This window comes from Wenzhouxiangella sp. YN1, assembly GCF_056324145.1.
The window spans coordinates 1-55,926 of the sequence record NZ_JBJNIO010000146.1 but is presented as its reverse complement, the minus strand read 5'-3'; the positions used below and the strand labels follow the sequence as shown (position 1 = coordinate 55,926).

At 65.1% G+C, this 55,926-nt stretch carries 54 protein-coding genes (1 of these 54 only partly in view); 39 read left to right on the top strand and 15 right to left on the bottom strand.

Annotation, left to right across the window (positions count from 1 at the left end; translation table 11 throughout):
* A protein-coding gene (locus ACEWQZ_RS07070; protein ID WP_476482376.1) for a hypothetical protein crosses the window boundary here: on the top strand, positions 1-345 show its 3' portion. 60 nt of this gene lie to the left of the window's left edge; 345 of the gene's 405 nt are visible here — the last part of the coding sequence; its start codon lies off the left edge, out of view; it ends in the stop codon at positions 343-345.
* 7 nt (positions 346-352) lie between these two features.
* Here the strand turns inward: ACEWQZ_RS07070 and ACEWQZ_RS07065 are convergent, their stop codons facing one another.
* Positions 353-2,809: an ABC transporter permease gene (locus ACEWQZ_RS07065; protein ID WP_476482375.1), complete on the bottom strand. Its 2,457-nt coding sequence runs from the start codon at positions 2,807-2,809 to the stop codon at positions 353-355.
* Between the two features lie 186 nt (positions 2,810-2,995).
* Positions 2,996-3,700: an ABC transporter ATP-binding protein gene (locus ACEWQZ_RS07060; RefSeq protein ID WP_476482374.1), complete on the bottom strand. Its 705-nt coding sequence runs from the start codon at positions 3,698-3,700 to the stop codon at positions 2,996-2,998.
* On the opposite strand from ACEWQZ_RS07060, the gene ACEWQZ_RS07055 reads away from it, so the two are divergent.
* Positions 3,699-4,313: an arylesterase gene (locus ACEWQZ_RS07055; protein ID WP_476482373.1), complete on the top strand. Its 615-nt coding sequence runs from the start codon at positions 3,699-3,701 to the stop codon at positions 4,311-4,313. The two genes, ACEWQZ_RS07060 and ACEWQZ_RS07055, sit on opposite strands and share 2 nt — an antisense overlap.
* A gap of 28 nt (positions 4,314-4,341) precedes the next feature.
* On the opposite strand, the gene hepT is transcribed toward ACEWQZ_RS07055, so the two are convergent.
* The gene (hepT, locus tag ACEWQZ_RS07050) at positions 4,342-4,752 is read right to left on the bottom strand and encodes a type VII toxin-antitoxin system HepT family RNase toxin (protein ID WP_476482372.1); all 411 of its coding nucleotides are present in this window, start codon (positions 4,750-4,752) and stop codon (positions 4,342-4,344) included.
* Positions 4,734-5,141 (bottom strand): type VII toxin-antitoxin system MntA family adenylyltransferase antitoxin, encoded by a 408-nt coding sequence (mntA, locus tag ACEWQZ_RS07045; RefSeq protein WP_476482371.1) that lies wholly within the window; start codon positions 5,139-5,141, stop codon positions 4,734-4,736. Before mntA ends, hepT begins: the two co-directional genes overlap by 19 nt.
* Positions 5,142-5,524: 383 nt before the next feature.
* Here mntA and ACEWQZ_RS07040 point away from each other — a divergent pair, with 383 nt between their 5' ends.
* The 16 genes from ACEWQZ_RS07040 (at position 5,525) to ACEWQZ_RS06965 (ending at position 25,825) form a co-directional block, all read left to right on the top strand.
* Positions 5,525-7,123, top strand: coding sequence for an electron transfer flavoprotein-ubiquinone oxidoreductase (locus ACEWQZ_RS07040; RefSeq protein ID WP_476482370.1), 1,599 nt, complete (start codon positions 5,525-5,527; stop codon positions 7,121-7,123).
* Positions 7,124-7,139: 16 nt separating this feature from the next.
* Positions 7,140-8,189 carry a lipoate--protein ligase family protein gene (locus ACEWQZ_RS07035; RefSeq protein ID WP_476482369.1) on the top strand — a complete coding sequence of 350 codons (1,050 nt, stop codon included), beginning with the start codon at positions 7,140-7,142 and terminating at the stop codon, positions 8,187-8,189.
* Positions 8,190-8,372: 183 nt separating this feature from the next.
* Positions 8,373-9,947, top strand: coding sequence for an FMN-binding glutamate synthase family protein (locus tag ACEWQZ_RS07030; protein ID WP_476482368.1), 1,575 nt, complete (start codon positions 8,373-8,375; stop codon positions 9,945-9,947).
* Between the two features lie 134 nt (positions 9,948-10,081).
* Positions 10,082-11,182, top strand: a complete 1,101-nt coding sequence (aroC, locus tag ACEWQZ_RS07025) for a chorismate synthase (protein ID WP_476482367.1) — start codon at positions 10,082-10,084, stop codon at positions 11,180-11,182.
* A gap of 142 nt (positions 11,183-11,324) precedes the next feature.
* Entirely contained in the window at positions 11,325-12,347 is a 1,023-nt protein-coding gene (locus tag ACEWQZ_RS07020; protein ID WP_476482366.1) for an aspartate-semialdehyde dehydrogenase, read from the top strand.
* Positions 12,348-12,599: 252 nt separating this feature from the next.
* Entirely contained in the window at positions 12,600-15,359 is a 2,760-nt protein-coding gene (locus ACEWQZ_RS07015; protein WP_476482365.1) for a FimV/HubP family polar landmark protein, read from the top strand.
* A gap of 14 nt (positions 15,360-15,373) precedes the next feature.
* Complete coding sequence (gene truA, locus ACEWQZ_RS07010) at positions 15,374-16,180, top strand: tRNA pseudouridine(38-40) synthase TruA (protein WP_476482364.1); 807 nt, start codon at positions 15,374-15,376, stop codon at positions 16,178-16,180.
* Positions 16,181-16,329: 149 nt separating this feature from the next.
* A complete protein-coding gene (locus tag ACEWQZ_RS07005) occupies positions 16,330-16,935 on the top strand; it encodes a phosphoribosylanthranilate isomerase (RefSeq protein WP_476482363.1) in 606 nt (201 codons plus the stop codon).
* Complete coding sequence (trpB, locus tag ACEWQZ_RS07000) at positions 16,928-18,151, top strand: tryptophan synthase subunit beta (protein ID WP_476482362.1); 1,224 nt, start codon at positions 16,928-16,930, stop codon at positions 18,149-18,151. The genes ACEWQZ_RS07005 and trpB overlap by 8 nt, the downstream gene beginning before the upstream one ends.
* A complete protein-coding gene (gene trpA, locus ACEWQZ_RS06995; RefSeq protein ID WP_476482361.1) occupies positions 18,148-18,981 on the top strand; it encodes a tryptophan synthase subunit alpha in 834 nt (277 codons plus the stop codon). The genes trpB and trpA overlap by 4 nt, the downstream gene beginning before the upstream one ends.
* A 1-nt stretch (position 18,982) precedes the next feature.
* The gene (gene accD / locus ACEWQZ_RS06990; RefSeq protein ID WP_476482360.1) at positions 18,983-19,882 is read left to right on the top strand and encodes an acetyl-CoA carboxylase, carboxyltransferase subunit beta; all 900 of its coding nucleotides are present in this window, start codon (positions 18,983-18,985) and stop codon (positions 19,880-19,882) included.
* A gap of 25 nt (positions 19,883-19,907) precedes the next feature.
* Entirely contained in the window at positions 19,908-21,218 is a 1,311-nt protein-coding gene (locus tag ACEWQZ_RS06985; RefSeq protein ID WP_476482359.1) for a bifunctional folylpolyglutamate synthase/dihydrofolate synthase, read from the top strand.
* A gap of 69 nt (positions 21,219-21,287) precedes the next feature.
* Positions 21,288-22,346 (top strand): SPOR domain-containing protein, encoded by a 1,059-nt coding sequence (locus tag ACEWQZ_RS06980; RefSeq protein WP_476482358.1) that lies wholly within the window; start codon positions 21,288-21,290, stop codon positions 22,344-22,346.
* On the top strand, positions 22,343-22,870 hold the full coding sequence (locus ACEWQZ_RS06975) for a CvpA family protein (protein WP_476482357.1): 528 nt from the start codon (positions 22,343-22,345) through the stop codon (positions 22,868-22,870). Before ACEWQZ_RS06980 ends, ACEWQZ_RS06975 begins: the two co-directional genes overlap by 4 nt.
* A gap of 1 nt (position 22,871) precedes the next feature.
* Positions 22,872-24,350 (top strand): amidophosphoribosyltransferase, encoded by a 1,479-nt coding sequence (gene purF, locus ACEWQZ_RS06970; RefSeq protein WP_476482356.1) that lies wholly within the window; start codon positions 22,872-22,874, stop codon positions 24,348-24,350.
* 62 nt (positions 24,351-24,412) lie between these two features.
* A complete protein-coding gene (locus ACEWQZ_RS06965; protein WP_476482355.1) occupies positions 24,413-25,825 on the top strand; it encodes a cryptochrome/photolyase family protein in 1,413 nt (470 codons plus the stop codon).
* A 49-nt stretch (positions 25,826-25,874) separates the two neighbouring features.
* On the opposite strand, the gene ACEWQZ_RS06960 is transcribed toward ACEWQZ_RS06965, so the two are convergent.
* On the bottom strand, positions 25,875-26,837 hold the full coding sequence (locus ACEWQZ_RS06960; RefSeq protein ID WP_476482354.1) for a D-alanyl-D-alanine carboxypeptidase family protein: 963 nt from the start codon (positions 26,835-26,837) through the stop codon (positions 25,875-25,877).
* A 147-nt stretch (positions 26,838-26,984) separates the two neighbouring features.
* On the opposite strand from ACEWQZ_RS06960, the gene ACEWQZ_RS06955 reads away from it, so the two are divergent.
* The gene (locus ACEWQZ_RS06955) at positions 26,985-27,578 is read left to right on the top strand and encodes a hypothetical protein (protein WP_476482353.1); all 594 of its coding nucleotides are present in this window, start codon (positions 26,985-26,987) and stop codon (positions 27,576-27,578) included.
* On the opposite strand, the gene epmA is transcribed toward ACEWQZ_RS06955, so the two are convergent.
* Entirely contained in the window at positions 27,511-28,452 is a 942-nt protein-coding gene (gene epmA, locus ACEWQZ_RS06950; RefSeq protein WP_476482352.1) for an EF-P lysine aminoacylase EpmA, read from the bottom strand. The genes ACEWQZ_RS06955 and epmA overlap by 68 nt on opposite strands.
* 195 nt (positions 28,453-28,647) lie before the next feature.
* On the bottom strand, positions 28,648-30,129 hold the full coding sequence (locus ACEWQZ_RS06945) for a M48 family metalloprotease (RefSeq protein WP_476482351.1): 1,482 nt from the start codon (positions 30,127-30,129) through the stop codon (positions 28,648-28,650).
* A gap of 90 nt (positions 30,130-30,219) precedes the next feature.
* Here ACEWQZ_RS06945 and ACEWQZ_RS06940 point away from each other — a divergent pair, with 90 nt between their 5' ends.
* From ACEWQZ_RS06940 to murD, 9 genes are all read left to right on the top strand, one after another.
* On the top strand, positions 30,220-30,888 hold the full coding sequence (locus ACEWQZ_RS06940) for a hypothetical protein (protein ID WP_476482350.1): 669 nt from the start codon (positions 30,220-30,222) through the stop codon (positions 30,886-30,888).
* Positions 30,885-31,229 carry a TusE/DsrC/DsvC family sulfur relay protein gene (locus ACEWQZ_RS06935; RefSeq protein ID WP_476482349.1) on the top strand — a complete coding sequence of 115 codons (345 nt, stop codon included), beginning with the start codon at positions 30,885-30,887 and terminating at the stop codon, positions 31,227-31,229. Before ACEWQZ_RS06940 ends, ACEWQZ_RS06935 begins: the two co-directional genes overlap by 4 nt.
* A 94-nt stretch (positions 31,230-31,323) precedes the next feature.
* Complete coding sequence (locus ACEWQZ_RS06930; RefSeq protein WP_476482348.1) at positions 31,324-32,073, top strand: hypothetical protein; 750 nt, start codon at positions 31,324-31,326, stop codon at positions 32,071-32,073.
* Between the two features lie 37 nt (positions 32,074-32,110).
* Positions 32,111-32,368, top strand: a complete 258-nt coding sequence (gene grxC, locus ACEWQZ_RS06925; RefSeq protein WP_476482347.1) for a glutaredoxin 3 — start codon at positions 32,111-32,113, stop codon at positions 32,366-32,368.
* 109 nt (positions 32,369-32,477) lie between these two features.
* On the top strand, positions 32,478-33,488 hold the full coding sequence (locus ACEWQZ_RS06920) for an isocitrate dehydrogenase (protein WP_476482346.1): 1,011 nt from the start codon (positions 32,478-32,480) through the stop codon (positions 33,486-33,488).
* Positions 33,489-33,706: 218 nt separating this feature from the next.
* The gene (locus ACEWQZ_RS06915; protein ID WP_476482345.1) at positions 33,707-34,900 is read left to right on the top strand and encodes a hypothetical protein; all 1,194 of its coding nucleotides are present in this window, start codon (positions 33,707-33,709) and stop codon (positions 34,898-34,900) included.
* 117 nt (positions 34,901-35,017) lie between these two features.
* Positions 35,018-36,232 (top strand): AI-2E family transporter, encoded by a 1,215-nt coding sequence (locus tag ACEWQZ_RS06910; protein WP_476482344.1) that lies wholly within the window; start codon positions 35,018-35,020, stop codon positions 36,230-36,232.
* Positions 36,219-37,568, top strand: coding sequence for a MurL-like N-terminal domain-containing (locus ACEWQZ_RS06905; protein ID WP_476482343.1), 1,350 nt, complete (start codon positions 36,219-36,221; stop codon positions 37,566-37,568). Before ACEWQZ_RS06910 ends, ACEWQZ_RS06905 begins: the two co-directional genes overlap by 14 nt.
* Positions 37,561-38,895: a UDP-N-acetylmuramoyl-L-alanine--D-glutamate ligase gene (murD, locus tag ACEWQZ_RS06900; protein ID WP_476482342.1), complete on the top strand. Its 1,335-nt coding sequence runs from the start codon at positions 37,561-37,563 to the stop codon at positions 38,893-38,895. The genes ACEWQZ_RS06905 and murD overlap by 8 nt, the downstream gene beginning before the upstream one ends.
* Before the next feature lie 17 nt (positions 38,896-38,912).
* On the opposite strand, the gene ACEWQZ_RS06895 is transcribed toward murD, so the two are convergent.
* Complete coding sequence (locus tag ACEWQZ_RS06895; RefSeq protein WP_476482341.1) at positions 38,913-39,911, bottom strand: polyprenyl synthetase family protein; 999 nt, start codon at positions 39,909-39,911, stop codon at positions 38,913-38,915.
* Between the two features lie 121 nt (positions 39,912-40,032).
* On the opposite strand from ACEWQZ_RS06895, the gene ssb reads away from it, so the two are divergent.
* From ssb to ACEWQZ_RS06865, 6 genes are all read left to right on the top strand, one after another.
* Positions 40,033-40,473, top strand: coding sequence for a single-stranded DNA-binding protein (gene ssb / locus ACEWQZ_RS06890; RefSeq protein WP_476482340.1), 441 nt, complete (start codon positions 40,033-40,035; stop codon positions 40,471-40,473).
* Positions 40,474-40,676: 203 nt separating this feature from the next.
* The gene (gene rfbB / locus ACEWQZ_RS06885; protein ID WP_476482339.1) at positions 40,677-41,732 is read left to right on the top strand and encodes a dTDP-glucose 4,6-dehydratase; all 1,056 of its coding nucleotides are present in this window, start codon (positions 40,677-40,679) and stop codon (positions 41,730-41,732) included.
* 47 nt (positions 41,733-41,779) lie between these two features.
* Positions 41,780-42,661 (top strand): glucose-1-phosphate thymidylyltransferase RfbA, encoded by an 882-nt coding sequence (gene rfbA, locus ACEWQZ_RS06880; protein WP_476482338.1) that lies wholly within the window; start codon positions 41,780-41,782, stop codon positions 42,659-42,661.
* Complete coding sequence (gene rfbC, locus ACEWQZ_RS06875; RefSeq protein ID WP_476482337.1) at positions 42,661-43,209, top strand: dTDP-4-dehydrorhamnose 3,5-epimerase; 549 nt, start codon at positions 42,661-42,663, stop codon at positions 43,207-43,209. The genes rfbA and rfbC overlap by 1 nt, the downstream gene beginning before the upstream one ends.
* Complete coding sequence (gene rfbD, locus ACEWQZ_RS06870) at positions 43,206-44,099, top strand: dTDP-4-dehydrorhamnose reductase (RefSeq protein ID WP_476482336.1); 894 nt, start codon at positions 43,206-43,208, stop codon at positions 44,097-44,099. Before rfbC ends, rfbD begins: the two co-directional genes overlap by 4 nt.
* The gene (locus ACEWQZ_RS06865; protein ID WP_476482335.1) at positions 44,084-45,499 is read left to right on the top strand and encodes a mannose-1-phosphate guanylyltransferase/mannose-6-phosphate isomerase; all 1,416 of its coding nucleotides are present in this window, start codon (positions 44,084-44,086) and stop codon (positions 45,497-45,499) included. Before rfbD ends, ACEWQZ_RS06865 begins: the two co-directional genes overlap by 16 nt.
* Positions 45,500-45,710: 211 nt before the next feature.
* Here ACEWQZ_RS06865 and ACEWQZ_RS06860 read toward each other — a convergent pair whose 3' ends face one another.
* From ACEWQZ_RS06860 to pspA, 4 genes are all read right to left on the bottom strand, one after another.
* Complete coding sequence (locus ACEWQZ_RS06860; protein ID WP_476482334.1) at positions 45,711-46,493, bottom strand: enoyl-CoA hydratase/isomerase family protein; 783 nt, start codon at positions 46,491-46,493, stop codon at positions 45,711-45,713.
* Positions 46,494-46,924: 431 nt separating this feature from the next.
* Entirely contained in the window at positions 46,925-47,320 is a 396-nt protein-coding gene (gene pspC / locus ACEWQZ_RS06855; protein WP_476482333.1) for an envelope stress response membrane protein PspC, read from the bottom strand.
* Positions 47,317-47,550, bottom strand: coding sequence for an envelope stress response membrane protein PspB (gene pspB / locus ACEWQZ_RS06850; RefSeq protein WP_476482332.1), 234 nt, complete (start codon positions 47,548-47,550; stop codon positions 47,317-47,319). The genes pspC and pspB overlap by 4 nt, the downstream gene beginning before the upstream one ends.
* A gap of 6 nt (positions 47,551-47,556) precedes the next feature.
* The gene (pspA, locus tag ACEWQZ_RS06845) at positions 47,557-48,222 is read right to left on the bottom strand and encodes a phage shock protein PspA (protein WP_476482331.1); all 666 of its coding nucleotides are present in this window, start codon (positions 48,220-48,222) and stop codon (positions 47,557-47,559) included.
* 320 nt (positions 48,223-48,542) lie between these two features.
* Between pspA and ACEWQZ_RS06840 the strand changes: the two genes are divergently transcribed.
* The 3 genes from ACEWQZ_RS06840 to ACEWQZ_RS06830 are packed head-to-tail and all read left to right on the top strand — an operon-like array spanning position 48,543 to position 50,086.
* Positions 48,543-49,265 (top strand): FKBP-type peptidyl-prolyl cis-trans isomerase, encoded by a 723-nt coding sequence (locus tag ACEWQZ_RS06840; RefSeq protein ID WP_476482330.1) that lies wholly within the window; start codon positions 48,543-48,545, stop codon positions 49,263-49,265.
* A gap of 10 nt (positions 49,266-49,275) precedes the next feature.
* The gene (locus ACEWQZ_RS06835) at positions 49,276-49,476 is read left to right on the top strand and encodes a DUF1289 domain-containing protein (protein ID WP_476482329.1); all 201 of its coding nucleotides are present in this window, start codon (positions 49,276-49,278) and stop codon (positions 49,474-49,476) included.
* Complete coding sequence (locus ACEWQZ_RS06830) at positions 49,466-50,086, top strand: CoA pyrophosphatase (protein ID WP_476482328.1); 621 nt, start codon at positions 49,466-49,468, stop codon at positions 50,084-50,086. The genes ACEWQZ_RS06835 and ACEWQZ_RS06830 overlap by 11 nt, the downstream gene beginning before the upstream one ends.
* Before the next feature lie 7 nt (positions 50,087-50,093).
* On the opposite strand, the gene ACEWQZ_RS06825 is transcribed toward ACEWQZ_RS06830, so the two are convergent.
* On the bottom strand, positions 50,094-51,569 hold the full coding sequence (locus ACEWQZ_RS06825; protein ID WP_476482327.1) for a potassium/proton antiporter: 1,476 nt from the start codon (positions 51,567-51,569) through the stop codon (positions 50,094-50,096).
* Between the two features lie 181 nt (positions 51,570-51,750).
* On the opposite strand from ACEWQZ_RS06825, the gene ACEWQZ_RS06820 reads away from it, so the two are divergent.
* Positions 51,751-52,503 (top strand): enoyl-CoA hydratase/isomerase family protein, encoded by a 753-nt coding sequence (locus tag ACEWQZ_RS06820; RefSeq protein ID WP_476482326.1) that lies wholly within the window; start codon positions 51,751-51,753, stop codon positions 52,501-52,503.
* 49 nt (positions 52,504-52,552) lie between these two features.
* Here the strand turns inward: ACEWQZ_RS06820 and ACEWQZ_RS06815 are convergent, their stop codons facing one another.
* Positions 52,553-52,954, bottom strand: a complete 402-nt coding sequence (locus ACEWQZ_RS06815) for an acyl-CoA thioesterase (RefSeq protein ID WP_476482325.1) — start codon at positions 52,952-52,954, stop codon at positions 52,553-52,555.
* Between the two features lie 49 nt (positions 52,955-53,003).
* Between ACEWQZ_RS06815 and ACEWQZ_RS06810 the strand changes: the two genes are divergently transcribed.
* Positions 53,004-53,726, top strand: coding sequence for a hypothetical protein (locus ACEWQZ_RS06810; RefSeq protein ID WP_476482324.1), 723 nt, complete (start codon positions 53,004-53,006; stop codon positions 53,724-53,726).
* Here ACEWQZ_RS06810 and uvrA read toward each other — a convergent pair.
* On the bottom strand, positions 53,727-55,926 hold a 2,200-nt coding region (gene uvrA, locus ACEWQZ_RS06805), incomplete at its 5' end, for an excinuclease ABC subunit UvrA (RefSeq protein WP_476482323.1).

Sequence of the window (55,926 nt, the reverse complement as noted above, 5' to 3'; positions counted from 1 at the left end):
GCCGAGGAAATGTGCTCATCCCTGTCGGGCACCATCGGCCTCGAGCGCCGCGGCCAGACGACGTACTGCAAGGGTGCCATTTCCGATTTGGGTGCGGCTGGGCGCCGCTTCAGCAAGGTAACGGTCGCCGATTCCGGCAAGACCATCGATCAGCTGGTATTGATTTCCGAACAGCCCCTGCCTGCGTCCAGAAGGGCTCTGCTTGTGTTTCGGGCCGGGCCGGGGGCCGATATGAAATATCTCGGCCGCCATGCAGCCACCCGGCCGGGAACGCGCCAGGACGACGCTGGCCAGAATCGGCATATCACGAGCTATACCATTCTGCGCGACGTGCGCAAGCGCTGAGCCCGCCTTACCCGCCCGCGCGCAGAATGCGAATCGGGGAGCTGCGCAGCACCGAGCGGTTGCCCAGCCAGCCGCTGCCAACCACCAGCACGAACGACGCCAGAAAGCCCGTGGCCAGCAACAGCGCTGACGGGCGATAGGCGAATTCGAACAGCTCGCGGGCCAGCAGCCAGCCGGTCAGCGCCGCGCCGCCGGTGGCCAGCACCGCGGCAATCAGGGCCATGGCGCCGTATTCGATCAGCAGGCCGCGGCGGACCATGGCGTCGCCGGCACCCAGGGCGCGAATCAGGGCCGCTTCCCGGCGGCGCTCGTCGCGGGTGGCCTCGAGGGCGGCCAGCAGCACCACCAGGCCGGCCAGCAGGGTGAAGAAGAACACCACCTGGGCGGCCCGCGAGACCCGATCGATGATCTCACCGATGCGATCGAGCACGGCGCCGATATCAATGATCGACACGTTCGGCCAGCCCTCCTGCACGGCGCGCAGCGGCCCGGCGTTTTCGGGCAGACCGAAGCTGGCGATGAACTGGTGCGGCAGGATCTGGCCGGCGGCGGGCGGCAGCAGGATGAAGAAGTTGACGTTGAACGTCTCCCACTCGACCTCGCGCACGCTGGTCACCGTCGCCTCGACCCGGCGGCTGCCGGATTCGAAGGCCAGACGATCGCCCAGGCCGACGCCGGTGCGCTCGGACCAGCGCTTTGCCAACGAAATCTCGCCGGTTGAGCTCGGCGCGAAAAACTCGCCCTCGACCACGCGGTTGGCCGGCGGCAGGCGCTCGATCCAGGAGAGATTGACCTGGCCGGCCCAGCGATGGTCCGGCGGTGCTTCGCCGTTGACCTCGACCAGGCTGACCGTCGCCATCGGCCGTATCTGAAGGCCGCGCGCCCCGGCCTCGACCAGCGCTTCGCGCACCGCGTCCTTCTGATCGGGCTGGATGTTGACCACGAAGTGATCGGCGGTGTCGTCCGGCAGGCTGCCGCGCCACTGCTCGAGCAGCTCGCTGCGCACGATCATCAAAAGCAGAAGCGCCATCAGGCCCAGGCCTAAGGCGGTGATCTGGATGATGCCCTGGCCGCGGCGACGGTGCAGGCCGGCCAGGCCGAAGCGCCAGTCGGCCCGCGTGCGTCGGGACAGTTTCAGGCTCAGGCCCATCGCCAGCCAGGCCGCGAGCGCCAGCACGGCAGCGAGCCCGGCCGAGCCGCCGAGCATGATCATCGCCAGGCGCAGATCGCCAAGCTGCATCACCGGGATGGCCAGCGCGCCCAGTATCGGCAGCAGCCACAGCCCGCCAGCGAGGCCGGGGCGGGTATCGAGCGAGCGGTTGAGAATGCGCATCGGCGCGACCGTTCTGAGGGCGACAAGCGGCGGCAGCGCAAAACCGGCGGCCAGCAGCAGCGTGAAGCCGCCGCTGCCTGCCAACGGCAGCAGCCGCGCCGGCGGCAGCTGGCCCGCCGGGCCGTCGGCCAGAATCTGGCCGATGATCGCCTGGGCCCCGAAACCGAGCAGGCCGCCGATGACGATAGCGGCCAGCGCCAGCCACAGCAGCAGCAGGGTCAGGGCCAGCATGATCTGCCGGCTGTCGGCTCCGAAAGCCTTGAGCAGGGCGATCAGGTCCCGCTGCGAGCGCGAGAAGCGTAGCGCGGCCAGCAGCACCGCGGCGGCGGCAAGAATGACCGCGGTCAGCGCGGCCACGCCAAGAAAGCGGCGTGCCTGCTCGAGCGCGCGGCCGGTATCGGCTTCGGCCATTGCCACGGTTTCGATGCCCTGGCGGTCTTCGAGCCGCGGTTCGACCCAGCGCCGGAATTCGGTCACCGCCGGCTCGTTGCCGGCTACCAGCAAGCGCCAGCGCACGCGTGCGCCGGGGCCGAGCAGCTTGCTTTCGAGCAGGTCGTCCATGTGGATGAGCAGGCGCGGGGCGAGCATGAAGCGGCTGCCGCCGCGATCGGGCTCCCAGGCCAGCACTCGCTCGACGGTCACCGGGCGTCGCCCGATATCGACGCTTACGCCAGTATCGGTCTCGAACAGCCGCAGGCCGCGGGCGGCCATCCAGCCGCTGCCCGGCCGCGGTGCGGCGGCCAGCGCCTGTTCGGCGCCGCCGAGGCGGTCGGCAAGCTTGAGCTGGCCGCGCAGCGGGTAGTCGTCGGTTACCGCCTTGAGATCGATCAGATGGCTTTCCTCGCCGACGAACAGCACGGTGCTCAACAGCGCCATCTCGGCGGTTTTCAGGCCCAGTTCACCGGCCTTGTCCAGGTATTCGCTCGGCAGCCGCTCCCGCCCGGTCACCACTAGATCGGCGGCCAGCACCTCGCCGGCCTGGCGCTCGAGCGCGCGGCCGACCCGATCAGTAAACAGACTCACCGCCGCCAGCGCCGCCGTGGCTACCACCAGGCCGGCAAACAGCATGACGAGGGCGCCGGAGCGGGATTGGCGGGTGAGGAGCTTGAGTGAGAGGGTGGTGGGGTTCATCGGCGGAGAGAATCGGCAGCGAGCACAAATCCGAAATCCGAAGCACCAAACTCGAAACAAGCACTAAATTCGAAATTCGAATGACCAAAACGCCCAGGCGCCGAGCCAGTGCGCGCCCGCCGTCTGAAGCATTCGTGCTTCGAATTTGTTTCGGATTTGGTGCTTCGGATTTCGAGTTTGCAAGCGTCAGACATCTTCAGCGGCAGCCTCACTCTCCACCAACACCCCATCCACAATCTCCTCCACCCGCGCACACCTTCGAGCGAGCCGCATGTCATGGGTCACCAGCACCAGCGCGGTGCCGTGGCGTTCGTTGAGCTCGAACAGCAGGTCGGCGACGGTTTCGCCGGTGCGCTGATCGAGGTTGCCGGTGGGTTCGTCGGCGAACAGGATGTCGGGCTCGCCGGCGAAGGCGCGGGCGATGGCGACGCGCTGCTGCTCGCCGCCTGAGAGTTGGCGCGGGTAGTGTTCCAGACGGTGGCTCAAGCCGACCTGGTCGAGCGCGTCGAGCGCGCGCCGGCGCGGCCGGTCGAAGCCGGCGATCTCGAGCGCCAGCATCACGTTCTCCAGCGCGGTCAGGCTCGGCAGCAAATGGAAGCTCTGGAACACGAACCCGACGTGGTGCTTGCGCAGCCGGGCGCGCGCGTTTTCATCCAGCGCGGTGAGTTCGGAACCGATCAGGCGGATCGTGCCGCTGCTCGGGCGATCCAGACCGGCGAGCAGCCCCAGCAGGGTGGTCTTGCCCGAGCCCGAAGCGCCAACGATGGCCAGCGTTTCGCCCGCGTTCAGGTCCAGGCTGATATCTTCGAGAATCTCGAGGCGCCCGCCGGGCGCGTCGACGGCAAAGCCCAGCTGTCGGGCCGAGAGAATGTGTTTACCGGGAGAAGCCATGATTGTCTGTCTCGCTCGAATCCTGATTCCGGCCATGCTGGCCGTGAGCCTGCTGGCGGCTGTGCCCGCGCAGGCGGAAAAATTGATGATCGTCGGCGACAGTCTCTCCGACGCCTATTCCATCCCGCGTGAATCGGGCTGGGTTCATCTGCTGTCCGAGCGCCTTGCCGACGAGCACGAAGTGATCAACGCCAGCATCTCCGGAGAGACGACCGCCGGTGCGGTGACGCGCATCGACGGATTGCTCGAGCGCCACGCTCCCGACGTCGTGCTGATCATCCTCGGCGGCAACGACGGCCTGCGCGGCCTGTCCCCGACCCAGACCGAAGACAATCTGGCGACCCTGATCGACAAAGGCAAGTCGGCCGGCGCCGAGGTGGCGCTGATGCAGATCCGCCTGCCGCCCAACCTCGGCCCCACCTACATCGAACGTTTCGAGGCCATTTATCCGCGCCTGGCCGGAGAATACGACATCGCGCTGCTGCCGTTCTTTCTCGACGACATCTTCAACCGGCCCGGCATGCTGATGGACGACGGCATCCATCCCACCGCCGATGCCCAGCCGCAAATCCTCGAGACGCTCTGGCCGAAGCTGCAAGCGCTACTCGATTGATCCGGCAGCAAGCTGCACTGCGGCCGGGTTAAATAAGTGATGCGGTCAGCCGCGCAAAATCGCGAAAGTCGTCCAGCCGATGCGTGCAGATCGAGTGGACAATGGCCCAGTCGACGTCTCGGTAGCTGTGGATCGCGATATTGCGAAAGCCAACGGCGGCGCGCAGACGATCGGCAAGCGCCTCACCGATCAGTTCGGCCTCATGCATCAACCTGAAGGTCTCGCCCATGGTCGTGGGTGCCGGTTCTTCGGTGGCGCTAAGCAGATGATTACCGATGTCGACGGTTAGTTGAATCGCGCGGGTGAGGTTGAGCGTGACGATGTCTTGCGCATCGATGTTGCTGGCGAGCTCGTCGGCCGTTTCCGGACAGGTGGTCTCGACGCGCTGGATACAGCGGCGCAGCGACTCCAGTTTTTCGTTCAGGATTGATCGAGCCATGCCTGGCGCCGTTCTTCCAGCATCCGTTCGCGCAGCGGCAGGAAATCCGCCTTTTCGATCAGGTGGTAGCTGACCAGCCGGGCCCAGTCCTCCCGGCTGCCGACGATGCGCGTACCGCCGGCGATGATTTCTCCGAGCAGCGGTTCGCCCACCGTTTGCAGATCGATCAGATCGACCGGGCGCCCGGTGACCTGGGCCAGCTCGTCGATCAGGGTCATGCGGCGCGCGCTCGAGAGCGGTTTGCCGGCATCGATGGCGATATCCAGATCACTCTGTGGCCCCGCGGAGCCGCTCGCGACCGAACCGAACACCACGCCCAGCCGGATATCTCCCTGTGCGTCAAGGGCTTGTGCCAGGTCCCGATGCAGTTTGCGCGCTCCAGCGTCCATTCCTGAAGTATATTAACCCGGCATCAAAGCAGGTTGCACTCAGGGCTCCAGGAATGGCCCTAATCAAGGCGTCGCTCGCTGGGAAGGGTCATTTCCCTTTGCAAGAGCGACAACGCCGAGTCGGGGCATTCCTGGGACCCCTGACATATTGATATTGAACGACAGGCCGCGCTGCGCATCCCGAAAGACGGCGTTAACGAAACTTGCTCCAGGCCCACTACAGCGGCGTTTCGCTGCCTTGCTGTCGGGATGTACAGCGCGGCTGAATGCAACCTGTTTTGATGTCGGGTTAATAGCAGCGGGCCCAGGAGCGGGATTCGGCTGACAGTTCGTGCGGCAAGGCGGTATCCTTGAGCGTCTGGCCTTGAATTCGAGCATTCTGAATGTCCGAACGCGAAATCATGGAATACGACGTCGTGATCGTTGGTGCCGGCCCGGCCGGGCTGGCTTGTGCGATCCGGCTCAAGCAGCTCAACGCTGACCTCAACGTCTGCGTGATCGAAAAGGCCGCCGAGATCGGCGGGCACATCCTCTCCGGCGCGGTCATCGAGCCCGAGCCGCTGGATGCCTTGATCGACGGCTGGCGCGACGATCCGCCGCCGATCTGCGTGCCGGCGAAAAAGGATCAGTTCCTCTACCTGACCAAGACCGGCAAACACCGGCTGCTCACGCCCCCGCAGCAGAAGAATCACGGCAACTTCATCGTCTCGCTGGGAGCCATGTGCGCCTGGCTGGCGCCGAAGGCCGAGGCGCTGGGCGTGGATTTGTTCCCCGGCTTTGCCGCTGCCGACCTGGCATACAACGACAACGACGAAGTCCAGGGCGTGATCATCGGTGACATGGGCGTCGACCGGGAAGGCAACCCCAAGGACAGCTACGTTCAAGGCATTGAAATACACGCGCCGGTGACCGTGCTCGGCGAGGGTTGTCGCGGTCACCTGACCAAGCGCGCGATCCGTAAATACGGGCTCGACGCCGATTCGGACCCGCAGACCTACGGCATCGGTCTGAAGGAATTGTGGCAGCTGCCCGAGGGCCGCAGCCAGCCGGGCCTGATTCAGCACACCGTTGGCTGGCCGCTGCCCGGCGAGATCTATGGCGGCAGCTTTGTCTATCACCTCGACAAGGATCGCGTCGCCATCGGACTGGTTGCCGGCCTGGACTATCAGGATCCGATGTTCAGGCCGTTCGAGGCATTCCAGCAGTTCAAGCACCACCCGATGATGCATGAGCTGCTCGAAGGCGGGGAGATCCTTTCGGCCGGCACGCGCGCGCTGGCCGAAGGCGGCTACCAGTCGCTGCCGAAGGTCGAGATGCCCGGTGCCATCCTGATCGGCGATACCGCCGGCGTGCTCAACGTGCCCAAGATCAAGGGCACCCACCAGGCGATGAAGTCGGGCATGCTTGCGGCCGAACACCTGGCCGAGAAATTGAGCAGCGAAGGTTTCGATGCCCGCCTGCGAGGCTCCGATGTCATGGCGGAGCTGAAGAAGGTCCGCAACATCCGCCCGGGCTTCAACAAGGGCCTGTGGCGGGGCATGGCCACTGCGGTCATCGAGACGGTCACCGCCGGCAAGCTGCCGCGCACACTGCGCAATCACGCCGATCATGAGCAGTTCCGCAAGCTCGACGAGCCGGGCTTCGACTACGACTACGTCGAGCGCGACCTGCCGCCGCGCGATCGCCTGGCGTCGGTGTTCTACGCCGATATCGCGCACGACGAGGATCAGCCAGTGCACCTGAAGGTTGCCGACCCCACCGTGTGCGTGACCCGATGCGCCGAGGAATACGGCAACCCCTGCACGCGCTATTGCCCGGCCGGCGTCTACGAAATTGTCGAGGACGAGGCCGGCGAAAAGCATCTGCAGATCAACGCTGCCAACTGCGTGCACTGCAAGACCTGCGATATTGCCGATCCCTATCAGGCCATCACCTGGGTCACGCCCGAGGGTGGCTCGGGGCCCAACTACAGCAATCTCTAAACCAGGAGCGTTTCCGGTGCACGGTGAATACAAGGTTCCCGGCGGCAAGCTGGTTGCTGCCGATGTCGAAGTGGTCGACGGCCGGCTCTCCGGCGTCAACATCTCCGGCGACTTCTTTCTCGAGCCCGATTCGGCGCTGGATCAGATCAATGCCGCGCTCGAGGGCATGCCCTCGAGCGCGCGCGTGCCGGCGCTGGCCCAGGCCATCGAGCACGCGCTGGATGATTCTGTCGAGATGGTCGGGTTTTCGCCACACGCGGTTGCCATTGCCGTGCGCCGGGCGCTCGGCAAGGCCAGCGGCTGGGGTGACCACGTCTTCGAAGTCATCGAGGCTGAAACCATGGCGCCGGTGATGCACGTGGCGCTCGATCAGGTGATTGCCGAAGAGGTCGGTGCGGGCCGGCGCGCGCCCACCCTGCGCTTCTGGGACTGGGACGATTCGGTGGTCGTCATCGGCGCGTTTCAGTCGCTGGCCAACGAAATCGACCCCGATGGAGCAAAGCGCCACGGCATCGAAGCCGTGCGCCGGATTTCGGGCGGCGGGGCGATGTTCATGGAGCCGGGCAACTGCATCACCTATTCGCTGGTCGTGCCCACCTCGCTGGTCGAGGGGCTGTCGATCGAGCAGTCCTACGCCTTTCTCGACGACTGGGTGCTTGGCGCCCTCGCTTCGGTGGGTATCAAGGCCCATTACGTGCCGATCAACGACATCGCCTCGGAAGCCGGCAAGATCGGTGGTGCGGCGCAGAAGCGCTTCGGCACTGGCGCGGTGCTGCATCACGCCACCCTGGCCTACGACATCGACGCCGAGCGCATGGTCGAGGTTCTGCGTATCGGCCGCGAGAAGCTCTCCGACAAGGGCACGCGCAGCGCCAACAAGCGCGTCGACCCGATGCGCGCGCAGACCGGCATGGCCCGCGAGGACATCATGCGCGCCTTCCTCGCGCACTTTGCCGAGCGCTACGACACCCGGCCCGGCCGCTACCGGCCCGAAGAACTTGAGCGCGCCGAAGCCCTGGTCAAGGACCGCTTTCTGACCCGCGACTGGACCCATCGCGTACCCTGATTCCGGCGGTTACAGCCATGCGCGCATGTCGCGGAAGCGCTCCCCGGAGGCGGGCCGGACAGCCGCATCAGCCGCATCGGGCAGGGCGGACTTGCGCGGCGCCGGTGCAGCCCCTGTCTTTCGGCAAGGATCGGATCCCGGGTGTTTTCGTCATCGTCCGCGCAGACGGCGTATGATGACGGCATGGCGCGCACCATTTTCTACTGGGTCTCGGCGCTGGCCGTACTGGTCACGGTTGCACTCGCTCTGATCTGGCCCGCGGCCTGGTGGGCACTGGCGGTTGTCCTGCTGCTCGTCGCCGTGGGCATTTACGATATCTTTTCGCGCCATAACGTCCTGACCAACTACCCGGTCATCGGGCACTTGCGCTACATGCTCGAGTTCATCCGGCCGGAGCTGCGCCAGTACTTCTTCGAGTCCGAAACCTCCGGGCGGCCCTTCAACCGCCTGCAGCGTGACGTGGTCAATCAGCGCGCCGACGGCGTCGAGAGCATCATGCCGTTTGGCACCATTCGCGACATCCAGGCCAGCGGCTACGATTTTGCCGAGCATTCGCTGGCCGTGCGCCAGGTCGATGCCGCCTGCAGCCGCGTCGTCTTCGGCGGCAGTGATTGCCGCCAGCCCTATGATGCCTCGCGGCTCAATATTTCGGCGATGAGCTTCGGCTCGCTTTCGGCCAACGCCGTGCTGGCGATGAATCGTGGCGCCAGCCTCGGCGGCTTTGCCCACAACACCGGCGAAGGCGGCTTGAGCCCCTACCACCTGGAGTACGGCGCCGATGTGGTCTGGGAAATCGGTACCGCCTATTTCGGCTGCCGCACGAAAGACGGCCGCTTCGACGCCGGGAAGTTTGCTGAAAAGGCGGCCGACGAGCACGTGAAGATGATCGAGCTCAAGCTCTCGCAGGGCGCCAAGCCCTCCCACGGCGGGCTGCTGCCGGCGGCCAAGATCAACGCGGAAATCGCCCGCGTTCGCGATATCCCGATGGGCGAGGACTGCCTCTCGCCGCCGACCCATCCGGAGTTCGACAGTCCCGTCGGCCTGCTCGAGTTCATCGCCCGCTTGCGTGATCTGACCGACGGCAAGCCGGTGGGCTTCAAGCTCTGCCTGGGAAGGCCGGCGGAGTTTCTCGGCATCTGCAAGGCCATGATCGCCACCGGCATCCGCCCGGATTTCATCACCGTCGACGGTGCCGAAGGCGGCACCGGCGCCGCGCCCGTCGAGTTTGCCGGCCGCCTGGGTATCTATATCAACGAAGCGCTGCCCTACGTGCACAACGCGCTCACCGGCGCCGGCCTGCGCGATGACATGCGCCTGGTGGCCAGCGGCAAGATCGCCACCGGCTTCGAGATGGTGCTCAAGCACGCCCTCGGCGCCGAGGCCTGCAACGCCGCGCGGCCGTTCATGTTCGCCGTCGGCTGCATCCAGGCGCGGCGCTGCCACACCAACAAATGCCCCACCGGCGTAACCACCCAGGACCCGCGCCGCGCGCGCGCCATCGACGTCGAATCCAAGGGCCTGCGGGTAAAGAATTTTCACGCAGCCACCGTGCAGTCCTTTCTCGATATCACCGGGGCCATGGGCTGCGCCGGCCCCGACGAGCTCGGGCCGGAATTCATTCATCAGCGCGGCCCGTCGGGACGGGTGCGAAGCCACGCCGAGATGTATGCGCGCCTCGCGCCCGAGCAGCTGCTCGGCGACGACATTCCCGACTATTACGCAGACGACTGGCGCCGGGCATCGGCCGATCACTTCTGAACCCGTGTCGGACCTGAGCCGGGGAGCCGTCCTTCGATCCGCGGCAGAAGAGTGCGGATTCTGCGGACCGGCTCTGTGAGCCCAGCGGTATCATTGCAATCAATCCTGTTTCTGATCGCCCTGCGGAGTCCTGCATGTTCAATTCATTCGGTCGCATCCTGACCCTGACGACTTTCGGCGAGAGCCACGGCCCGGCGATCGGCTGCGTGGTCGATGGCTTTCCGCCCGGCATGGAGATTGCCGCCGACGAGATTCGCGCCGAGCTGATGCGCCGGGCGACCGGGCAGAGCCGCTGGACCTCGCAGCGCCGGGAGCAGGAGGACGTGCAGATCCTCTCGGGCGTGTTCGAGGGCCGCACGACCGGCGCGCCGATTGCGCTTGTGGTCTACAACACCGACGCGCGCTCGAAGGATTACTCGAAGATTGCCGATCAGTTCCGGCCCGGGCACGCTGACTACACCTGGCACCACAAGTACGGTATCCGCGACTATCGTGGCGGTGGCCGGTCGTCGGCGCGCGAGACGGCGATGCGGGTGGCCGCCGGAGCGCTGGCGAAAAAGTGGTTGCGCGAGCGTCTCGGCGTCGAGATCACCGGCTGGCTGTCGCGGATCGGCGAGGAGGTTTGCGACGAGCAATTCGATCCCGCGGTGATCGACACCAACCCGTTTTTCTGTCCCGATGCATCAAGAGTCGCGGCGCTCGAGGACTACATGAAAAAGCTCTGGAAGTCGGGTGACTCCGCTGGCGCTCTGGTGAAGGCCCGCGCCACCGGCGTGCCCGTCGGTCTGGGTTCGCCGGTCTACGCCAAGCTCGACGCGGATCTGGCCGCGGCGATGATGAGCATCAATGCCGCCAAGGGCGTGGAGATCGGCGCCGGCTTCGATTCGGTTTCGCAAAAGGGTACCGAGCACCGCGACGAGATCACGGCCGAAGGTTTCGAGTCCAACCACGCCGGGGGGGTTCTGGGCGGAATTTCGACGGGTCAGGCGGTCGAGTGCGCGGTGGCCTTCAAGCCGACTTCGTCTTTGCGCCTGCCCGGAAAAACGGTGAATCGCCAGGGCGAGCCGGTTGAAATCGTCACCACCGGTCGCCATGACCCTTGTGTCGGGATTCGCGCGGCGCCCATCGTCGAGGCGATGCTGGCGCTGGTGATCATGGATCATGTCCTGCTCGATCGCGCCCAGTGCGGCGACGTGGACGAGCAGACGCCGCGCATTCCTGGCGGAGAATCATAGTGGGAAGTGTTCAGTGTGAAGTGTGAAGTGTGAAGAAAACCAGTCCCGAGTGGTCCGCACTTCACACTTCACACTTGAGCATTTCACATTTCACACTTCACACTTAAAATATTTCACACTTCACACTTAAAGAAGCGACATCATGAGCGAAGCGAAGCAAGGTTATCGAGTGGCCCTGGCCGGTGCGACCGGGGCGGTGGGGCAGGTCATGCTGGAGCTGCTGGCCGAGCGCGAGTTTCCGATCAGCGAACTGGCGGTGCTGGCCTCCAGCCGGTCGGCCGGCAAGCAGGTCGAATTCGACGGCAAGTCGGTGACCGTCCAGGATCTTGCCGAATTCGACTTCAGCGGCTGGGATTTTGCGCTGTTCTCCGCCGGCGGCAGCGTTTCGGCCGAGCACGCGCCGCGCGCGGCAAAGGCCGGCTGCACGGTCATCGACAACACCTCGCATTACCGGCTCGACCCGGACGTGCCGCTCATCGTACCCGAGGTGAATGGCGACGTCCTGGATGATTTCGGCACCGATGGCGGCATCATCGCCAACCCCAACTGCTCGACCATCCAGATGCTGCTGGCCATCGCACCCATTCACCGCGCCGCCGGCGTGGCGCGCGTCAACGTGGCCACCTACCAGTCGGTTTCCGGTGGTGGCGCAAAAGCCATGGAAGAGCTGGCCCAGCAGAGCAAGGACCGTTTCAACTTCACCGAGCCCACGGTCGAGGCCCTGAACGCGCCGATCGCCTTCAACGTCATCCCGATGATCGACAAGCTGCAGGACAACGGCTACACCGGCGAGGAGATGAAGATGCACAACGAAACGCGGCGCATCTTCGATACCGATCAGATCTCAGTCAACGCCACGGCCGTGCGCGTGCCGGTGTTCTTCGGCCACGGCGAGGCAGTGCATCTGGAAACGGTCGAGCCGCTGTCGCTCGAGGATGCACGCGATCTGCTGCGCAACGCGCCCGGTTTGAAGGTGATCGACGAGCCCGAGATTCCCACGCCGCTGACACACGCCAGCGGCCGCGACGAAACCTTCGTCAGCCGCATCCGGCGCGACCTCAGTCATCCCCGGGGGCTCGACTTCTGGGTGGTGTCCGACAACGTCCGCAAGGGCGCGGCGCTGAATGCAATCCAGATCGCCGAATATCTGATCAATCGCCGATGAGCTACTGCGTGACGGCGTGACGGCGTCCGGCGGTGCTCGGATTCCTCGTGTACTTCTACGTACACTCCGGATCCTGTGCTCCGGCGGCCACCGTCACGCAGCCGCTCGCTACGCTTCTCGGCGTTTGATTTTAATCAGCGAACTCATGAAAGAGCGCCGCCGCGCCGCGACGCTTTCGCATCGTGTGAAGACGTTGGTATACTTGCTTGAATTGGAATACATTTGTCAAGCATTCAGAGGGAAACGGCGCTCATGGCCAACAATGCTGTTCGACTGATCGCACCAGTCGTGCTGGGAGCACTCATTCTGCTATTTCCGGCCGATGGACTTCGGGCGCTGGGGCTTGGGGAAGCCCGCGTGGACTCGTGGCTGGGGCAGCCGCTGGACGCGACCATCCGCCTGCTCGAAATCGAGGGTGAAGCCATCGAGTCGGTCAGCGTCGGCCCGGCGGCGCTGAAGGATTTCGAGCGTCTGGGCATGCCCAGTGATGCGCTCGCGCTGGGGCTGGAGGTCACGATCGATCGCAGCACCCAGCCGCCGATCGTGCACTTGAGCTCGCAGCGTCCGGCCAATGATCCCATCATTCAGGTTCTCCTGGATGCGCGCTGGGCCAACGGTCGCGTGCTGCGCGAATACACCCTGTTCCTGGATCCACCCGTGGTTGATTCTGCGCCGCCGGCGCGTGAGTTGAGCGGGGCCGGTCAGAGCGAAGCCCCCGCGCCGACAACGCCTGTGGCCGATGAGCGTGACAGCGCCCCGAGCGCATCGGCGTCGCGCCCGGCCGCCGACTCGTCGCCATCGGCCGAGCCTGCTTCCGCTGCGCGCGGCGCAGATTCGATCCAGGTCCAGGAGGGTGACACCCTCTGGAGTATTGCCCGCAACTGGCGTCCCGATACCGCGCTGAGCATGGATCAGGTCATGCTGGCGATCTTCAATCGCAACCGTGACGCCTTTCTGGGTGAGAACATCAATCAGCTGCGCAGCGACGCGCAGCTGGACATGCCGGCACTCGATGAGCTGCGCTCCATGGAACGCGCCGAGGCCGAGCGCCGCGTACGTGAACACATGCGCTCCTGGCAGCCGGCGGCCGCCGAGGAGCTGCCGGTGGTATCCGATGCGGCGATCCCGGAGGCTCCCGCGCCGGCCGAGCCGGAAGCGACCGATGCAGTGGCCGATACGACGGCCCCCGCCGAGTCCGCTGAGTCGGATCAGGCCGAAGACGACTTCCGTCTGGACGTTGTGCCGCCCGAAGAGGATGGCTACTCCGAAAGCTCGGCGGTGGCCGATGAAGAGATCCGCGCCGCGCGCAGCGAGCTCAATGCGCTGGAAAGCGACATCATCATGGACGGCTTCGCCAATGATGCCTTTGATGATCATGTCGCTGAGATTCGCGACGCGCTCGATCAGCGTGACATGGCCGGTCTGGCGGTTGCCAAAGAGTCTCTGGCCGAGCTCGAGGCACGGCTGCGCGAGGCGCGTGAAGCCCGCGCCGAAGAGGAAAGCCTGGCGCAGACCGACGCCGCCTCCGAGGCGACCGACAGCAGCGGCAGCGAGCGCATCGATGAATACATGCGCGAGCTTGAAGAGCGCTTTCAGCCCGGCGATGCGGAAGACGAGCCGGCGCTTGAAGACGACAGCGCAGCAGGCGAGCCCGTGGCTGACGCCGATATGCAGGAGCCGCTGATCGAGGAAGCGGCGGATTCCGATGTTCAAAACGACCAGCCGCCGGCTGAACAGGCCGAGGAGTCCGCTGTGGCGGAGCGTTCCGAGTCGTCGGCAACGCCAAGCTCCGGTGGTTTGTCAATGTGGCTGTGGCCGCTGCTGGGGCTGTTGCTGATCGTGGCGCTCGTGGCCGCTGCATTGATCTGGCTGCGTCGCCGCCGCGCCGGTGCTGCCGGCGGTCGTTCGGGCCCCGATGATGCCGTTGCCCTGGCCCGCAAGAATGTGGCCCAGGAGCCGCGGGAGCTGTCCGCCCACCTGGCGCTGCTCAAACTGCTGGCTGACCGTGATCAGGAACAGGCATTCACCGATGCCTTCGATCAGATGTATCAGGTCGTCGACGACGAATCTGCCAGCGAGTGGCAGGAGGCGCTGGCCCTGGCGGCCACTCAGGCGCCCGATCATCCGCTGGTGACGACCGGCGAAGGCGAGTACGAGGACGAATTCGATCGCCGCGCCGACGAGATGCTGGGCATGCTCGACGTCGACGCAGACGAATCCGGGAGCGAGGCATTCGAGGACACCGCAGAGCGCCGCGGTTTCCAACCCGATTTCGGTGAGCACAGCGACAGCGACATTACCGCCGATGAACTCGAAGGCCAGGATCGAGAGGCGGAGTACGACGTCGATACCGACCTCGCCGAGCTTTCCGACCGCCTCGATGAGCCTTCCGAAGGGTCGGTGCCGCATCTTTACTCCGCCGACGATGGTGATGACAAGGATGCCGCCGACTTCAATGAATTCAGGGAGCTCGACGAGTACAGCCTTGGCGATGCGACCGAGGCCGAGGTGGATGAGTACTCCGAGGCGCCGGTGACGATCGGGGAGGAGCAGGCCGATGAACCCGATCTGGATCTAGAAACCGCCCAGGAGCAGGAAGCCGATGAGGTGTTTGGCGAGGCCGGCACACGCGACGATGAAGCGCTCGAGTTCGACCTTGATTCCGAGTTCGGAGCAGAAGAGCCCATCGAGGCAGACCGGGGCTTCGAATTCGATCTCGAGAGCGAAGATGCCGGCGCTGCTGAGCAGGCGGAGGAGCCGCCGTTCGAGTCGGGTGACGATGAGAGCTTCGAGTTCGATCTGCCGCCGGCCGAGGAGCCGGTGGTTGATCCGGGCACGCCTTCTGAAGCGGTCCTGACCGACGAGGATGCTGACGTCAAGCTCGATCTGGCCCGGGCCTACCTGTCGGTTGATCTGGCCGACTCGGCGCGCGCGGTGCTCGACGAAGTGGTCAGCGACGGCAGCGACGCCAAGCGTCAGGAAGCCCGCGAGCTTCTCGACGGGCTGGATTAAGACGGAATGCCGGAATGCGACTGGCCGCCGGCATCGAGTACGACGGCAGCGGGTTCTTTGGCTGGCAGACGCAGCGCCAGACGCCCACCGTACAGGCCTGTCTGGAATCGGCGCTGAGTCGGGTGGCCAATCACCCGGTGGCCGTACAGGGCGCCGGGCGCACCGACACCGGGGTCCACGCGCGCTGTCAGGTTGCACATTTCGACAGCAACGCCGAGCGCGGTGAGCGTGCCTGGGTTCTGGGGACCAACACGCATCTGCGTCCCGGTATTTCTGTGCTCTGGGTTCGCCCCGTGACGAGTGACTTCCATGCCCGCTTTTCGGCCGCACGCCGACGCTACCGTTATCGTATTCTCAACCGTTGGGTGCGACCGGCCATCGCCCGCGGCCAGCTGGCCTGGGTACGTCAGCCGCTGGACGCGCAGCGTATGCATGATTCGGCACAAGCCCTGCTGGGTGAGCACGACTTTTCCAGCTTTCGGGCGGTCGGCTGCCAGGCAAGATCACCGGTCAGGCGGGTCCACCGGCTGTCGGTCAGCCGCTGCGGCAGCGAGGTCATTGTCGACATCGAAGCCAACGCCTTCGTCTACCATATGGTGCGCAACATCGTCGGCACGTTGATTGCCGTTGGCAAGGGCGAGCGTTCCGTGTCCTGGCCGGGCGAGGTGCTGGCAGCGCTCGATCGGACGGTGGCTGGCCCGACGGCAGCGGCCGAAGGCCTGTGTTTCGTGGCGCCGAGTTATCCGGATCATCCGGACTTGCCGGTAGGCATGGAAATCGACTTTCCGCCGCGTGATGACGGGCGGCAGGCCGGGATCTGATTCCGGGGAGAGCGGCGGCGCACACCTCTCGACCAAACTTTTGCTGGAAGCGGCCGTTTCACACCGATGCGAAATCCGATGAATGATCCTGTTTCAAACTGCGCTGATCCGCGTCAGCCGCAGCTGACGCACGTTCAAGGGCGCAAACCATGACCCGGGTGAAGATCTGCGGCATCACGTCCATCGAGGATGCACTGGCGGCCGCCGCCGCCGGGGTTGATGCCATCGGCCTGGTTTTCGTTGAAGGCACGCCGCGCTGCATCGACTTTGAACGCGCCCGGGCGATCTGCCGGGCGCTGCCGCCGTTCGTCAGTCGCGTCGGCCTGTTCATGGACGCCCCGGCGACAGCAGTGACTGCAGCGCTTGCGCAGGTGCCGCTGGATTGGCTGCAGTTCCACGGACGCGAAAGTCAGGACTTCTGCCAACAGTTCGGTCGGCCCTGGATGAAGGCGCTGGCGATGGGTGGGGAGCATGCCGACGATCCCGACGACTACGCTCTGGCCGACGCGCTTTTGCTCGATGCGCACGCGCCCGGCCAGACCGGTGGCAGCGGTAAGGCTTTCGACTGGTCGAGGGCGCCGCGCGTGGATCGCCCCTGGGTGCTGGCCGGCGGATTGCGTCCCGATAACGTGCGCGAAGCCTGTGCCCGCCTCGAGCCGCATGCCGTGGATGTTTCCAGCGGAGTCGAGGTCTCGCCCGGCGTGAAGAGTGATAAGCTGATTCGTGACTTTATCAAGGCGGTGAAACATGGCTGAAATAGCCGAAAAAACAGCGACTGCAAGCGAATTGCCCGATGCCGGCGGCCACTTTGGCGTCTTCGGCGGACGTTTCGTTTCCGAAACCCTGATGGCGGCGCTCGAAGAACTGGAGACGGCCTGGCGGAGTCACCTTGCCGACGACGCCTTCATGGCGCGCCTTGACGCTGATCTGGCGCACTTCGTTGGCCGTCCGTCGCCGCTTTATTTCGCCGGCAATCTGACGCGCAGGATCGGCGGCGCCAAAATCGTGCTCAAGCGCGAAGATCTCAACCACACTGGCGCGCACAAGATCAACAACACCGTCGGTCAGGCCCTGCTCGCACAGGCCATGGGCAAGCAGCGCGTGATTGCCGAAACCGGCGCCGGCCAGCACGGCGTGGCCACTGCCACCGTGGCCGCCCGGCTGGGCATGAAGTGCGTCGTCTACATGGGTGCAGACGACGTCCGGCGTCAGTCGGTCAACGTCTTTCGCATGAAGCTGCTCGGCGCCGAAGTAGTCAGCGTCGAAGACGGCTCGCGCACGCTCAAGGACGCGCTCAACGAGGCCATGCGCGACTGGGTCACCAACGTCGACGATACTTTCTACGTGCTGGGCACGGTCGCCGGGCCGCATCCTTACCCGGCCATGGTGCGCGACTTCAACGCCGTGGTCGGGCGCGAGGCGCGCCGCCAGATGATGGCAGAATACGGCAAGCTGCCCGATGCCCTGGTTGCCTGCGTCGGCGGCGGCTCGAACGCCATGGGCCTGTTTCATCCCTTTATCGACGATGCCGGTGTGGCCATGTACGGCGTCGAGGCGGCGGGTCGCGGCCTGGCCGGCCACGAACACGCGGCCAGCCTGTGCGCCGGCCGCGTTGGCGTGCTGCACGGCTCGCGCACCTACCTGCTCGACGACGACGCCGGGCAGATCGTCGACACCCACTCGATTTCGGCCGGGCTTGACTACCCGGGCGTCGGTCCGGAGCACGCCTGGCTGAAAGACTCCGGCCGCGCTCAGTATGTCGGTATCGACGACGACGAGGCGCTGACGGCATTCCACGAACTGACCCGCAGCGAAGGCATCATGCCGGCGCTGGAGTCCGCTCATGCCGTGGCCTGGGGCATGAAGCTGGCCGCCGAGCGCGATCCCGACGACGTGGTTCTGGTCAATCTGTCCGGCCGGGGCGACAAGGACATCAACACCGTGGCTGAACTGGAAGGAATGACGTTGTGAACCGCATCGACGCGAGATTCGAACAGCTGCGCGGCGACAATCGCCGGGCGCTGATCCCGTATATCACCGCCGGCTATCCCGGGCCCGACGCGACCGTGCCGGTTCTGCACGCCGCCGTCGAGTCGGGCTGTGATCTGATTGAAATCGGCATGCCGTTTTCCGACGTCATGGCCGATGGGCCGGTGATCCAGAAAGCCTGCGCGCGTGCGCTGGAGCAGGGCACCGGTCCGCAGCAGGTGCTGGCCATGGTCGCGGAGTTCCGCCGCCGCGATGCCGATACGCCGATCATCCTGATGGGCTATGCCAACCCCATCGAGCGCCGCGGCGTGGCGCGGTTCTGTGAAGAGGCGGCGGCTGCGGGCGTCGACGGCCTGCTGATCGTCGATTATCCCGCCGAGGAGGCGGCAGAAATGCGCGCCGAGCTGCTCCGCCACGGCCTGCACCAGATCTTTCTGGTGGCGCCGACCACCACGGATACGCGCCTGCAGCGGACAGCCGAGCTGGCCGGCGGCTTTCTCTACTATGTCTCGATCAAGGGCGTGACCGGCGCGGCGACGCTGGATACGACTTCGCTGGCCCCGGCCGTTGCCCGCGTGCGGGCCGCGGCGGGCGTTCCCGTTGCCGTCGGTTTCGGCATTCGCACGCCCGAGCACGCGGCCGCGGTCGCCGAGAGCGCGGATGCCGTCATCATCGGTTCGGCGCTGGTAGAACAGCTGGGCCGGGCCGGCACCACGGCGGAGGCCGTGGCTGCAGCGCGTGACTACCTTGCCCCGATTCGCCGGGCCATGGACAATAATGCTCCTTCGAGAAATGACGTGGTGACTGCCTGACATGACCTGGTTCCAGAAATTGATGCCCGCCCGGATCCGTACCGAAGGCTCCAAGAGCCGCAAGGTGCCCAACGGGCTGTGGACCAAGTGCAAGGCCTGTGATGCGGTGCTCTACCGGCCGGAGCTGGAGCGCAACCTCAATGTCTGCCCCCGCTGCGACCATCACATGGCGCTGACCGGCCGCTCGCGGCTGGAAGCCTTTCTGGACGAGGGCGAACACGTCGAGATCGGCGCGGAGCTGGCGCCGGTGGATGTGCTCCGCTTCAAGGACACCAAGAAGTACCGCGACCGGATCGTTGCCAGCCAGAAGGCGACCGACGAACAGGACGCGCTGATTGCGCTGCGCGGCACGCTGCTGGAAATGGAGCTGGTCGCCTGCGCCTTCGATTTTCGCTTCATGGGCGGCTCGATGGGTTCGGTGGTGGGCCAGCGTTTTGCCCTGGCAGCCGAAGATTGTCTGGAGCGCGGCCTGCCGCTGGTTTGTTTTGCCGCCTCCGGCGGTGCCCGCATGCAGGAAGGCCTGTTTTCGCTCATGCAGATGGCCAAGACCTCGGCCGCCCTGGCACGCATGGCCGAACAGGGGCTGCCCTATATCGCCGTGCTGACCCATCCCACCACCGGCGGGGTGTCGGCCAGCCTGGGCATGCTTGGCGACATCAACCTGGCCGAGCCCAACGCACTGATCGGTTTTGCCGGTCCGCGCGTGATCGAGCAGACGGTGCGCGAGAAGCTCCCGGAGGGCTTTCAGCGCTCGGAGTTCCTGATCGAGAAGGGCGCCATCGACCAGATCGTCGACCGCCGCGAGCTTCGCCAGCGCGTACACGGCCTGCTGACCATGCTGCTGGCACCGCGCCGTCGCAGCGAGCCGAAGGAAGGCGAGCTGGTCGAAACGGACCAGTAAGCCGGCGGGCCGGACTCCCATCGTCTTGAACGCTTCCCGCCGTTTGTCCGAGCTCACCGAGGACAAGGCCCTGACCGACTGGCTGGCCCGTCTGGAATCGCGTGCGCCGGCCTCCCGCATCGGGTTGGGGCTCGACCGCGTCCGCGCAGTCTGGCAGCGCATGGACGCTGAGCTGACCATGCCGGTGATCACCGTCGCCGGAACCAACGGCAAGGGCTCGATCGTGGCCATGATCGAATCGATGCTCCTTGCCGGCGGCTATCGCCCCTTTGCTTATACCTCGCCCCATATCCTGCGCTTTTCCGAGCGCATGCGCGTTGCTGGTCGCGAGGCCGGGGCGGAAGCCCTGATCGAGGCGCTCGATGAGGTCGAGGCGGCTCGCGGAGAGGTCGATCTGACCTATTTCGAGCACGTGACTCTGGCGGCGTTCCACCTGGCCTGGCGGGCCGGAGCGGACGCCGCGATACTCGAAGTCGGCCTCGGCGGGCGTCTGGACGCAGTCAACGTCATTGATGCCGACGTGGCGATCATTGCCTCGATCGATATTGATCATGCCGAGTACCTGGGCGACACGCGGGCAGAGATTGCGCTTGAAAAAGCCGGGATTGCCCGATCAGGGCGGGCCCTGGTGATTGGCGAACCGGACTGGCCGACCGGCCTGGACGCCGCCCTGCAGGCCAGCGGGGCTCGGGTGATTGCGGTGCAGGATCGGCTGCATCCGGCCGCTGGCGAGCGCATCGGCCTGAGGCTTTCTTCCGGAACGCATCAACTGCCGCTGCCCGCCCTCGCCGGCGAGTGGCAGCGTCACAACGCCGCCTGCGCCGTGATTGCGCTGGATGAGCTGCAAGAGCGTCTGCCGCTTGGCGCACAGTCGATGGCGACGGGTCTGGAGACGGTCCGTCTCATGGGGCGCTTCCAGCGCGTTCAGGATCGCCCGCAGTTGATCCTTGATGTGGCCCACAACCCGGCCGCGGCGGCGTCGCTGGCACGCGCCCTGGGACCTTGCAGCGGGCGCAGCACGGCGGTGTTTTCCGCCCTCGCCGGTAAAGATATCGCCGCCATCGCCCGGGCCGTGGACCCCTGTTTTTCACGCTGGTTACTCGCCCCCCTGGCTGGCGATCGCGGGCAGGCGGCCGCTGACATTGCAGCTGCACTGGCCAGGGCGCCTGTTTCCGGCAGCGTCGAAACGCTAGAATCCGTAGCTGCTGCGCTGCAGCATGCGCTCGCCGGCAGTGAGCCGGACGATCGCGTGGTGGTTTTCGGCTCGTTCTTGACGGTGGCCGAGGCGTGGCCCGAAGTAAATCCGAATGCGAGGCAGCGGGGCGATCTTCGGTGATCATGCAACGGCGCTTGCTGCAAAGGCCCGCCTTGCTCGTGCGATAATTGCCTGGAGGTCACGCAATCTATGGACAAGGTTCTCAAGCAGCGGCTGGTCGGCGCCAGCATTCTCATCGCTCTGGCAGTGATCTTCCTGCCGATGTTGTTCCATGGTGGCGCTGAAGAAGGCACTGCGCCGCGTGAACTGGCGCTCGATCTGCCCGATCGTGAAGCCGGCGACCGGCGCGTGCGCCGACTGGCGCTCGACCCGGATGAAGCGCGTCGGCCGGCGCAGGCCAGTCAGCCGGATCCGGCGACCGAGACCGCGGCTGCCGAAAGCAGGCCTCAGGAGCGCGACCGCAGCGCAATGCGCGCCCGTGACCCGGCTGTTCGAACCGAATCCGACGCTGCCGAGGACGCTGCCGAGGATCAAGCCAACCGCAGCCGCGAAGCGGCAGCAGACGATCTGCCGGCAGAGCCGGCTGACGGTGATGAAGCCGGCGGCACACAGGCCCCGGAACTGGCGGCGGCTCCGGAAGCCGCTGACCGACCGCCAGAGCCGGCAGCGGCGGAGCAGCCAAGCGAACAAGAGCCGCCATCAACAGACGCCCCAACCGCGGCTGAGCCAGGCTCCGCGCCCGCTGAGGAGGGCGGCTGGGTGGTCCAGGTCGCGGTGTTCAGTAACCGCGAGACGGCCGACCGGATCCGCAAACGCCTGAGCGATCTCGGCCATCGCGCCGCCATGGATGTATTGGTGCGCGACCAGGCCGAGCTGTTCAGATTGCGCACGGGCCCGTATGCCGGCGAAGCCGAGGCGGTCGAGGCAAGAAGCCAGATTGCGGCAACGGTCGCCGGTGTCGACCCGGCCGTGCGCGAGCTTTCTGCCACCGGGCAGGAGCACAACGACGAGCGCAGCGGCCTGGCGGTACAGGTCGGCTCTTTTGCCAGCCGCAACAATGCCGAGCGCCTCAGTTCCCGACTCAGCAACGCCGGCTTTGATGCGTTCATGTTCAGCGAGCAATCAGGTGGCCGCACCATCTGGCGGGTTCGCGTGGGAACGCATGACGAGCGCGCCGAGGCCGAGGCGCTGCTGGAAACACTGCGGGCGGAACAGGGACTGGACGGAATCGTGGTTTCGCACCCATGAACTGGGCTGACTACACCATCATTGGCATCGTGCTGGTGTCGATGGTGGTCAGCCTGTTTCGCGGCTTTCTCCGCGAAGTGTTTTCGCTGCTGGTCTGGGTTGCTGCCGTCTACGCGGCGCTGCAGGCTGCCGGCCCGCTGGCGGTGCAGCTCGAAGGCATCATCGAAGTGCCTTCGGTGCGCGTCATCATTGCGTTTGTCGGCGTCTTTCTGATCGTGCTCGTTGTCGGCGGGCTGATCAATTACCTTCTGGGGCGGCTTGTCGATGGCACCGGCCTGTCCGGCACCGACCGAGTTTTCGGCGCTCTCTTTGGCGCGCTTCGGGGGCTGGCCATCGTGCTGGTGGCGGTGATCATTGCCGGCTTTACCCCGTTCGTGGCCGATCCCTGGTGGCAGCAGTCAACCCTGCTGCCCGAGATGGAAAGAATGGCCACCTGGATGGTGGGTTTCTTTCCCGAATCCATTCGGGCCTATCTGCCTGATGAAGTAGTCACCGAAACGGTCATAACGGAGGCCGAAATCTGATATGTGCGGAATTGTCGGAATCGTGGGACGCTCGCCGGTAGCGGCCCGGCTGTATGACGCCATGACCATCCTGCAGCACCGCGGCCAGGATGCTGCGGGCATCACTACGCTCGACGGCGGACGGATGCACTCGGCCAAGGGCCTGGGTCTGGTGCGCGATGTCTTCGACGAAGAAGACGTGACCGGCCTGACCGGACAGATCGGCATTGGCCATGTGCGTTATCCAACGGCCGGCCGTGATCGCCCCGATGAGGCTCAGCCGATGTACGTCAACTCGCCCTGGGGTATCGCGCTGGGCCATAACGGCAATCTCACCAACAGCGATCGGCTCAGCCACGAACTGTTTACCGAGGATCGACGCCATCTCAACACCGAGTCCGACTCGGAGGTGTTGCTCAACGTGCTGGCGCACGAACTCAGCGCGCATACCAACAACGGTCTGTATCCGGAGGATATCTTCGCCGCCGTGGACGGGGTTTACCGGCGCTGTCGCGGCGCCTACGCAGCCGTGGCCCTGATTGCCGGCGTCGGCCTGGTGGCGTTCCGTGATCCCAACGGCATTCGCCCGGCAGTGCTTGGCCGGCGCCAAACCCCGGACGGGCCCGAATACATCGTTGCCTCTGAATCGGTCGTGCTCGACATTCTCGATTTCGAGCTGATTTCCGATCTCGCACCGGGCGAGTGTGTCTTCGTCACGCTGGATGGCGAGCTTCACCGCAAGGTCAGCCAGCATGCAGCGTCTTACACGCCCTGCATGTTCGAGTACGTGTATTTCGCGCGGCCCGACTCCATGATCGACGATCTGTCGATCTACAAGGCGCGGTTGCGCATGGGCGAGGCCCTGGCCGAAAAGATTCTGCAGGAGTGGCCGGATCACGACATCGACGTCATCATTCCGGTGCCCGACACCAGCCGCACGGCCTGCCTGCCGCTGGCTCACCAGCTGGGGGTGAAATATCGCGAAGGTCTGATGAAAAATCGCTATATCGGGCGCACCTTCATCATGCCGGGCCAGGAAGAGCGCGTGCGCTCGGTTCGGCGCAAGCTCAACGCCATCGCGCTGGAGTTTCGCAACAAGAACGTGCTCCTGGTCGATGACTCCATCGTACGCGGCACCACGTCGAAGCAGATCATCCAGCTGGCGCGCGAGGCCGGCGCAAAGAAAGTCTACCTGGCTTCTGCCTCACCGCCGGTGCGCTATCCCAACGTCTACGGAATCGACATGCCCGCCACCTCGGAGCTGGTGGCCTCGGGCCGAACCGAGGAAGAGATCTGTCGCGAGATCGGCGCCGACCGGCTGATCTACCAGGATCTCGCCGCTCTGGAAAAGGCCGTGCGCGGCAAGAACGAGCGCCTGACCGGCTTTGACAGCTCGTGTTTCAGCGGTGAGTACATCACCGAGCTGGAAGCGGATTATTTCGAAAAACTCGCCTCACGGCGCTCGGATGCCGCGAAAGCGCAGCGGCGAAGCTCGGCCTGAACCGCGCTCGCGGGCGTGATGCGGGCACGCGCTGTTGACGCTGCGTCTGCGACAATCACTCGATGTCGAATGTTGCCATCATGTGGTTCCGCCGCGATCTGCGACTGGCGGACAATCCTGCACTGGCGCACGCTTGCCGCGACCATGCACATGTGCTGCCCGTATTCGTCTTCGACCCGGCCGCGGAGCGGCCGTGGTCACCCGGGGCGGCCAGCCGCTGGTGGCTGCATCAGTCGCTGGCGAGTCTGGCGGAGCAACTGCGCGAGCGCGGCAGCCGCCTGATCCTGGCCGCCGGCGATCCGCTGCAGGCGTTCGAGCGCATGCGCAAGGTCACCGGTGCCCGCGCCGTTTACTGGAATCGCTGCCATGAGCCGGCGCTGGTCGAGCGCGATCGATGCATCAAGCAGCGCCTGCGAAGTGAGGGGCTGATTGCGCAGAGCTTCAATGGCTCGCTGTTGATCGAGCCCTGGGCCGGTGGCAAGGCCGACGGCGACGCATACCAGGTCTTCACGCCGTTCTGGAAAAACCTGCAGAAGCGCTGGCAGCCGCCCGGCCACAGTCCCGAGCCACGAGCGCTGACGCCGCCAGCGCGCTGGCCGGCCAGCCTCGATCTGGAGCAACTCGATCTGTTGCCTGACCATCACTGGCCGGAAAAGCTGGCAAGGCACTGGACCCCGGGCGAGTCGGGTGCACGCCGCCGGCTCGACCAGTTCGCCAATCACGTCAGCGCCTATCACGAGCAGCGTGATCGACCGGACCGGGCGGGCACCTCGGGGCTTTCACCGCACCTGCATTTCGGTGAGGTCTCACCGGGACAGGTCCTGCGTGCGCTCGAACCGAGCGGTGAGTTGCCGCTCGGCAAGGGACGAATGGTGTTTGCCAGTGAGCTGGCCTGGCGCGAGTTTTCGCAACATCTGCTGTGGCACTTTCCGTGCACCCCGGAGCAGGCGCTGAAGCCATCCTTTCGCGCCTTTCCCTGGCGGGCGCGCGCGGACTATGCCAACGACCTGGCGGCCTGGCGACGCGGCCAGACCGGTATTCCCATGGTGGATGCCGGCATGCGCCAGCTCTGGGCCACGGGCTGGATGCACAATCGGATGCGCATGATCGTGGCCTCCTTTCTGACCAAGAACCTGCTCATTCCCTGGCAGGAGGGCGCGCGCTGGTTCTGGGACACCCTGGTTGACGCCGATCTGGGCAACAACACCCAGGGCTGGCAGTGGACCGCCGGCTGCGGGGCGGACGCGGCACCGTATTTCCGAGTCTTCAATCCGGTGCTGCAGGGCGAGAAGTTCGACCCGGACGGCGCTTACCTCAGGCGTTGGTGTCCGGAGCTGGCCGAGCGCGCGACAAAGCGCGTCCACCAACCCCTGACTTCGAGCGAGTCAAGAGCGCTCGGCTATCCCGAGCCGATCGTGGACCTCAAGGCCAGCCGCCGCCGGGCCCTGGAAGCCTGGGAGCAAACAAGACAATAGAAAAAATCGGGGCAAAGCGTAGCGGGCGCAGCAGCTTTGCATCGATTTTTCAGCGTGTGTAGTACCAGTGCCACGGCTCCCACGCAATCCGGTGGCGATTGTGGCGCGGGTAGGACTCTCTGAAGCCGAAGACCCGGGCGTGATTGAGTAGCCAGTCATAGGCCTCGGTTGCGGCAAAGTCTTCTTCCAGCGGCTTGACGCCGCGCGTGGTCACGTCGATGGCGCGGCCGCTGTGATGCTCGCTGAAGCCGGGCGGGGCGGAAACGCGCAGGATTTCGTTCATCGCCTGGCCTTGATCAAGCTTGCGCTTGAGCAGATTGGCCTGGTAGGCAATGGCGCGATACCCCGAAACCAGCCGGATCTCGATGTTGGCAGTCAGCGCGGCATCGCGCATGCGCTTGAAGGCATCGGCAGCGGCCGGAGTCAGGCGCTGTTCGCGCTCGAAAATGTCGCGGTCGGCCAGCTCCAGCTGTTCGGCTTCGGGAACCACGGGCATGCGGTGTCTTACGCCGTAGTTTTCGGGTACGCCGAGTTCGTCGCACAGGCTCAGAATCGCACGCGTTTGTTCATCGGCCCGTTCGAGCAGATTGCGACCGATGATGATGTTGTTGTCGTTATCCGGTGCCGGTATGCACTCGTAGCCCAAAGAGCGCATGAAGCCACTGACCTTTTTGCGGGCAAGCCCGCTGAGCCGGCGGATACCAAAGCGCAGTGCATGCGCTTCCAGGGCCTGGAACAGCCGGCGCGGCGTGTCCGGTGAAGCGATTTCCGGATCGAGGTAGCAGGCGAGAATACGCTGCCTGTCGAGGTCGAGCGCGCCCAGCCCCGCCAGTCGCGTGCCGTGCGTTGCCACCAGCAGCGCCTGGTCCGGCACCAGTTCTGCCAGGTGTGTTTCGATACTGTCGGCCTGGCGAATCTGCGACATCATGTCGGGCAGACGCGATTTGACCAGTTTGGCCAGGGTTGCCACTTCCGAACTGCGGGCTGGCCGCACTCGAATTGCATCTTCCATGCTTGCTCCGGCTTGTTGAGAACGCCCCGAAGCTCCTGAACTCTCCCCCCTTTCGGAGCCGGGCAAAGGATCAAGAGCCGTCCGCGATTACGGTACCCGCGCAACGTGCCATAATCTGGCGGAGATTCCTTTGCTGTGTTTCGGCATATGATGCCACGCCTGCTGTCATTTGTGCTGCGCCGTTCGGCAGCGGCCATCGCCCTGCTGGCGCTGACGCTTGTTTGCCTGGCGCTGCCGGCACGAAAGGTACTGTTGCCCCTGTGGCCCGGCGCGGTCGAAGAGTTGCTCGTCAAGGTCGATGCCGATCGGGTCGAACGTCGCCTTCGGGAAGCGCGCCTGCCGCCTTGCCAGGTCGAAGAGGTAGTGGCCCGCAGCCAGCCCATCATGCTCTGGCAGATCGAACACGCCGGCGGCGAAGTCGAGCATGCGTGGCTGGCAGGCTTCAGGAGCGCAGCGGGAGAGCTTGAGCCGCAGGTGCCTGGCTGGTTCGACGCCGTGCGTTTTGACGGCCCGTTGCCGCCCGGCAGTCAGCTGGTGGTCATCGGCCCCGACCATGAGCCGCGTCAACTCGATGCCGCAACCCTCAAGCGGCTGTATCGCCCCAACGCCATGGGGCCGGGCCAGCGCCTGCAGTTATGGCGCGACCGCCTGCGTGAGCGCTGGCAATGGCCCGTCAGAACGTCGGCTGATGCGCAAACGCTACTACCTGGTCGATCGAGTCAGCACCGCGGGCGGCCATGAGCAGGCGATCAAAGCCCAGCGCTACGCCGGAGCATTCCGGCAGGCCCTCATCGAGCGCCGCCAGCAGTTTCTCATCCACCGGCATTTCGAGCTGTCCGTTCTGCCGGCGAATCCGGTTGTCGCGCAAGAACCGCTGCAGCTGCTCTGCCGGGTCACATAGCTCACGGTAGCCGTTGGCCAGCTCGCTGGTGCCCAGAAACACCTCGAAGCGCTCGGCCACGGCCGGGTTTTCCTCACTGAGTCGGGCCAGCGCGGCCTGGCTGGCAGGGTAGTCATGAACGATGGTCATGCCGTCGGCGTTGAAGCGCGGTTGAATACGGGTTGCAAACAGCCAGTCGAGCAGACCATCGCGCGGCAGGCCGTCCGGCGCGTCATCGGCCAGGGTATCGAGCTCGTCCACGCGGGCTGCAAGAGCATCGATATCCAGGTATTCCCGGAAGCAGTCGTTCCAGCTCAGCCATCGAACCGGGCGCTGATCCGGGTGGATATCGAGGCAGTGGGCAATGAGCTCGACCGCTTCATTGGCCAGCGAGCGCCAGTCCCAGCCGACGCGGTACCACTCGAGCAAGGTGAATTCGGGCTGGTGATTGCGCCCGGCCTCGTCACGGCGGAAAACCGTTCCGAGCTCATAGAGATCGCCAAAGCCGGCGGCCAGCAGTCGTTTATGGAAGTATTCCGGCGAGGTTCGCAGCCAGCCGGCGGGTGATTCGGTGGCAACGCCTTCGATATGCACGTCGGTCACGCCCGATTCGGTCAGCAGCGGCGTCTGGATCTCGACGACGCCGCGAGCGGCAAAAAAGGCCCTGATGCGGCCAAGTATCCGGGCGCGATGCTGCAGACTTTCCGCCGAGGCCGTCGGCCGCCACGCCGTCATGGTTTCGCTTTCCCCGCTGCGCGTCGGTCGGGGTGCAAAGCGCAGCCGCCGGCGAGCGCATCCACGGTCAGCCAGCACCGCAGCGGCACATCCATGTGCCCAGGGGGAGTTGCGCCGGATTCGGCTCGAGTGTTCATGCAGGAGTCTCACGATTTGGGGCCGCGGGGCGGCGCCGCACGGCAAGCTCGATGGGCGCTATTGCGGTTGCCCCCCACGGGCGGCAAGCCGCAGCTGCTCGGCGCGTAGCTGGTTGAGGCGGGCAGAAACGCGCGAGCGCTGATAATAATCGAGATCGTTGCGCTCGTTGAGCCGCTTGAGCTGAACGATGGCCTCGTGAATGCCGCCGCGCATGTAATAGCTTTCTGCCAGCGCTTCGGCGGCGCGCACGCTTTCCCCGGCGCGATCGGCCGCCCGAGCGTAGAGCTCCATCATCTCGACATCGTCGGGGTATTCGCGCAGATAGCTGCGCAGAACCTCCGAGGCGCGCGCGGCACGCTGACGGTCGCGCTCGTGCATCAGGGTGCGCGCATACTGCGTGGTGACCAGCCGGTTGCCGGCGTACTGCAGATACAGCGATCGCAGAATGGTCAGAGCCTGGTCCACGCTGCCGGCAGCGACCAGCAGATCGGCTTCCAGCAGTTGAAACAGTTGCCTCTGAGGATCCTGGTCCAGCAGCCAGTCGACCTGGGTTCGGGCCTCGTCCAGGCGGCGGGCGCGCAGAAGGGTCATGGCCAGGCCGTAACGCATCGCCGCCTCGGGATACTCAGACTCGCGCTCGATCCGGGTGCGAAACCATTGTTCGGCGCTGGCGCTGTCGACCACTTTGGCGCGCAAGCGAGCCTGAACAAAGTAGAAGTCGCGATCGTCACGCGATCGGTTTTTGCGCGTGAGCTGCTGCGCGCGGGTGCGGGCCTCGGCAATCCGGTTGATGGTCAGCGGGTGGGTGCTCAGGTACTCCGGCGGCCCTTCGCCCATGGCGCGGGTAATGGTGTTGAGGCGCTGGAAGAAGCGCGTCATGCCCTCGGGGTCATAACCACCGCGTGCCAGCAGGGCGATGCCGATGCGGTCGGCTTCCGATTCTGACTGCCGCGTGTGGCTGATCTGGAACTGCTGCGCCAGGCTCATGCCGCTCATCATGATGGCCTGGGCGGCGTCACCGTCCGCTCCGGAGGCGCCGGCGGCCAGCGCCAGGCCGATGGTGGCGAGCATGGTTGGCAGCGAAACCTGCTGGCTGCTCTCGATGCCGCGCGCCAGGTGGTCCTGGGTGATATGCGCAATTTCATGCGCGACAACGCCGGCGACTTCGCTCTCGTCGTGCGCCGTCAGGATCAGGCCCGAGTGCAGCGCAATCACGCCGGCCGGAGCGGCAAAGGCGTTGACGTTGGGCTCCTTGAGCACGAAGAAATGGAAGGGTTCGTCCGCCTTGTCGGAATACGACACCAGGCGGTAGCCCATGTCCTTGAAAAAGTCGCGGATGAGCGGATCTTCGATCAGCAGCTCGGTGGCGCGCATGTATTGCTCGAATTCCTTCGGAAAGCTCTCCGCTTCCTGCGGGGAAAGCACCCGCGTGCTGGTACCTCCCAGATCGGGCAGGCGCACGGTATCGTTGGCGCCTGCGCTGGTGGCGGCGGCTACAATAAGGAGTGCAGCTGCAAATTTGCAAAGACGCTTGATCATCGTCCAATTCAGACCCGCAAACTGCGGCGTGGTTTCACTGGCTTCGAGCCCGGCGGCCCCTTGAGCAAGTCCCTACAATATCATCGAATCATGCTGATACGCGCCGCCCCCGGCGGGGCTGGCAGCCGTCTGGCGCAGCAGTGCGCCGAGCAGTGGCGTGAGCACGGCAGCGGTTTGCTGGTGTTCTTTCACGGCGAAGGCGTCGAGCACGCGGCCCGGGGGACACCTTGCCCGCAATGGCGACGCCTGGCCGGTTGGCACGGCGTGGCCCTTGCGGTATGCACCGGCTCGTGGTCGCGGCGCCACCGCGACCCGCCGCCGGAGCCCTTCGTGCTTTCGAGCCTCACCGGCTTCTGGAACCACGCGCTGGAGGCGCAGCAGCTCGCCTGCTTCGGAGCAGCGCCGCCGGAGCCGACCCGTGTGGATCGGCATCGGGAGTGCACCCAGCCGCCGGCGCGTGGCTATTGGGTGGTTGTCGTCGCTACGCCGCCCACCGCTGACGATGACCGCGAGATGCTGGAACTGGTGCTGGCCGGAGCCACGCTGGAGGTGGACATGAGAGTCGTTTTCGCTGGCGCGGGTCGGCAGCATCTCGAGCCCGAGGCGATCGCTCCGTGGCGCCAGCTGATCGATTTCGAGCTGGCCGAGCTGCGCGCTCGGGTGCCGGACACCACCCTGGTTCCGGTTGGTGTGGCGCCGATCCAGGACGAAGCCTTCGCGGCGCTTTGCCGCGACAGCGCAGGAGTGCTGCGGCTGTGAAGGAGGCGCGGCAGCGTCTGTATGTGGGCGGCGAGCCGGTTGATCTTGATGCGGAAGGCTTTCTGTGCTCTGCCACCCAGTGGTTTCCGGAAGTTGCCGAGGCCCTGGCCGAGCGTGACGGCTGCCGGCTGGATGCGCCTCACTGGTGGCTGATCGAGTTCGTGCGTGATCACCATGCCCGCTACGGCAACCCGCCGCTGATGCGCGTGCTGGCCGCTGAATATTGCAAGCGATTTCCTGACAGTCGTGGTCGCCGCGAGCTGCATCGACTGTTCCCCGAAGGGCCGGTTCGGGAGGCCTGCCGTTACGGCGGACTGCCCAGGCCCGACTGGTGCATCTGATCGGGCGCCAGCTATCATGGGCCTGGCGGGGCCGGGTCCCGGCCGCCGTCGGATTGTTGGTTCACTGTCGGATCAGTTCCAAGGAGCAGATAGCATGCGTATGATGAAATTGGCCGGCCTGGCCGGCGTTGCAGCCACATCGGCGATATTCGGCGCGCTGACGGCCACCAGCCTGGTGCTGGGAGACGGCACCGAGCCGGTGCTGCGAATGCTCGGGCTCGAGCCGTTTGTCAACGATCCGCCGCTGCTGGTCAGCACGACTGCCGAGGAAGGGGTCGACAACTCGGCTTTCTACACGCTGATACCGGCCGGTAAATCACTGGATGCCGGGGCGCTCGGTGCGTCCACCCGACTCGAGGGGGGTGGGCGTGGCGTTGGCGCCACGCTGTTTGCCGAAAACGACGGCGACAGCGGTGCCGTTTGGGGCTCCAACAGCATCGCCGTGACCTGGACGGGACGGCCGGCGGTCGGTGCTGAGATCAACGGCGTCAATTACTCCGATGATTTCGCCCTGGTTCGGGGGCTGGAAATCATCAACGGCGGCTCGGCGCCAACCGAGCTGGGCCTGAGCGTGATGACCAGCAATGGGCAGCCCGGCGGCAAGCCGCGCTATGGTATCGTACTCGGCGGCCCGGAGTTCGGCTACAGCGATCATTCGCCGGCTTCCGAAGCCGGTCTCGTGATCGATTCGATCGACTCGGGCGAGGCGATTCGCGTTGCCGCCGGTAATTTCATCAGCCTCGATGGGGCGGCCGGTCGTATCCGCATGCGCTACAACCCTGACCACGAACGGATCGAGTTCTTCAACGGCGACCGCCTTGCCCACAGCATTCCAATGGACTGAGGCCGGGCGCGTCATTTACTGCCAGGAGCCCGGAGCAATGTCTCGCGCACAGGTATTGATGTACGCCACCTCAAGCTGCCCGTTCTGCGTTGCGGCGCGCAATCTGCTGCGTGCCAAAAATGTCGATTTCACTGAGATTCTGGTCGATGACTCCGACCTGCGCGCCGAGATGGTCGAGCGCAGCGGGCGCCGGACGGTGCCGCAGATCTTCATTGGCGACGCGCACGTCGGCGGCTTTGACGACCTTGATGCACTTGATCAGGAGGGTGCCCTCGATCGCATGCTGGGCTTGTAGCTTTGCAGCCGCGGGTGGCGATCCTGGCAGCTCAGGACGCAGGCAAGACGCCAATCTGTAACGGGCGGGTCCGAGCGACCCGCTGAAGCAACCAAAAAGGGAAGGCAGTGTGACACAGCAAATCACCGTCATCCGGGGCGACGGCATTGGCCCCGAAATCATGGATGCAACTCTGCGTTTGCTCGACACCATCGGTGCCGATCTGACGTACGACTTTCAGCTGGCCGGCATCGCCGCCAGGGAAGCAGTCGGCGAGCTGCTTCCGCAGGCCACGCTGGAGTCGATCGAAAACAATCGCGTCGCCCTCAAGGCACCGTTGACCACGCCGGTGGGCGGCGGCTTCAAATCGCTGAACGTGGCCTTGCGCAAGCATTTCGATCTTTACGCCAATGTTCGGCCAGCGATCAGTTTCAAGGGCTCGAACTCACGCTACGAGGGCGTTGACCTGATCACGGTGCGCGAGAACACCGAAGGCGCCTATCTGGCCGAGGGGGCCTGGACTGCGCCCGACGACAGCCGGGCGGAATCCAAGATGGTGGTCACGCGCACCGGTTGCGAGCGCGTGGTGCGCTTCGCCTTCGATCTTGCTCGCCGTGCCGGACGGCGCAAGGTCACCATCGTGCACAAGGCCAATATCCTCAAGGACGTCACCGGGATGTTCCTGCGCGTGGCTCATGAGGTGGCCGAGGAATACGACGACATCGAAAGCGATGATCTGATTGTCGATAACACCTGCATGCAGCTGGTCATGCGGCCCGAGCAGTTCGATGTGATCGTGACGACGAACCTGTTCGGCGACATCATTTCGGATGTGTGCGCCGGTCTGATCGGTGGCCTGGGCCTGGCGCCCGGGGCCAACATCGGTGACCGGGCAGCCATGTTCGAGGCCGTGCACGGCTCGGCGCCCGATATCGCCGGGCAGGGGATTGCCAATCCCTGCGCGCTGATGCTGGGTGCCGCCCAGATGCTCGAACACTTCGACGATCACGATCGCGCCGGGCGCATCCGACGCGCCATCGCCGAGGTCATCGAGGCCGGCGACCGGACGACGCCGGATCTTGGAGGCCAGGGCACAACCGAAAGCCTGACCGACGCCATCTGCGAGCGTCTGGACAGCTGAAGCACGGCCGCGGCCCGGAAGCGCCTGGTGTTGCCAACGGGCGCTTTCGTGCCGCGACTTGCAGGCACTGATGTTGCTTATTGGCAACACGGCGCTCGGGCTGCAGGGCCCGTGTTGACGGCGGCTTGCCGTATGCGGTTGCCTTGAGGGCTGCGGGCGTTGTATTTTTACCAAGACTGGCGTTAAACTCGCATTATCCACATGAGCGGATTCCCAGCGTGACTCACCGGCTTGTTTCGATCGCAGTATTCGCCGCCTCCCTGATGGTCGCTTCATCGGCGTGGTCGATGACGCGCCTGTCGGCTGCCGTGCACCTGTCGCCTTATGCTGGCGTGGCATGGTACGTGGCCGGATTCGAGCTCGGCCCCTGGGATCAGTATCTGGTCAATGAAATCACTCCGGAGCTGGAGCGCCTTGCGGTGCCCGAGCTGCCGCGCGTGAGCTGGCTGCAGTTCGACGAGGCGGTCATCCTGCCCGAGTTCGCGCTGCCGCTGATGCATCCCGGCAGCGGCAGCCCGCTCAGGCTGTCGCTGCGCCAGTCGCGCGTCAGCCTGCTGCTGGGAGAGTCGCTTTCAGAGAACATCCGGCGTGCCGAGCGCTTTCAGCAGGCCTTCGTCATGCCCGGCGTCACGCGGCAGGTGGGGCCGAACAGTGATCTGACGGTGAGCGCAATTCTTGCCAGCCAGCAGTTCGGCACGGCAGCAATGAACCTGCAGTCGGCCCACTCGGCCCGCGACATTCCCGGCCAGCCCGCGCCGCTGTACCACGACCCGTCGCAGCATGAGGTCTCGCACGGCACCGGGCTGCGCTTTGCCCTGAGCAGTGAAGTGACCAGCGGCGTGCGCCTCGAGGCGGCCTTCCAGTCGCGCATCAGCATGGACGAGTTCGCCACGGTTCGCGGCGTACATGGCGCCAGCGCCGAGCTTGATATTCCACCGCGCCTGCAGGTGGGGCTCGAGCTGCAGGCCACCTCCAGATCCTGGATCAATCTGGGCATGTCGCAGATTTTCTACAGCAACGTCGGCGCCTTCCCGAGCCGGTCGCTGCCCGCGCGCTTCACGGCACTGCTGGGAGACCGCAACAGCCCCGATTTTGCCTGGGCCGACCTGACCGTCTACAGCCTGGGCTGGCGCTGGCGGGCGGCAGACGATATCGAATTGTTCGTCGATTACCGCACGCGCACGCAGCCGCGCCCCACCGCGCCCGTGCTGGCCGCGGCGCTCGGCTCCGAGATGGGCGGCAACGCCGTCATGGCCGGCATCTCCAAAGACATGGGCAAGCGTAGTCAACTGCATCTGAATGCAGCCTATGCGCCGCCTGAATATGCCTTTGGCGGCAATCTGCTGGGCCTGGTCGGTGAAGAGCTTGATCAGGACTTCGAGGTGCAGGCCGTGCTGAGCTTTGATTTCTGACGAGGGCAGACACACTGTTTTTCATCCCGCAGCAACAACACTCCTGAACGACGGCACGTTGCCCGGTGGCCTTCTTGCGGGGAGGGTCCACCGGGCAGGGCTTGATGGAGCTCAAAAATGACGCCGCGCCCTTATAATCCCACCATGATCGCGCGCGTCAACGACTGGTTCCGGCAGCACTTCTCTGATCCTCAGGTCGTGATTCTGGCGCTGTTTCTTGCGCTGGGTGTACTGGTCATCGTCCTGTTCGGCAGGATGCTCGCGCCGGTACTCGCCAGCCTGGTGCTGGCCTACCTCCTCGAGGGGGGCGTCAATCGGCTCGAACGACTGGGCGCGCCCCGTCTGCTGAGCGTGATCGGCGTCTTTCTGGGTTTCATGGCCACTCTCGTCTACCTGCTGTTTGGCCTCGTGCCGATGCTGACCCGGCAGCTGGCAGCGATCGTCCGCGATCTGCCCGGTTACATCGCCGTGGGGCAGGGCTGGGTGGCCAAGCTGCCCGAGCGTTATCCGCAGCTTGTTGCGCCCGCCAAGCCCGATTCTGCCACCGAAGCCGTTTCCGCCAACGGCATCGAGCTGGCCGCTGATGAAGCACAGCAGGAGCTGGCCCTGATTTCCCAGGATCAGCTCTCGGCCTGGCTCGACAACATCGGCAAGGAGCTGGTCAATTACGGCGCCACTCTGGTGTCGTTCTCGGGCGTGATGAACGCCGTCAACATGCTCATCTTCCTGGTTCTCATGCCGGTGCTGGTGTTCTTCTTTCTCAAGGACAAGAGTCAGCTCATCGCCTGGATCAGCCAGTACCTGCCGCGCGATCGCGCCCTGGTGACGCGGGTGTGGCGCGAGGTCGATGCCCAGATCGGCAACTACGTGCGCGGCAAGGTGCTCGAGATCCTGATCGTGTGGATCGTCACCTACGTGGTTTTCGCCCTGCTCGATATGCCCTTCGTCATGCTGCTTTCGATGCTGGTGGGCTTTTCCGTCATCATTCCCTACATCGGCGCTGCGGTGGTGACCGTGCCCGTGGCGCTGGTTGCCCTGGTGGCCTTCGGTCCGAGCGCCAGCTTCTGGTGGGTGCTGATCGCCTATGCCATCATTCAGGCCCTGGACGGCAACGTGCTCGTGCCCATCCTGTTTTCCGAGGTGGTCAGTCTGCATCCGGTGGCCATCATTACGGCGGTGCTGGTGTTTGGCGGTATCTGGGGCTTCTGGGGGGTGTTCTTCGCCATTCCTCTGGCAACACTGGTCAACGCGGTGCTGCGGGCCTGGCCGCGTCTGCACAGCCGCAGCCCGCGGCAGGAAGAGCAGGGAGCGCCAGCCGATGTCAGCGACTGACGCTGCGGCCGGCTCGTCGAAGCTCGACTGCTGGCGGCGCGAGGACAGCCGGATCTTCCTGTTCGGCGGGCGGCGCTTCGATCCGGCCAGCGGTTGGGTCGAGCTCGATTACGCCCTCGATGACCTTGCCCTGACCGAGCGCTTCCGGCTGCCGTTGCCCGCCGCTGCGCCGCGGTGCCCGCAGGCGTTTGCCGCTGCGCTCGATCTGCTTCACTGGACCGCCGGCGTCAGCTACTGGAAAGCCGCCTGCCCCGGCGCCATCCGCTTTCAGGGGCGCGCCCCGGATGCCTGGCAGGCCGCCTGGCTGGCCCGCCTGTATCGTGAGGGCCTGGCTGAATTTGCCTGGCGCAACGACCTTGAGCAAACCCGCTGGGCGACGTTTCCGGCCGCCGGCGCGGCTGCCGATGCCGCCGGTACCGCCACACCCTGTTTGCTGCCCCGGCGTTCTCTGGTGCCGATGGGCGGCGGCAAGGATTCTCTGGTCGCGCTCGAGCGGCTGCGCGCTGGCGGCGAGACGCCGCACACCGTTCAGGTGGGCCAGGCGGCGCTGATCAAACAGGTGGCCGAGGTGGCCGGCAGCGAGCATTACGTGATCGAGCGCCGAATCGACCCGCTGCTGGGGGAGCTCAATCGCCACGGTGCATTCAACGGTCACGTGCCGATTACCGCCATCAACGCCGCGGTGATGATCCTGCTGGCGCTGCAGCAAGGCTTTGATCGCGTGGTCTTTGCCAATGAACGCTCGGCCGACGAAGCGACGCTGCATGATGCGCAGGGTCGGGCGGTCAATCACCAGTTTTCCAAATCGCTGGCCTTCGAGGTCATGCTCGGCGACTGGGTCGAGCGCTATATCACGCCGGATCTTGCCGTGTTCTCGCTGGTGAGAGCCGATCGGGAGCTGGCTATCTGCCGTGAGTTTGCTGATCTCGAGCGCTATCACCGCGTGTTTTCGTCCTGCAACCGCAATTTTCATCTCGATGGCGCCCGAACCCGCCGCTGGTGCGGTCAATGCCCCAAGTGTCATTTCGTCTTTCTTGCCCTGGCACCATTCATGTCACCGCAGCAGCTGACGGCCATCTTCGGCGCCAATCTGCTTGCAGACCCGTCACAGATGGCCGGCTTTCGGGCCCTGCTGGCAATTGATGGTGCCAAGCCATTCGAGTGTGTCGGCGAGGCCGGTGAGGCTCGCGCGGCCCTGGCCGCCCTGGTTGCCGATCGGCACTGGCGTGACCTGCCGGTGGTGGCCGGCCTTGCCGGGCTGCTGCGCGAGATCGAGGTGCCGGAGCTCGACACGCTGTGCCGTCCATCCGGAGCACATCGCATACCCGATGAGTGACGCGCCCCGGCTTGACTGGTTGCTGGCCCGCCGCGTGGGCCTGCTCGGTTACGGGCGTGATGGCCAGGCCGCCGCTCGCGCCCTGCTGGCACGCAATCCTGCCGCGCGGCTGACGGTGCTGGTCGAGGACGGCCAACCCAGGACTTCGCTGCCGGTACAGGTCGGTCCTTTCGGTGCCGGGCTCGCAGCCTTCGATGCGCTGATCCGCTCTCCGGGTGTACCGGTCGATCATCCGGCGCTGGTGGCCGCCCGCCGCTCGGGCGTGGCGGTGGTCAGCCCCGCCTCGATCTGGCTGGCCGAGCGGGCGGCATCCATCACCGTGGTCGGAGTCACCGGCTCGAAGGGCAAGAGCACGACCGCATCGCTGCTGGCGCATGTGCTGCGCCATGCCGGTCGCGAGGTGCTGCTGGCCGGCAATATCGGCGTGCCGCTGCTTGACCACCTGGACAGCCGGGCCGACGTCGCTGTGCTGGAGTTGTCCAGCTATCAGCTGGCCGATCTTGAGGGCCGCCTTGATCTGGGACTGATCACCCGGCTGTTTCCCGAACACCTCGACTGGCACGGCGGCGAGGCCGCCTACGTGGCCGCCAAGCTGCGGCTGGCCGATCTGCTTGCAGGGCGTCCACTGTTGATCAACGCCAACGACGAAGCGCTCGCGGCGGCCACCCGTGATGTTCCCGGGCGGGTTCTGGCCAATCGCCCTCCGGCGGTCGCCCGTGAGGGGCATCACCTGGTGCTGGCAGGCAAGCCAGTCTGTCATCACAGCGCGCTGCCCCTGATCGGGCAGCACAATCTCGACAATGCTGCCCTGGCGCTGCAGGCGGCGATCACGCTGGGCCACAAGGCCGAAGTGCTGGCCGCGGGCCTGGCCGATTTCCAGCCGCTGCCGCACCGGCTCGAGGCGGTCGCAACGATTGCCGGCGTGCGCTACGTCAATGACTCCATTGCCACCAGCCCGTGGGCGACGCTGGCTGCCCTGCAGGCGCTGGACGACGCGCCGGTCATCCTGATTGCCGGCGGCCAGCCACGCCCGGCCGATTGGCAGCCGGTGCTTGATCGGGTGGCCCGCCGCCCCCTGAAGGCACTGCTGACGATTCCGGATAACGGCGACGCCATTGCCGAGCGCTTTGGCGCCCTGCCGTCGGGCCGGGTGGGTCGTATCGAACGCCTGGAGGGGCTTGATACGGCGGTGGCGCGCGCGCGGGAGCTGGCTTGCAAAGGCACGGTGGTGCTGTTGTCTCCCGGTGCGCCGAGCTTTCGTCACTTTCGTGATTTCGAGGCGCGCGGTGATCGTTTTCGGGCGCTGGTCAAGCGCCTCGATCCTTGAGCCTTCGGCGGCGGTATTCAGCTGGCGCGGTTGATCGCGTAGCCGGCCAGGAAAGCGAGCGCACCGCGGAAATCACTTTCCGGCAATACCGATAGCGCCTGGCGGGCGTCATCGGCAAGCTCGGTGGCCTGCGCCATGGCCTGGTCCAGGGCGCCGGTGCGGTCGAGAATCTGGCGTACTTCGGTTACGCGATCGCTGCCGCCGGTCTCGACAATGTGGCGAATCAGCTCGCGTTCGGCCGGCTCGGCCGACTGCAGCGCCAGAATCAGCGGCAGCGTGACCTTGCCTTCGGCCAGGTCGTCGCCGGCATCCTTGCCCAGGTCATCGCCACGGCCGCGATAGTCGAGCACGTCGTCGACAATCTGGAAGGCCTGGCCCAGATAGAGGCCGAAAGCGCCCAGTTGCTCGCAGGCGCTGTGGTCGAGGCCACCCAGCACGCCGCCGAGGCGGGCACTGGCTGCAAACAGGCAGGCGGTCTTGTCGGAAATCACCTGGTAGTAATCGTCCACGCCAAGGTCCGCGTTTCCCATCTGCATGAGCTGCAGCACCTCACCTTCGGCAATGGTGTTGGTGGTGTCGGCAAGAATGCTCATGACGCGCATGCGGTCGAGCTCGACCATGAGCTGAAAGCTGCGCGAGTAGAGAAAGTCGCCCACCAGAACCGAGGCCGAGTTGCCCCAGAGCTGGTGCGCCGTGACCTGTCCGCGCCGCCGCGAAGACTCGTCGACGACATCGTCGTGGAGCAGGGTGGAGGTATGGATGAACTCGATGATCGCCGCCAGCTTGTGGTGATCTTGGCCTGTATAGCCGGCGGCTTGAGCGCACAATAGGTGAACCAGCGGCCGCATGCGCTTGCCGCCGCCCCTGATGATGTGGTGGCTGACCTGGTTGACCAGGGCAACGTCGGAGGCCAGGCGCTCGACGATCAGGCGATCGACCGCTTCGCGGTCAGGCCGGGTCAGCTCCATGACGTCATTCAGACAGGCCGGCAGCGTGGGCGGAGAAAAATCGTTCATGGATGACAATTATACGGGCCGATCTCCTTCACCGGGCCAGAGGATTCGTCCGGCAGCTTCAACGGGTGCCTATGCTAGACTTCTGCGCAACTTCATACCCCCGATAAGGAGAGGCCGCATCATGGCCCGTGGAATCAACAAGGCGATCCTGATCGGCAATCTCGGCGCCGATCCCGAAACCCGGCACACCGCTGGCGGCAATGCCGTAAGCAATATCCGCATTGCCACCTCCGAGAGCTGGCGCGACCGTCAGACCGGCGAGCAGCAGGAGCGTACCGAATGGCATCGCGTGGTGCTGTTCGGCCGGCTTGGCGAAATTGCCGGTGAATACCTGCGCAAGGGCTCGAAAGTCTATATCGAGGGCCGTATCCAGACGCGCAAATGGCAGGGTCAGGACGGTCAGGACCGCTGGACGACCGAGATCGTTGCCAACGAGATGCAGATGCTCGACAGCCGCGGTGGCAGCGCGCCGTTCAACGACAACCAGGGGTCGGGCAGCTCGAGCAGCTACGATGGTCCGCCCGCCGACAGCGGCGGCCTGGAGGACGATATTCCGTTCTGACCTTCCACTTTTGCTTGACCTTGGTAAACCGGGAACCACGGAAAACACGGAATTCACGGAAAGACACCAGGCGATTGCGTTGCCGAACGATTTGATGGCGCGCGATCGACATCTGGCGCCTGCGCCGGCAGAGCTCTTGATCGGGTTTCTGTGCTGTGTTCGGTGTTTCCCGTGGCGCCATTCACTTTTCGATTCATATGCCAATGAGCACGATTCTTGTCACCGGCGGCGCCGGCTTTATCGGCGCCAACTTCATCCACCACGTGCTCGCCACGACTGACGCGCGGGTGGTCAACCTGGACCTGTTGACCTACGCCGGCAATCGCGAGTCGCTCGAGGGCCTGCCGGATGAGCGTCACGTATTCGTCGAAGGCGACATCTGCGATGGCCCGCTGATCGAACGCCTGCTTGCCGAGCATCGACCCGATGCAATCGTGCATTTTGCCGCCGAAAGCCACGTTGATCGCTCGATCGACGAGCCCGGGGCGTTCATTCGCACCAACGTCACGGGCACGCAGACCCTGCTGGATGCAGCGCTGGAATACTGGCAGGGTGGGGCCGATCGGTTCCGTTTCGTCCACGTCTCCACCGACGAGGTCTACGGCACCCTCAGGCTGGACGAGCCGGCGTTTACCGAAACCAACCGTTATATTCCCAACTCGCCTTATGCGGCCTCGAAAGCCGCGGCCGATCACCTCGCCCGGGCCTGGCACCGCACCTACGGCCTGCCGGTGATGATCACCAACTGCTCGAACAACTACGGGCCGTTCCAGTTTCCCGAAAAGCTGATTCCGCTGATGCTGATCAACGCGCTCGAGGGCGAGCGGTTGCCGATCTACGGCGACGGGCAGCAGCGTCGCGACTGGCTGTTCGTCACCGACCACTGCAGCGCCATCATGCGCGTGCTCGAAGCCGGCGAGGCGGGTCGTGTCTACAACATCGGCGGCAACGCCGAAATGACCAATCTCGAGGTCGTCGGCCTGCTGTGCGACCTGCTCGACGAGCGCGCGCCCGCCGACCGCCCGCGGCGTGAACTGATCGAATACGTCACCGACCGCCCCGGCCACGACCGCCGCTATGCCATAGATGCCACCCGCATCTACAATGAACTCGGCTGGGAGCCTGCGGTGGATTTCGCTGACGGGCTGGCCGCGACCGTCGACTGGTATCTGGACAATCGCGACTGGTGGCAACGCATCCGCGATGGTCGCTACCGTTCCGAGCGCTTGGGCACCTCCAGACAGAGCCCCGGCACCTGACTTCACACTTCACACTTCACACTTCACACTTCACACTTCACACTTTCATGAACAGAAAAGGCATCATCCTCGCCGGCGGCTCCGGGACGCGGCTGTATCCGCTCACGCAGGTGATCTCCAAGCAGCTGCTGCCGGTCTACGACAAGCCGATGATCTACTATCCGCTGTCGACCATGATGCAGGCCGGCATTGGCGAAATTCTGGTCATCACCACGCCGCACGAGCAGGCCCTGTTTCAGCGTCTGCTCGGCGACGGCAGCCAGTGGGGCATCGAGCTGCACTACGCCGTTCAGGACGCGCCGCGCGGCCTGGCCGACGCTTTCATTATCGGCCGCGATTTCGTTGCCGGGCGTCCTTCCTGCCTGATTCTGGGTGACAATATCTTTCATGGCGATGGCATGCGCGCGCTGCTCGAACGCGCCGGCGCCCGTGCGCGTGGCGCCACCGTATTCGGCTACTGGGTCAGCGATCCCGAGCGCTACGGCGTGGTCGAGATGGACGGCGACGGCCGCGTGCAGTCGCTTGAGGAAAAGCCCGAGCAGCCCAAATCCAATTACGCCGTCACCGGCCTGTACTTCTACGACGAGCGCGCCTGCGATTTTGCCGCTGACCTGCAGCCTTCCGAGCGCGGCGAGCTCGAGATTACCGACCTCAACCGTCGCTATCTCGACGCCGGCGACCTGACGGTCGAGCGCATGGGCCGCGGCTATGCCTGGCTGGATACCGGCACGCACGCCTCGCTGCAGCAGGCCTCGAGCTATATCGAGACGCTGGAGTCGCGCCAGGGCCTGCGCGTGGCCTGCCCGGAGGAAATCGCGTTTCGTCAGGGCTGGATCGATGCCGATCAGCTGCTGGCGCTGGCCGAACCGCTGACCAAGAGTGGCTATGGCGACTACCTGCGCATGATTGCGCGCACCGCGGGGCAGTGATGCAGGTCCACGACACCGAGCTGCCGGGGGTCAAGCTGATCGAGCCGAAAATCTTCGGCGACGAGCGCGGCTGGTTTCTGGAAACCTGGCGCGCTGAACGCTATCGCGAGCACGGCATCGGCCCGGACTTCGTTCAGGCCAACTGTTCGCATTCGGCCCACGGCGTCCTGCGCGGGCTGCACTACCAGTGGCCGGAGCCCCAGGGCAAGCTTGTCTGGGTCAGCAGCGGGCGGGTGTTCGATGTTGCCGTCGACATCCGCCCCGACTCCGGGCACTTTGGCCGCTGGGTCGGTTTCGAGCTGGATGCCGATCGCCACCGCCAGCTCTGGATTCCCGAGGGCTTTGCCCATGGTTTTCAGGTGCTCAGTGAATCGGCCACCTTCAACTATCTGTGCACGCGGCCCTATCGCGGCGAGTTCGATGCCTCGATTGCCTGGGACGATCCGGACATCGGCGTTCAGTGGCCGGCGCCGCCGCAGGGGCTTTCCGACAAGGATCGCGGCGCGCCCCGGTTGACCGACATCGAGCGCGACCGGCTGCCGTCATGACGACGCTGCTGCTCGGCGCCAACGGCCAGCTCGGCCGCCATCTGCGCGCGGCAGTGCCGGGTCTGACCACCTGCGCCCGCAGCGATGCCGATCACGAGCTCGATCTCGCTGACCGGGCGCGCGTGCGCGCGCTGCTGGAAGAGCTGCAGCCCGAGGTGGTCATCAACGCCGCCGCGTGGACGGCGGTCGACGCGGCCGAAGATCACGAAGCCCAGGCCTTCGCGCTCAACCACGACCTGCCCGCGGAGCTCTCGCGCTGGTGCCGTAGCAGCGCCGCGCTGCTGGTTCACTACTCTACCGATTACGTGTTCAGCGGCCAGCCCGGTCGCGCCTGGCGCGAGAGCGATCCCGTGGCTCCGGAGTCAGCTTATGGCCGCACCAAGCTGGCCGGTGAGCAGGCGATCGCGGCCAGCGGCTGCCGCGCCCTGGTGCTGCGCACCGCCTGGGTCTACAGCGCCCTGCCGGGGAATTTTCTTTCCGCCATTCTCGATCGCGCCGCCGGCGGCCAGCCTCTGCAAGTGGTGTCCGATCAGACCGGCTCGCCGACCTGGGCCGGAACGCTGGCGCAGGCGACGGCGCGGCTGCTGGCTTGCGAGCGCGCGGTCGAGCGCCCCGAGCTGCTGCATGTGACCGGGCAGGGCGCGATGACCTGGTACCAGCTGGCCGCACTGGCCGTGCAGATGGCGGCTGCGCGTGGCATCATTCCAGAGTCCGTCGAGGTGGCGTCGATCAGCAGCGATCAATGGCCGCAAAAGGCCGTGCGCCCGGTCTGGTCGGTGCTTGATGGATCGGGCTACGCGCGTTGGACCGGCCAGGCGCTGCCCGACTGCGAATCGGCCCTGGCCGAGTGTCTCGACCAATGGAGTGAGCCCCCATGCTGTTACCCGTGATCATGTCCGGCGGCGCCGGAACCCGGCTGTGGCCGGTTTCGCGCAAGGCCCATCCAAAGCCCTTCATGCGCCTGGCCGACGGCCAGACGCTGGCGGCCAGCACCATCCGCCGCGCGCTCGACGTGGGGGATGCGCCGGTGACGCTGACCGTGACCGGGCGCGACTATTACTTTCTTACCCGCGACGAATATCAGCTCGTGGACGACTCGGCCGATCACCGCTTTCTGCTCGAGCCGGAGGGCCGCAATACCGCGCCGGCCATTGCCGCAGCCGCCTTGTGGGCCGAACAGCTCTATGGTCCGGAAACCCGGCTGCTGGTGATGCCGGCCGACCACCTGGTGCGCGACCGGCGCGCCTTTGCCGAAGCTGTGACGCAGGCCGAGGCGCTGGCAGCCGACGGCTGGTTGACCTGCCTGGGCGTGACACCCACCCATGCAGAAACCGGCTATGGCTACATCCGATCGGGCGAGGCCATCGGCGAACACGGGCGCGAGATCCGCGCCTTCGTGGAAAAGCCCGACCAGGACACCGCGCGGCGCTACTTCGAGTCGGGCGACTATCTGTGGAACGCCGGCATGTTCTGTTTCCGCGCCGACGCCATTCTGGCGGCACTGGCGACCCACGCCGGCGACATTCTCGAGCAGGTTCGCGCGGCCTGGGCCCGCACCGACGCGCAAGCCGCGCCGGTGGAACTCGATGCCGAGGGCTTTGCCCAGGTTCGCCCCGAGTCCATCGACTTTGCGGTCATGGAAAAGGCCGAACGACGCGCCGTGGTGCCGGTGGACTGCGGCTGGAGTGATATCGGCTCCTGGCAGGCCATCAGCGATCTGTATGAAACCGACGCGCTGGGCAATCGCGTTCAGGGCGAGGCGGTGCTCGTCGATGCCCGCAATACCTTTGTCCAGGGCGAAAAACGCCTGGTGGCCGCCGTCGGCGTCGACGATCTGGTCATCGTCGACACCGGCGATGCGGTGCTCGTGGCCAGCCGCGATCGCGCCCAGGAGGTCAAGTCGGTTGTCGAGGAGCTGACCCGTAACGACGACGAGCTGGCCGTGTTCCACCGCACCGTGCATCGGCCCTGGGGCAGCTTCACGGTGCTCGAGGACGCCGACGATTGCAAGGTCAAGCGGCTGGTCGTCAAGCCCGGCGGCATCCTGTCGCTGCAGCGTCATCAGTACCGCAGCGAGCACTGGACGGTCGTGTCCGGGCAGGCGAAAGTGCGCCTCGACGACGACGAACGGATCTACGGCGCCAATGAAACCGTCCAGATTCCGGTGGGCAGCCTGCACCGGCTTGAAAACCCCGGTAGCGACGACGTCCACATCATCGAAGTACAGACCGGCAGCTATTTTGGTGAAGACGACATCGAGCGCCTCGAAGACGTCTACGGACGAACCTGAAGAGCCGCAGGGTCCAGGCAAGAGGCGTCAAGCCACCACTGGGCTTCGTTGCCTGAAAAACCGACACCCCCGGAGAGCACGGAAATTCACGCAGGCTGAAAGATTGGCAGGGTGTGCAGCTCGCTTTACGGCCGCACTCCTTGCGCCTGCTGCCGGCCGTTCCCGTTTGCCGGCTTGCGTGAATTTCCGTCTCTTCCGTGGCTCCCCGGTTTTACCGCCCCCTGAACTCTGGCGCGCGTTTCTCCAGGAAAGCGCTGGTGCCTTCCTTCATGTCCTCGGTGGCGCAGCACAGCGCGAAGCGGGCGGTTTCCAGGGCCAGGCCGGTCTGCAGGTCGGTGTTGGCGCCCTGATTGATGGCCTGCAGGATGCCACGCACGGCCTCCGGCGCCGCCTTGGCCAACCCGGCGGCGAACTCGCCGACCGTTGTAGCCAGTGATTCCGGCTCGACCACCTGGTTGACGATGCCCAGCTGCTCCGCGCGCTCGGCCGTGATCGGCTTGCCGGTCAACGTCATTTCCAGCGCCCGTGTCGTGCCGGCCAGGCGCAACAGGCGCTGCGTACCGCCAAAGCCCGGCATGATGCCCAGCGTGATCTCCGGCAGGCCCAGGCGGGCATTGGTCGAGGCAAAGCGAAGATGGCAGCCCAGCGCCAGCTCCATGCCGCCGCCCAGGGCGAAGCCGTTGATCGCGGCGATCACCGGCTTGTCAGATGCCTGGATGCGGCTCATCAGGTCCTGTCCCATGGCAGAAAAAGCGCGCGCCTCGACCGCTGTCTGCTCCCGGATCTCGCCGATATCGGCACCCGCAACGAAGGCTTTCTCACCGCTACCGGTCAATACGATCACGCGCACGTCGTCATCAGCCTGGGCATCGTCGATTGCGCCACGGAGTTCAAGCAGGGTCTGCTGATTCAGCGCGTTGAGCTTGTCGGGTCGGTTGACGGTAATCGTGCGAACGGCCTCGTGGTCGTCGATCAACAGGTTTTCGTGGGGCATGGGGGTAGGGCTCCCGGTTGGGTTTGGGTGGAGGCTGATAGTGTAAGGGCTTCGGAGGGGTGTGGTTGGCTGATTGGCTGGTTGGCCAGTTCGGCAACCGAGAGGTTTGGCGGGCGGCAGGGCTGCGCCGGGGGGCGGGTGGCGTCTGGCAGGCCGGGCTCGCGACCTGGAGGTCGCTCCCACAGAGTTTTGCCCGCAGTTGTTTGTGGGAGCGGTCTCCAGGCCGCGAGCAGGGCCTCGACTCGGCACGGCCAATCACGGCAAAGCCGCCCAGCCAACCAGCCAACCAACCAACCAGCCAACCAGCCAACCAGCCAACCAGCCAACCAGCCAACCAGCCAACCAGCCAACCAGCCAACCAGCCAACCAGCCAACCAGCCAACCAGCTAACCAGCTAACCAGCTAACCAGCTAACCAGCTAACCAGAGACGTCAGTCTTCAAGCTCGCGGTCGATGCGGTATTCGCTCGAGGTCAGCCAGGCCTCCATTCGCTGCAGCCGCCGGTCGAGCTCGCGGAAACGCCGGTTGAGAGTGCTGACACCGTCTTTCGGTCCGCGGCGCACTTCCTGCCAGAAGGCTTCGTCGTGCTGGTCACGGTAGAGATTGACCGGCCGTCGGCGGAGCAGGATCCATAACGCGATGTAGCCCACGACCATCACCGCGGTGAACGGAATCGCCAGCAGAACCGCGATGACGCGCAGCGCGGTCAGGTTGAAGCCGGCCCAGTCGGCAATGCCGGCGCACACGCCCCCGAGAAGGCCGCGCTGCTTGTTGCGGTAGAGGCGGTTTCGGCTGGGCTGTTGAGGTTCGCTGTAACGGCGGTTCATGTATGGTCTCTCCAGTTCGGGCTGTCGGCATCAAGAATGCGTTCGAGGGTGTGGATGCGCTCCTCCATCTTGCGTGCCGTGTCGTGCAGGTCTTCCATCAGCGCTTCATCCTTGCTGTTGAGCCGCCGGCTGGCCGAATTGCGCGTGGCGTAGTGCAGAATCAGCCAGATTGGCGCCACGATCACCAGAAACACCAGCAGCGGCACGAACACGAATACGAATTCGTTCATTTCGGCCTACTCCCGGTTGCGACGGGACTTGAGTTCGGCCAGCGCTTCTTCGACGCGCTCGTCGCGCTCAAGGTCCTCGAACTCGGAGTCGAGCGTGCGGCCCTGGCGGCCCATGTCCAGCGCCTCAGCTTCCGACTCGATGCGTTCGACGCGCTCCTCGGCGGCGTCGAAACGGTGCAGCATTTCGTCGACCTTGTCGTTGTAGACCTGCTTTCTGGTCTTGAGGTGGTGGCTGGCCGAGCGGTGGCGCATTACCAGCGCGCGCTGGCGGTTGCGGGCGTCGGTCAGTTTGGCCTGCAGCCTGCCGATGTCCTCGTCGTACTTGGTCAGCTGGTTGGTGTACTGCTCCAGCTCTTCCTTGAGGTAGTCGATGCGATCACCCAGCCGGGTTTTCTCGGCCAGGGCGGCGCGCGCCAGATCTTCGCGCTCTTTCTCCAGCGCCAGCTCCGCCTTGCGCTGCCATTCCAGCTGCTGCTGTTCCAGACGCTTGAGCAGGCGCTCGCGCTCCTTTTTCTCGGCGATGCATTTCGCTGTCGCCGAGCGGATCTCGACCAGCGTATCTTCCATTTCCTGAATCATCAGGCGAATCATCTTTTCCGGGTCTTCCGCTTTTTCCAGCGCGGCATTGAGATTGGCGTTGATGATGTCGCCCAGGCGGGAAAAAATGCCCATGGTGTTGACTCCTGTTGCGATGGCTTGTCCTGCCTGGTTCCTCGCAAGTGCCGTGCCAGAGTGCTTGAGGCCCTGAAATCAGGGGCTTGCGTCATTGCCGGGCCCGAGCAAAGGCGAATATTGCCGCGATAATGGCAAGTCTCGCCTGTAGTTTGGCTGCGGAACCGATCGCGCCGCCTGACGGTCCATTGAATGCAGCGGGCCAGTCTGCACCGAGCGTGGCACAAGCGGTCGTTGCCGTGGTCAGGGGCGGAGCGGTCGGGTACAATGCCCGCTTTCGCAATTTCCGCCATAACGAAATTTCCTTCAACGGAGGCAACATGCAGAAATGTTTTCTCGCAGCGCTATTGGCCCTGTTCGTGGCCGCGCCGGCTGCGGCCCAGGATCTGGAAAGTGAGCAGGGCGAGCTCGGCTATTCCATCGGTTACGAGTTCGGCGCAGAGCTCCGGAGCTATGACGTCGACGTCGATCTGGAAGCGATCTTCCAGGCCGTACGCGACGCCTACAACGAGCAGGATCCGACCATCGACGTGGAGATCATGCGCGAGCGCATGACCGCGCTGCAGGAGAAGCTGCGTCAGGAGCGGATGGAAGCCTTCGAGGCTCTGGCCGAGGAAAATCAGGCCAAGGCCGAAGAGTTCCTGGCCGAAAACCGCGAAAAGAAGAACATCACCGTTCTGCCCAGCGGCGTGCAGTATCGCGTCATCGAGGAAGGTACCGGTGAGCGGCCTACCCTTGAAGATACGGTCACCGTTCACTACCGCGGTTCCAAGATCAACGGACGCGAGTTCGACAGCTCCTTCCGCCGCGGCGTGCCCGCTGTCTTTCAGGTCAACTCGGTCATCGAGGGCTGGCAGGAAGTGCTGCCGCAGATGAGCGAAGGCGCCGAATGGCAGATCTTCCTGCCGCCGGAGCTGGCTTTCGGCGTGCGTGGCGATCCACCCATTATCGGGCCGAATGAAGCCCTGAAGTTCGACGTCAAGCTGGTCAAGATCGGCGAGCCGGAGAACCAGCAGGGGCAGACACAGGCGCCCGGACAGTAATCAGGCGCAGATGAGCGAACTTGCGCGACTGGTCCCGAAAGTCGAGTCGCCCTGTATCGGAACCTGCACGCTCGGTCCCGGAGACCTGTGCGTGGGCTGCTTCCGCTCGGCGGCGGAAATTGCCGACTGGCTGAGCTATACGCCGGAAAAGCGCCGCGAGGTCATGCAGGCCCTGCCTGCCCGGGCCGACCGTCTGTTCGATGAAGGCTGAGGTCGCGCTGTCATTCTCCCCGCGGGAGATGGCGGCGCGGCTTCACGCTCCCGATACCCCGGTTGCCGATCTTCGCATCCGCGGCTTTCAGCCACCCGGGCACAAGGCCTGGAACCCCCGGCCCGCTGCGGTGCTGATCGCCATCATGAGCGCGCCCGCTCCGGCCGTGGTGCTGACCGTTCGCAGCCGCCGGATGACGCTGCACGCCGGCCAGGTTGCGTTTCCCGGCGGCGGGCGTGAGGGCAGCGAGTCGTTTCCGCTGGTGACGGCACTGCGGGAGACCAGCGAAGAGATCGGCGTCGAGCGCGAGCGACTGTCGGTGCACGGCCTGCTGGATCGTTTCGACACCATCACCGGCTATCGCATCGTGCCGGTGGTGGCTACCATCGAGGGCCAGCCCGTGCTTCGGCCTTGTCCCGGTGAGGTGGAAGAAATCTTCACCCTACCGCTGGATCGCGTTCTCGATCGCCACAACTATCGTCACCATACCGTGACTCGCGGCGGCCACAGCCACGAGCTGACCACGCTGCCGCACGGGCGCTGGATGATCTGGGGCGCCACCGCCGCCATTCTCCATCAGCTGTGCGCGACCGTGATCGGCGACGCCTAGAAGGCGGTCAATCGTCTTCGCGCAGCCCGAACATCAGTTCCACCATTCGCTTGTGCTCCGGTCGCACCATCACGTGTACGTGGTCGTTGGCTTCGAGCACGGTTTCGGGCGTCACCGGCAGCGCCTCGCGACCGCGGACTACCAGCAGCACGTCGGCGCCCTCGGGCAGCGGCAGCATTCTGGCCGGTTGTCCGGTCACCATCGCGGCCGGGTGCAGGTTGAACGAGATGATCTGGATCGGCAGGCTGTCGATGGCGTTGATTTCCAGCACCGGGGCCGGGCGCTGGGCACCGCCGCGTTCGACGCCGAACAAAGATGCCGCCCAGCGCACAGTGGCACCGGGAATGAGCGCGTTGACCACGACCACGAAAAACGCCAGGTGAAACAGGATCATGCCTTTTTCCACGCCGGCAAGGACGGGATAGGTCGCCAGCAGGATCGGCACCGCACCGCGCAGGCCCACCCATGAGATGAATGCGGTCTCGCGCGCGCTGTAGCGAAACGGCAGCAGGCAGGCGACTACCATCAGCGGGCGAGCAACCAGCGCCAGCGCCAGCGCCAGCAAAACGCCACGCCAGCCAAACGACACCAGCAGTTGCGGCACGGCCAGCAGCCCCAGCACCAGAAACATCGTGATCTGGGCCAGCCAGGCCAGCGCATCGTGAACGCGCAGGATGCCGGAACGGTAGGGCAGGCGCCGATTGCCGAGCATCAGCGCGGCGACGTAAACGGCCAGAAAGCCCGAGCCCATGAACAGGGTGGGAATGCCGAAAGCCAGCAGCGCGAAAGCCAGGGTCAGGGCCGGGTAGAGGCCAGCGGCCGGCACGCGAATACGCTCGAGCAGCAAAGTGCCCAGCCAGCCGATGGCCAGGCCGGCAGCCGCTCCGACCGTCAGCTGCAGTAATACATGGCCTGCAAAGTCGAGCAGGCTGAAGGCCTGCATGCCGGCAATCTGGGCGGTCAGTGTCAGGGTCAGGATGATGGCCATCGGGTCGTTGAGGCCCGATTCCAGCTCCAGCGTGGCGCCCACGCGACGTCGCAGCTGGACATTGGAGCCGCGCAGGGACGAGAACACGGCAGCGGCGTCGGTCGACGACACCATCGCGCCCAGCAGAAGCGCCAGCATCCAGTCCAGGCCGAGCAGCCAGGCGACAAGTGCAACCAGCACTGCCGTGCCCACCACCGCAAGCGTGGCCAGCAGCGAGGCCGGCAGCAAGTGTTCGCGTACCTGACGGAAAGGCGTGTTGAGGCCGCCATCGAACAGGATCAGCGTCAGCCCCACCGTACCGATGCGGAACGCCAGATCGAAATCGATCAGATCGTGACCGAAACGGGCGCCGACCAGCAGCCCGATAAGCAGGAAGACCAGCACCACCGGAATGCCGATACGCTCGGAAGGGCGGCTGAACAGCACGCTGAGCACCAGCAGCAGGCCTGCGGCGGTCAGCATCACTGCCGTACTGGCGGGTTCCGATTCGAACACGCGGGCTGTCTCCTAGGATTCCACGGCTCATAATAACCGCAGGTCGCGAGGGATCCAGCGGAAACATCGCCGGGGCGGCGCAAATGCCGCGCAGCTTCCCGGCACGCAGCAGGCCGCCAGAGCGGTAGACTCGTGGATCACCAAGCCCAAACGGATCACCCATCCCAAGGACACAGAACCCATGCTGCAGAATATCGATCACGCAAACGGCGTTGTCGAAATCAGACTCGATCGCCCGCCAGTGAACGCGCTCAATCCGGCGCTGGTTGGCCAGCTGGATCATGCCGTCGCCCAAGCCATCCACGACGACGCTCGCGCGCTCGTGATTTCAGGGCGCGAAGGCTTGTTTTCGGCGGGGCTCGACGTGCCCGAGCTGCTCACGCTCGACGAGCGCGGCATGCGCGCGTTCTGGCAGGCCTTCTTCACCCTGCTCGAGCGCATCGCCCGCAGCCCCGTGCCCATTGTCACGGCGCTGACCGGGCACAGCCCTGCCGGCGGCACCGTGATCGGTCTGTTCGCCGACTATCGCGTGCAGGCCGAGGGCGAGTTCCGCCTCGGGCTCAATGAAGTCCAGGTCGGCCTGGTCGTGCCGCCGGTCATCCACCACGCCCTGGCCCGGCTCATCGGCCCGTATCCGGCCGAGCGCCATCTCGTTGCCGGCGACATGATCTCGCCGACCCAGGCGCGCCAGCTTGGCCTGGTTGACGAGCTGGCTCCGTCGGCCGAAGTCATCGGGCGAGCCGTGTCATGGTGCGGTGAACTGCTGGAATTGCCGCAGCACTCCATGGCCGCCACCCGCAAACTGTGCCGTGCGGAACTGGGCGAACTGTTCGACAGCCGCGATGCCCTGGATATCGATGCCTTCGTCGCGGCCTGGTTCGACGAGCGCACGCAGGCCACGCTCAAACAGCTGGTGGAGCGCTTGAAGGGCTGAGATTCATTGTGTTTCCGATTGTGCGCCATACGAGCGCATCGCCGGAACGCTATGGAGCGAGCTCGCGAATGCTGGTCGGCAGCGGCACCGGTTCGCCCTTTTCTTTGTCGATCCACACCAGGGTGCAGGTGGCATCGGCATAAACGACGGCCTTGCCATCCTGGTCTGGAATCGAGCGAATCTCGTGCTCGAGCTTGATCGAGGAGCGGCCCGGAGACAGGGGGTTGAGAGTGACCTCGATCTCTTCGGGCCAGTACAGCGGTCGGCGGAAATTGATGCTGATGTTGGCGACCACAGGGCCGGTTTCGGCTTGCTGCCAGCGGCTGGGAACCGACTCCATCCAACGCGCCCGGCATTCTTCGATATAGCGCAGGTAGACCACGTTGCTGACGTGTTTGAAAGAATCCATGTCGCCCCAGCGAACGGGGAGGGTGAGCTTGAATTCAGGCATTGTGGGCTTCCGGTTTGGGGTGGGAGGATTGTAGCGCTATGGCGCTACGTTGGCTGATTGGCTGGTTGGCTGGTTGGCTGGTTGGCTGGTTGGCTGGTTGGCTGGTTGGCTGGTTGGCTGGTTGGCTGGTTGGCTGGTTGGCTGGTTGGCTGGTTGGCTGGTTGGCTGGTTGGCTGGTTGGCTGGTTGGCTGGTTGGCTGATTGGCTGGTTGGCTGGTTGGCTGGTTGGCTGGTTGGCTGGTTGGCTGGTTGGCTGGTTGGCTGGTTCGGCTGGTTCGGCTGGTTCGGCTGGTTCGGCTGGTTCGGCTGGTTCGGCTGGTTCGGCTGGTTCGGCTGGTTCGGCTGGTTCGGCTGGTTGGCTGGTTGGCTGGTTGGCTGGTTGGCTGGTTGGCTGGTTCGGCTGGTTCGGCTGGTTCGGCTGGTTCGGCTGGTTCGGCTGGTTCGGCAGCCGAAAGATTGGGTGGACGGCAGTGCTGCGCCGGGGACGGGTGGGGCTGACAGGCTGGTCTGGCGACCTGGAGGTTTCTCCCAAAATTTTTCCCCATCTTGTTTGCAGGAGCGGTCTCCAGACCGCGAAAAAGCTTCGGCTCGGCACGGCCATTCGCGGCAAAGCCGCCCCGCCAACCCGTTCGTGCCAGCCAGCCAAGCAACCAGCACATCCACCCTGTCTCCCCGGACTTGGTCCGGGGCCTTCCGGGCGCTGACGCCATTATCAGAAAGCTCCCGGCTCAAGGCCGGGAATACCGTAGCCATTGACCCGGCTGACGCGTGATCAGGCGATTTTCTTTCGCTTGATTCCGAGCGTGTCCGCCAGGTATTCCCCGGTCCAGGATCCCTCCGTACGGGCGATTTCCTCGGGTGTGCCGGTGGCGATGATCTGGCCGCCGCCTTCGCCGCCTTCCGGCCCCAGGTCGATGATCCAGTCGGCGGTCTTGATCACGTCCAGGTTGTGCTCGATGACGACCACAGTGTTGCCTTCGTCTCTGAGGCGATGCAGCACTTCCAGCAGGTGCTTGATGTCGTGGAAGTGCAGGCCGGTGGTGGGTTCGTCCAGAATGTAGAGCGTATTGCCGGTGTCGCGCTTGGACAGCTCGCGTGCCAGCTTGATGCGCTGGGCTTCGCCGCCCGACAGCGTGGTCGCGCTCTGGCCAAGCTGAATGTAACTCAAGCCCACGTCCATCAGGGTCTGCAGCTTGCGCGCGATGACCGGCACCGGCTCGAAGAATGCCAGCGCGTCTTCGACGGTCATCTCCAGCACTTCGTGAATGTTCTTGCCCTTGTAGGTCACCGAAAGGGTTTCGCGGTTGTAGCGCCGGCCCTGGCAGACGTCGCAGGCAACGAAGATATCGGGCAGAAAGTGCATTTCCACGCGGATCACGCCGTCGCCCTGGCAGGCTTCGCAGCGCCCGCCCTTGACGTTGAACGAGAATCGCCCGGGTTTGTACCCACGGGCGCGCGCCTCCTGGGTGCCGGCAAACAGCTCGCGGATGGGCGTGAACATGCCGGTGTAGGTGGCCGGGTTCGAGCGTGGCGTGCGCCCGATCGCGCTCTGGTCGATGTCGACCACCTTGTCGTAGAGATCCAGCCCCGAGTAGCGCTCGTGCGGCGACGGCGTCTCGGAGGCGCGGTTGAGTTCGCGCGCCAGCAGCTTGTAGAGCGTGTCGTTGATCAGCGTCGACTTGCCCGAGCCCGACACCCCGGTAACGCAGACGAACAAGCCGGCCGGCAGCTCCAGATTGACGTTCTTGAGGTTGTTTCCGGTGGCGCCCTGGAGTTGAAAAAGTCGCTTGCGGTCGGGTTTGTGGCGCTTTTTTGGCACCGCGATGGATTTTCGGCCCGACAGGTAATCGCCGGTCAGCGAGCCTTCGCAGTCAGCCAGGCCTTCGGGCGTGCCGCTGTAGACAATGCGGCCGCCGTGTACGCCCGGCCCGGGGCCGATGTCGACCACGTAATCGGCCGTTCGTATGGCTTCTTCGTCGTGCTCGACGACAATCACGGTATTGCCCAGATCGCGCAGGCGGAACAGGGTCTCGAGCAGGCGCGCGTTGTCGCGCTGGTGCAGGCCGATGGACGGTTCGTCAAGCACGTACATCACGCCCACCAGGCCGGCACCGATCTGGCTGGCCAGGCGAATGCGCTGCGCCTCGCCGCCCGAGAGAGTATCGGCCTGGCGGTCCAGGGTCAGATAGTCGAGACCGACGTTGACCAGAAAATGCAGGCGCTCGCGAACTTCCTTGAGAATCCGCCCGGCGATCTCACCGCGCCAGCCGGCCAGGTCCACCTGGTTGAAGAAGTCAAGGCAGCGCTCCACTGACCAGCTCGACACCTCCGGCAGCGATTTGTCGGCGATGAAGACATGACGCGCCTCGCGCCCCAGGCGCTGGCCGTTGCATTCCGGGCAGGCGCGCGTGGAAATATAGCGCGACAGCTCCTCACGCACGATGCGTGAGTCGGTCTCGCGGTAGCGCTTTTCCAGGTTGGGAATGATGCCCACGAAAGGGTGTTTGCGGGTCTGCGTGCCGCTTTCCGACAGATAGCGGAATGCGATCTTTTCCTCTCCACTGCCGTGCAGGATGATGTCCTGCACATCTTCCGGCAGCTCCTCGAAGGGCGTTTCGATCTCGAAGCGGTAGTGCCTGGCCAGCGACTGAATCAGCTGGAAATAGTATGCGTTGCGGCGATCCCAGCCGCGAATGGCGCCGCCGGCCAGCGACAGTTCGCGATTGGCAACCACCCGGTCGGGGTCGAAATACTGTTTGACACCCAGGCCGTCGCAGCTATCGCAGGCGCCGCTCGGGTTGTTGAACGAAAACATGCGCGGCTCGAGCTCGGACAGGCTGTAGTCGCACACCGGGCAGGCGTAGCGCGCCGAGAACAGCATCTGTTCGATGTCGCTGTCATCTTCGATGGGCGCAACGATTGCCAGGCTATCGGCGAGCGCCAGCGCCGTCTCGAAGCTTTCGGCCAGGCGC

Excerpts from the sequence above, each read along its gene's own strand:
- truA (WP_476482364.1), top strand. The coding sequence starts at position 15,374 with ATGCGACTGGCCGCCGGCATCGAGTACGACGGCAGCGGGTTCTTTGGC.
- pspB (WP_476482332.1), bottom strand. The coding sequence starts at position 47,550 with ATGAACGAATTCGTATTCGTGTTCGTGCCGCTGCTGGTGTTTCTGGTG.
- ACEWQZ_RS06980 (WP_476482358.1), top strand. The coding sequence starts at position 21,288 with ATGGACAAGGTTCTCAAGCAGCGGCTGGTCGGCGCCAGCATTCTCATC.
- trpB (WP_476482362.1), top strand. The coding sequence starts at position 16,928 with ATGGCTGAAATAGCCGAAAAAACAGCGACTGCAAGCGAATTGCCCGAT.
- rfbB (WP_476482339.1), top strand. The coding sequence starts at position 40,677 with ATGAGCACGATTCTTGTCACCGGCGGCGCCGGCTTTATCGGCGCCAAC.
- ACEWQZ_RS06820 (WP_476482326.1), top strand. The coding sequence starts at position 51,751 with ATGCTGCAGAATATCGATCACGCAAACGGCGTTGTCGAAATCAGACTC.
- ACEWQZ_RS06840 (WP_476482330.1), top strand. The coding sequence starts at position 48,543 with ATGCAGAAATGTTTTCTCGCAGCGCTATTGGCCCTGTTCGTGGCCGCG.
- ACEWQZ_RS07030 (WP_476482368.1), top strand. The coding sequence starts at position 8,373 with ATGGCGCGCACCATTTTCTACTGGGTCTCGGCGCTGGCCGTACTGGTC.
- ACEWQZ_RS06815 (WP_476482325.1), bottom strand. The coding sequence starts at position 52,954 with ATGCCTGAATTCAAGCTCACCCTCCCCGTTCGCTGGGGCGACATGGAT.
- ACEWQZ_RS06865 (WP_476482335.1), top strand. The coding sequence starts at position 44,084 with ATGCTGTTACCCGTGATCATGTCCGGCGGCGCCGGAACCCGGCTGTGG.
- epmA (WP_476482352.1), bottom strand. The coding sequence starts at position 28,452 with ATGACGGCGTGGCGGCCGACGGCCTCGGCGGAAAGTCTGCAGCATCGC.
- ACEWQZ_RS06945 (WP_476482351.1), bottom strand. The coding sequence starts at position 30,129 with ATGATCAAGCGTCTTTGCAAATTTGCAGCTGCACTCCTTATTGTAGCC.
- ssb (WP_476482340.1), top strand. The coding sequence starts at position 40,033 with ATGGCCCGTGGAATCAACAAGGCGATCCTGATCGGCAATCTCGGCGCC.
- hepT (WP_476482372.1), bottom strand. The coding sequence starts at position 4,752 with ATGGCTCGATCAATCCTGAACGAAAAACTGGAGTCGCTGCGCCGCTGT.
- ACEWQZ_RS06895 (WP_476482341.1), bottom strand. The coding sequence starts at position 39,911 with ATGAACGATTTTTCTCCGCCCACGCTGCCGGCCTGTCTGAATGACGTC.
- pspA (WP_476482331.1), bottom strand. The coding sequence starts at position 48,222 with ATGGGCATTTTTTCCCGCCTGGGCGACATCATCAACGCCAATCTCAAT.
- grxC (WP_476482347.1), top strand. The coding sequence starts at position 32,111 with ATGTCTCGCGCACAGGTATTGATGTACGCCACCTCAAGCTGCCCGTTC.
- ACEWQZ_RS06940 (WP_476482350.1), top strand. The coding sequence starts at position 30,220 with ATGCTGATACGCGCCGCCCCCGGCGGGGCTGGCAGCCGTCTGGCGCAG.
- ACEWQZ_RS06930 (WP_476482348.1), top strand. The coding sequence starts at position 31,324 with ATGCGTATGATGAAATTGGCCGGCCTGGCCGGCGTTGCAGCCACATCG.
- rfbC (WP_476482337.1), top strand. The coding sequence starts at position 42,661 with ATGCAGGTCCACGACACCGAGCTGCCGGGGGTCAAGCTGATCGAGCCG.
- ACEWQZ_RS07020 (WP_476482366.1), top strand. The coding sequence starts at position 11,325 with ATGAGCGAAGCGAAGCAAGGTTATCGAGTGGCCCTGGCCGGTGCGACC.
- ACEWQZ_RS07065 (WP_476482375.1), bottom strand. The coding sequence starts at position 2,809 with ATGAACCCCACCACCCTCTCACTCAAGCTCCTCACCCGCCAATCCCGC.
- ACEWQZ_RS06975 (WP_476482357.1), top strand. The coding sequence starts at position 22,343 with ATGAACTGGGCTGACTACACCATCATTGGCATCGTGCTGGTGTCGATG.
- ACEWQZ_RS06860 (WP_476482334.1), bottom strand. The coding sequence starts at position 46,493 with ATGCCCCACGAAAACCTGTTGATCGACGACCACGAGGCCGTTCGCACG.
- ACEWQZ_RS07015 (WP_476482365.1), top strand. The coding sequence starts at position 12,600 with ATGGCCAACAATGCTGTTCGACTGATCGCACCAGTCGTGCTGGGAGCA.
- ACEWQZ_RS07040 (WP_476482370.1), top strand. The coding sequence starts at position 5,525 with ATGTCCGAACGCGAAATCATGGAATACGACGTCGTGATCGTTGGTGCC.
- ACEWQZ_RS06835 (WP_476482329.1), top strand. The coding sequence starts at position 49,276 with ATGAGCGAACTTGCGCGACTGGTCCCGAAAGTCGAGTCGCCCTGTATC.
- murD (WP_476482342.1), top strand. The coding sequence starts at position 37,561 with ATGAGTGACGCGCCCCGGCTTGACTGGTTGCTGGCCCGCCGCGTGGGC.
- purF (WP_476482356.1), top strand. The coding sequence starts at position 22,872 with ATGTGCGGAATTGTCGGAATCGTGGGACGCTCGCCGGTAGCGGCCCGG.
- accD (WP_476482360.1), top strand. The coding sequence starts at position 18,983 with ATGACCTGGTTCCAGAAATTGATGCCCGCCCGGATCCGTACCGAAGGC.
- ACEWQZ_RS07055 (WP_476482373.1), top strand. The coding sequence starts at position 3,699 with ATGATTGTCTGTCTCGCTCGAATCCTGATTCCGGCCATGCTGGCCGTG.
- ACEWQZ_RS06955 (WP_476482353.1), top strand. The coding sequence starts at position 26,985 with ATGATGCCACGCCTGCTGTCATTTGTGCTGCGCCGTTCGGCAGCGGCC.
- ACEWQZ_RS06910 (WP_476482344.1), top strand. The coding sequence starts at position 35,018 with ATGACGCCGCGCCCTTATAATCCCACCATGATCGCGCGCGTCAACGAC.
- ACEWQZ_RS07005 (WP_476482363.1), top strand. The coding sequence starts at position 16,330 with ATGACCCGGGTGAAGATCTGCGGCATCACGTCCATCGAGGATGCACTG.
- ACEWQZ_RS06905 (WP_476482343.1), top strand. The coding sequence starts at position 36,219 with ATGTCAGCGACTGACGCTGCGGCCGGCTCGTCGAAGCTCGACTGCTGG.
- ACEWQZ_RS06965 (WP_476482355.1), top strand. The coding sequence starts at position 24,413 with ATGTCGAATGTTGCCATCATGTGGTTCCGCCGCGATCTGCGACTGGCG.
- ACEWQZ_RS06960 (WP_476482354.1), bottom strand. The coding sequence starts at position 26,837 with ATGGAAGATGCAATTCGAGTGCGGCCAGCCCGCAGTTCGGAAGTGGCA.
- rfbA (WP_476482338.1), top strand. The coding sequence starts at position 41,780 with ATGAACAGAAAAGGCATCATCCTCGCCGGCGGCTCCGGGACGCGGCTG.
- ACEWQZ_RS06830 (WP_476482328.1), top strand. The coding sequence starts at position 49,466 with ATGAAGGCTGAGGTCGCGCTGTCATTCTCCCCGCGGGAGATGGCGGCG.
- aroC (WP_476482367.1), top strand. The coding sequence starts at position 10,082 with ATGTTCAATTCATTCGGTCGCATCCTGACCCTGACGACTTTCGGCGAG.
- rfbD (WP_476482336.1), top strand. The coding sequence starts at position 43,206 with ATGACGACGCTGCTGCTCGGCGCCAACGGCCAGCTCGGCCGCCATCTG.
- pspC (WP_476482333.1), bottom strand. The coding sequence starts at position 47,320 with ATGAACCGCCGTTACAGCGAACCTCAACAGCCCAGCCGAAACCGCCTC.
- mntA (WP_476482371.1), bottom strand. The coding sequence starts at position 5,141 with ATGGACGCTGGAGCGCGCAAACTGCATCGGGACCTGGCACAAGCCCTT.
- ACEWQZ_RS07060 (WP_476482374.1), bottom strand. The coding sequence starts at position 3,700 with ATGGCTTCTCCCGGTAAACACATTCTCTCGGCCCGACAGCTGGGCTTT.